Annotated in this window: 40 protein-coding genes (2 of these 40 cut by a window edge); 15 read left to right on the top strand and 25 right to left on the bottom strand. The window is 63.3% G+C overall.

The features are described from left to right. The 4 genes in view from gspL to AWH62_RS16345 are tightly spaced (each overlapping or abutting the next) and all read left to right on the top strand, a layout consistent with a single transcriptional unit that may run on beyond the window. A protein-coding gene (gene gspL / locus AWH62_RS16360; protein ID WP_075191557.1) for a type II secretion system protein GspL crosses the window boundary here: on the top strand, positions 1-9 show its 3' portion. 1,212 nt of this gene lie to the left of the window's left edge; 9 of the gene's 1,221 nt are visible here — the last part of the coding sequence; its start codon lies beyond the left edge, outside the window; its stop codon occupies positions 7-9. Further along, positions 6-503: a type II secretion system protein M gene (locus tag AWH62_RS16355; protein ID WP_075191556.1), complete on the top strand. Its 498-nt coding sequence runs from the start codon at positions 6-8 to the stop codon at positions 501-503. Before gspL ends, AWH62_RS16355 begins: the two co-directional genes overlap by 4 nt. Then, the gene (gspN, locus tag AWH62_RS16350) at positions 503-1,237 is read left to right on the top strand and encodes a type II secretion system protein N (protein WP_075191555.1); all 735 of its coding nucleotides are present in this window, start codon (positions 503-505) and stop codon (positions 1,235-1,237) included. The genes AWH62_RS16355 and gspN overlap by 1 nt, the downstream gene beginning before the upstream one ends. Beyond that, a complete protein-coding gene (locus tag AWH62_RS16345) occupies positions 1,221-1,748 on the top strand; it encodes a hypothetical protein (RefSeq protein ID WP_143743114.1) in 528 nt (175 codons plus the stop codon). The genes gspN and AWH62_RS16345 overlap by 17 nt, the downstream gene beginning before the upstream one ends. On the opposite strand, the gene AWH62_RS16340 is transcribed toward AWH62_RS16345, so the two are convergent. After that, positions 1,745-2,227: an A24 family peptidase gene (locus tag AWH62_RS16340; RefSeq protein WP_075191553.1), complete on the bottom strand. Its 483-nt coding sequence runs from the start codon at positions 2,225-2,227 to the stop codon at positions 1,745-1,747. The two genes, AWH62_RS16345 and AWH62_RS16340, sit on opposite strands and share 4 nt — an antisense overlap. Positions 2,228-2,295: 68 nt before the next feature. On the opposite strand from AWH62_RS16340, the gene phnC reads away from it, so the two are divergent. The 4 genes from phnC to AWH62_RS16315 all read left to right on the top strand — a co-directional run bounded on the left by phnC (position 2,296) and on the right by AWH62_RS16315 (position 7,682). Beyond that, entirely contained in the window at positions 2,296-3,090 is a 795-nt protein-coding gene (gene phnC / locus AWH62_RS16335; protein ID WP_075191552.1) for a phosphonate ABC transporter ATP-binding protein, read from the top strand. Beyond that, the gene (phnE, locus tag AWH62_RS16660; RefSeq protein WP_083635276.1) at positions 3,090-5,129 is read left to right on the top strand and encodes a phosphonate ABC transporter, permease protein PhnE; all 2,040 of its coding nucleotides are present in this window, start codon (positions 3,090-3,092) and stop codon (positions 5,127-5,129) included. The genes phnC and phnE overlap by 1 nt, the downstream gene beginning before the upstream one ends. Before the next feature lie 240 nt (positions 5,130-5,369). Next, on the top strand, positions 5,370-6,569 hold the full coding sequence (locus tag AWH62_RS16320; protein WP_075191551.1) for an OprO/OprP family phosphate-selective porin: 1,200 nt from the start codon (positions 5,370-5,372) through the stop codon (positions 6,567-6,569). A gap of 57 nt (positions 6,570-6,626) precedes the next feature. Next, positions 6,627-7,682, top strand: coding sequence for a substrate-binding domain-containing protein (locus tag AWH62_RS16315; RefSeq protein ID WP_075191608.1), 1,056 nt, complete (start codon positions 6,627-6,629; stop codon positions 7,680-7,682). 220 nt (positions 7,683-7,902) lie between these two features. Here the strand turns inward: AWH62_RS16315 and AWH62_RS16310 are convergent, their stop codons facing one another. The 3 genes from AWH62_RS16310 to AWH62_RS16300 all read right to left on the bottom strand — a co-directional run bounded on the left by AWH62_RS16310 (position 7,903) and on the right by AWH62_RS16300 (position 15,120). Continuing rightward, positions 7,903-9,369 carry an AMP nucleosidase gene (locus AWH62_RS16310; protein ID WP_075191550.1) on the bottom strand — a complete coding sequence of 489 codons (1,467 nt, stop codon included), beginning with the start codon at positions 9,367-9,369 and terminating at the stop codon, positions 7,903-7,905. 172 nt (positions 9,370-9,541) lie between these two features. Beyond that, a complete protein-coding gene (locus AWH62_RS16305; protein WP_143743113.1) occupies positions 9,542-13,441 on the bottom strand; it encodes an autotransporter domain-containing protein in 3,900 nt (1,299 codons plus the stop codon). Between the two features lie 314 nt (positions 13,442-13,755). Next, positions 13,756-15,120 (bottom strand): HAMP domain-containing sensor histidine kinase, encoded by a 1,365-nt coding sequence (locus AWH62_RS16300; RefSeq protein ID WP_158025655.1) that lies wholly within the window; start codon positions 15,118-15,120, stop codon positions 13,756-13,758. Positions 15,121-15,177: 57 nt separating this feature from the next. Between AWH62_RS16300 and AWH62_RS16925 the strand changes: the two genes are divergently transcribed. Together AWH62_RS16925 and AWH62_RS16290 are read left to right on the top strand one after the other, a co-directional pair. Continuing rightward, positions 15,178-15,825 (top strand): response regulator transcription factor, encoded by a 648-nt coding sequence (locus AWH62_RS16925; RefSeq protein ID WP_075191547.1) that lies wholly within the window; start codon positions 15,178-15,180, stop codon positions 15,823-15,825. 126 nt (positions 15,826-15,951) lie between these two features. Continuing rightward, the gene (locus AWH62_RS16290; RefSeq protein ID WP_075191546.1) at positions 15,952-18,525 is read left to right on the top strand and encodes a bifunctional aspartate kinase/diaminopimelate decarboxylase; all 2,574 of its coding nucleotides are present in this window, start codon (positions 15,952-15,954) and stop codon (positions 18,523-18,525) included. Here the strand turns inward: AWH62_RS16290 and AWH62_RS16285 are convergent. Next, on the bottom strand, positions 18,522-19,235 hold the full coding sequence (locus tag AWH62_RS16285; RefSeq protein WP_075191545.1) for a hypothetical protein: 714 nt from the start codon (positions 19,233-19,235) through the stop codon (positions 18,522-18,524). The two genes, AWH62_RS16290 and AWH62_RS16285, sit on opposite strands and share 4 nt — an antisense overlap. Beyond that, on the bottom strand, positions 19,232-19,921 hold the full coding sequence (locus tag AWH62_RS16280) for a DUF2306 domain-containing protein (protein WP_075191544.1): 690 nt from the start codon (positions 19,919-19,921) through the stop codon (positions 19,232-19,234). The genes AWH62_RS16285 and AWH62_RS16280 overlap by 4 nt, the downstream gene beginning before the upstream one ends. A gap of 152 nt (positions 19,922-20,073) precedes the next feature. Here AWH62_RS16280 and AWH62_RS16275 point away from each other — a divergent pair, with 152 nt between their 5' ends. After that, the gene (locus tag AWH62_RS16275; protein WP_075191543.1) at positions 20,074-21,276 is read left to right on the top strand and encodes a helix-turn-helix transcriptional regulator; all 1,203 of its coding nucleotides are present in this window, start codon (positions 20,074-20,076) and stop codon (positions 21,274-21,276) included. 32 nt (positions 21,277-21,308) lie between these two features. On the opposite strand, the gene AWH62_RS16270 is transcribed toward AWH62_RS16275, so the two are convergent. Further along, positions 21,309-21,761, bottom strand: a complete 453-nt coding sequence (locus tag AWH62_RS16270) for a DUF4396 domain-containing protein (RefSeq protein WP_075191607.1) — start codon at positions 21,759-21,761, stop codon at positions 21,309-21,311. Positions 21,762-21,832: 71 nt separating this feature from the next. On the opposite strand from AWH62_RS16270, the gene cueR reads away from it, so the two are divergent. Then, positions 21,833-22,222: a Cu(I)-responsive transcriptional regulator gene (gene cueR, locus AWH62_RS16265; protein ID WP_075191542.1), complete on the top strand. Its 390-nt coding sequence runs from the start codon at positions 21,833-21,835 to the stop codon at positions 22,220-22,222. Between the two features lie 395 nt (positions 22,223-22,617). On the opposite strand, the gene AWH62_RS16260 is transcribed toward cueR, so the two are convergent. The 5 genes from AWH62_RS16260 to putA all read right to left on the bottom strand — a co-directional run bounded on the left by AWH62_RS16260 (position 22,618) and on the right by putA (position 31,752). Next, positions 22,618-23,652, bottom strand: a complete 1,035-nt coding sequence (locus AWH62_RS16260; protein WP_075191541.1) for a ribonucleotide-diphosphate reductase subunit beta — start codon at positions 23,650-23,652, stop codon at positions 22,618-22,620. A gap of 197 nt (positions 23,653-23,849) precedes the next feature. Next, positions 23,850-25,307: an amidohydrolase family protein gene (locus AWH62_RS16255; protein WP_158025654.1), complete on the bottom strand. Its 1,458-nt coding sequence runs from the start codon at positions 25,305-25,307 to the stop codon at positions 23,850-23,852. Positions 25,308-25,387: 80 nt separating this feature from the next. After that, positions 25,388-26,218: a lipid A-modifier LpxR family protein gene (locus AWH62_RS16250; RefSeq protein ID WP_075191539.1), complete on the bottom strand. Its 831-nt coding sequence runs from the start codon at positions 26,216-26,218 to the stop codon at positions 25,388-25,390. Positions 26,219-26,439: 221 nt separating this feature from the next. Continuing rightward, positions 26,440-28,341 (bottom strand): ribonucleoside-diphosphate reductase subunit alpha, encoded by a 1,902-nt coding sequence (locus AWH62_RS16245; RefSeq protein ID WP_075191538.1) that lies wholly within the window; start codon positions 28,339-28,341, stop codon positions 26,440-26,442. A gap of 285 nt (positions 28,342-28,626) precedes the next feature. Next, positions 28,627-31,752, bottom strand: a complete 3,126-nt coding sequence (gene putA, locus AWH62_RS16240; protein WP_143743110.1) for a bifunctional proline dehydrogenase/L-glutamate gamma-semialdehyde dehydrogenase PutA — start codon at positions 31,750-31,752, stop codon at positions 28,627-28,629. A gap of 502 nt (positions 31,753-32,254) precedes the next feature. Here putA and AWH62_RS16235 point away from each other — a divergent pair. Then, positions 32,255-33,322, top strand: coding sequence for a glycosyltransferase family 1 protein (locus tag AWH62_RS16235; protein ID WP_075191605.1), 1,068 nt, complete (start codon positions 32,255-32,257; stop codon positions 33,320-33,322). Positions 33,323-33,509: 187 nt separating this feature from the next. Here AWH62_RS16235 and AWH62_RS16230 read toward each other — a convergent pair whose 3' ends face one another. The 6 genes from AWH62_RS16230 to AWH62_RS16205 form a co-directional block, all read right to left on the bottom strand. Beyond that, a complete protein-coding gene (locus AWH62_RS16230) occupies positions 33,510-34,268 on the bottom strand; it encodes an FkbM family methyltransferase (protein WP_083635271.1) in 759 nt (252 codons plus the stop codon). A 69-nt stretch (positions 34,269-34,337) separates the two neighbouring features. Beyond that, the gene (locus AWH62_RS16225; protein WP_075191536.1) at positions 34,338-35,129 is read right to left on the bottom strand and encodes an ABC transporter ATP-binding protein; all 792 of its coding nucleotides are present in this window, start codon (positions 35,127-35,129) and stop codon (positions 34,338-34,340) included. An 8-nt stretch (positions 35,130-35,137) separates the two neighbouring features. Further along, a complete protein-coding gene (locus AWH62_RS16220) occupies positions 35,138-35,965 on the bottom strand; it encodes an ABC transporter permease (RefSeq protein WP_075191535.1) in 828 nt (275 codons plus the stop codon). A 148-nt stretch (positions 35,966-36,113) separates the two neighbouring features. Further along, positions 36,114-37,934 (bottom strand): glutamine--fructose-6-phosphate transaminase (isomerizing), encoded by a 1,821-nt coding sequence (gene glmS, locus AWH62_RS16215; RefSeq protein WP_075191604.1) that lies wholly within the window; start codon positions 37,932-37,934, stop codon positions 36,114-36,116. A 201-nt stretch (positions 37,935-38,135) separates the two neighbouring features. Further along, positions 38,136-39,656: a phosphomannomutase/phosphoglucomutase gene (locus tag AWH62_RS16210; RefSeq protein WP_075191534.1), complete on the bottom strand. Its 1,521-nt coding sequence runs from the start codon at positions 39,654-39,656 to the stop codon at positions 38,136-38,138. An 81-nt stretch (positions 39,657-39,737) separates the two neighbouring features. Then, positions 39,738-41,048 (bottom strand): UDP-glucose/GDP-mannose dehydrogenase family protein, encoded by a 1,311-nt coding sequence (locus AWH62_RS16205; RefSeq protein WP_075191533.1) that lies wholly within the window; start codon positions 41,046-41,048, stop codon positions 39,738-39,740. Between the two features lie 616 nt (positions 41,049-41,664). Between AWH62_RS16205 and AWH62_RS16195 the strand changes: the two genes are divergently transcribed. Further along, positions 41,665-47,304 carry an Ig-like domain-containing protein gene (locus AWH62_RS16195; RefSeq protein ID WP_075191531.1) on the top strand — a complete coding sequence of 1,880 codons (5,640 nt, stop codon included), beginning with the start codon at positions 41,665-41,667 and terminating at the stop codon, positions 47,302-47,304. Here the strand turns inward: AWH62_RS16195 and AWH62_RS16190 are convergent. The 5 genes from AWH62_RS16190 to AWH62_RS16170 are packed head-to-tail and all read right to left on the bottom strand — an operon-like array spanning position 47,301 to position 53,560. Further along, complete coding sequence (locus AWH62_RS16190) at positions 47,301-47,885, bottom strand: molybdenum cofactor guanylyltransferase (protein WP_075191530.1); 585 nt, start codon at positions 47,883-47,885, stop codon at positions 47,301-47,303. The genes AWH62_RS16195 and AWH62_RS16190 overlap by 4 nt on opposite strands. Further along, complete coding sequence (fdhD, locus tag AWH62_RS16185; protein WP_198928922.1) at positions 47,882-48,691, bottom strand: formate dehydrogenase accessory sulfurtransferase FdhD; 810 nt, start codon at positions 48,689-48,691, stop codon at positions 47,882-47,884. The genes AWH62_RS16190 and fdhD overlap by 4 nt, the downstream gene beginning before the upstream one ends. Beyond that, positions 48,672-51,527, bottom strand: a complete 2,856-nt coding sequence (gene fdhF / locus AWH62_RS16180; protein ID WP_075191529.1) for a formate dehydrogenase subunit alpha — start codon at positions 51,525-51,527, stop codon at positions 48,672-48,674. Before fdhF ends, fdhD begins: the two co-directional genes overlap by 20 nt. A 9-nt stretch (positions 51,528-51,536) precedes the next feature. After that, positions 51,537-53,069 carry an NADH-quinone oxidoreductase subunit NuoF gene (locus AWH62_RS16175; protein WP_075191528.1) on the bottom strand — a complete coding sequence of 511 codons (1,533 nt, stop codon included), beginning with the start codon at positions 53,067-53,069 and terminating at the stop codon, positions 51,537-51,539. Further along, entirely contained in the window at positions 53,066-53,560 is a 495-nt protein-coding gene (locus AWH62_RS16170; protein WP_075191527.1) for an NAD(P)H-dependent oxidoreductase subunit E, read from the bottom strand. The genes AWH62_RS16175 and AWH62_RS16170 overlap by 4 nt, the downstream gene beginning before the upstream one ends. Before the next feature lie 254 nt (positions 53,561-53,814). Here AWH62_RS16170 and AWH62_RS16165 point away from each other — a divergent pair, with 254 nt between their 5' ends. Continuing rightward, a complete protein-coding gene (locus AWH62_RS16165) occupies positions 53,815-54,474 on the top strand; it encodes a response regulator transcription factor (RefSeq protein WP_075191526.1) in 660 nt (219 codons plus the stop codon). Positions 54,475-54,498: 24 nt separating this feature from the next. Here the strand turns inward: AWH62_RS16165 and AWH62_RS16160 are convergent, their stop codons facing one another. Both AWH62_RS16160 and AWH62_RS16155 read right to left on the bottom strand, forming a co-directional pair. Then, positions 54,499-56,286, bottom strand: coding sequence for a hybrid sensor histidine kinase/response regulator (locus tag AWH62_RS16160; protein ID WP_158025653.1), 1,788 nt, complete (start codon positions 56,284-56,286; stop codon positions 54,499-54,501). Between the two features lie 96 nt (positions 56,287-56,382). After that, a protein-coding gene (locus AWH62_RS16155; protein ID WP_075191524.1) for an MFS transporter crosses the window boundary here: on the bottom strand, positions 56,383-57,671 show its 3' portion. It continues 118 nt past the right edge of the window; the window shows 1,289 of its 1,407 coding nt (coding positions 119-1,407); its start codon lies off the right edge, out of view — the gene reads right to left on this strand; its stop codon occupies positions 56,383-56,385.

The raw sequence follows: 57,671 nt of genomic DNA, 5'->3' as shown, positions 1-57,671 counted from the left end.
TTGCCATGATGTCCCTGCTCAACCCGATTACCGCCTGGTGGGAAGGCCTGACCGTGCGCGAACAGGTCATGCTGGGTATCGCCGGCGCGCTGGCCGTGGTGCTCGCTGTCACCGGCTTGATCGTCCAGCCATTGATGGGCGTGCATGACCGCGCGCGCCAGGACTATGCCGCCTCGATGCGGCTTTATCGCGCGGTCGAGGCCGACGCCGACCGTTATCGGATGCTGGCCGCGGGCCAGTCCGCCAGCGACGCGCCGACCCAGTCGCTGCGGGCCGTGGTCGGTTCGCTGGCCCTGCGTCATGACATCGCCCTGGCCCGCATGGTGCCGGGCGAGGATGGTCGTCTGACGGTCAATATCGAACGCGCCGAAACCGCCGCCGTGCTGCGCTGGCTGGTCGATCTGGAGGAGCGCTATGGCGTGCGGCCACAGGCATCGAGCCTGGACCGTGTCGCCGATGGTTTCGTCTCGGCTTCCATTGTGCTCAGCCGGGGAGGGGTGTGATGTTGGCCCGGATCGCTCTTGTCCTTGGTCTCCTGCTGGTCTGGCTGATCGTGTTGATGCCACTCAAGGCGGTTGCCCTGGCAGCCGGTGGCAGCCAGGCGCTGGGCTATCGTGATGTGTTCGGCACGATCTGGCAGGGCCGCGTTTATGGCCTCACCCTCAATGGTGTGCCGGTGCGCGAGCTGGAAGTCTCGCTCGACCCGCTCGCCCTGGTGTCCGGACAGTTGGGCGGCAATTGGCGCCTTGCCGATGCCAGCCTGCGCGGCGATGGCGTGGCGCGCTTTTCGCCGGCATCGCTGGAACTGGGCGAGAGCCAGCTTGTGGTCACGCTTGACCGTCTGGGTCTGGAACCCCTGCCGGGCCTTGATCCGGCGGAGCGTGTCTTTGTCCGGCTGAGCCGGCTTGAAATTCGCGATGGCGCGTGTGTGGCCGTATCGGGCACGGCCCGCACCGGGGCCTTGATCGGGCTGGCACGGCTCTACGGTCGCGACGGTCCGGCCGTGACCGGTGAATTTGCGTGTGTTGACGACCGTCTCGTGTTGGACTGGACGGGTGCCGTGGACGGGTTGTCGCTGGACGGGCGTGTCAGCTTCCGCAGCGATGGCTATGACTGGACGGCGCGGATCGAGACCAGTTGGCCGGAACTGGTCGACGGCCTGGCATTGGCCGGCATGCAGCGCGATGGCACGGCGTGGCGGGCCGAGGGGAGTGAGCGCTATGGTCCGACGGGCTAGTTTGATCATTGCGGCAGGCCTCGGCATGCTGGCGTTGACGGCCTGCGGCGCGACGACCGGGTCGGTGTCGCGCCTGGCGCCGCCGCCGCCGGTCAACAATGTGCGCCCCGTCGAGGGTGGTGCCGAGCCGACCGCGGGTGCCTTGCCGCCGCAGAGCCTTGCCGATGGTGAGTGTGCGACCTTCTTCTGGACCGTCGATGAGGCGCATCGTTTCCTCGTCTTTGAGAACGAGACCGAGGGCTTTGCCCGGATTTTTGCCAGCGGTGCCGCACACGGTTTCTACGTGCCGCCGCGCGAGGGGGGGTATGTTTCCGGCGACGCCTATCAGCGCACCTATGTCGACACGGACCGGCAGCTCGATATCCGCCTGACCGGTGTGATCGGTGATCCGCTGGAGACCGGTTTGCGCATTGACCGGGCGGTGATGCGGGTCGAGCAACCCAATGGCCAGCGCGTCGTCATCCCGCTGCTCGGCCATTATCGCTGCCGGGCGCGCGCGGCAACGCCCTAGAAGGCCGGGAACAGGCCCGGCCCGTAGGCGCGGTGGACCCAGCCGGCAAAAAAGCCGAGCGCCAGCCAGGGTCCAAAGGGGAAGGGTTGGCCGGCATCAGGCGATTGGCGCCGGATCAAGGCGATGGCGCCGATAGCGACCAGGGCCGACAGGGCGCCGACGAGGACGATGAGCGGCAACAGCCAGCCGCCGCACCAGGCGCCGGCGGCGGCCAGGAGTTTGGCATCGCCGCGGCCCAGCCCGTCGCGCCCGCGCAGGCGGCGATAGCCGGTCTCAATGGCGACGAAACTGCCATAGCCCAGGGCGGCGCCGACGAGCGAAGCCCCGGGCGTGCCAAGAAGGATTGCATTCATCAGGATGCCGATCGCAATCAGGGGCAGGGTCCCGATGTCCGGCAGGCGCAAGCTGCGGGCATCGGTCCAGGCGAGCCAACCAAGGGCGATAATGAGGATTATGGTCGCGAGGTGAATGTGAATCATTCCCGTCCTGTCACAAAAGTGTAATACGCGTGGGCCACAAGGTCGGGACTCAATCGGGGACAGATACAATGACAGACGCCGCGCTGGCGCTCCAAGCCGAAAATCTGCGCATGACATTCGGCGAAACAAAAGCGCTCGACGATGTCAGCCTGGCTGTGAAGCCGGGCGAGATGGTTGCGCTTATTGGCCCGTCCGGTTCGGGCAAGTCGACCCTCCTGCGCGTCGCTGCGGCGCTGCAGGTTGCCGATGCCGACAGTGGCCCTGTTGCCGTGCTTGGTCGCACCATGCAGCAGCGTGGCAAGCTGTCCGGCGGTGTGCAGCGCAACCGGATCAAGCTCGGCTTCATCTTCCAGCAGTTCAACCTGGTCGGTCGCCTGTCCCTGTTCCAGAATGTGCTGGTCGGTGCGCTTGGTCGTCTGCCGACCTGGCGTGGCGTGTTCGGGATCTTCCCCAACGACGTCAAGCAGGCGGCGATGGATGCGCTAACCCGGGTCGGTGTTGAAGGCTTCGCCGCGCGCCGGGCCTCCAACCTGTCCGGCGGCCAACAGCAGCGCGGTGCCATTGCCCGGGCGCTGGTCCAGGGCGCGGAAGTCCTGTTGGCCGATGAACCGATTGCCTCGCTAGACCCGGTCTCGGCCCGCAAGGTGATGGAGACGCTGCGCGCGCTCAATCTGGACGACAAGCTGACCATCGTCGTGACCCTGCACCAGGTCGACTATGCCCAGCGCTTTTGCGATCGCATCGTTGCCCTCAACAAGGGTCGCATTGTTTATGACGGTCCGGCCGATGGCCTGTCACGCGACAAGTTGATCGAAATCTACGGCCCCGAATTCGAAACCGCTCTCGAAGGGGGAGAGGCGTGATGACAACCGTTCTGACCCAGTCTTTCCGCGGCCTCGCCAAGGTCTGCCTCCTTCTCGCCGCCCTGACCCTGGCCGCTTGTTCCGGGTCCGCCGACCAGCCGCGCTCGGCCGCCGGTGGCGCCAGCGCTGCCGACACGGCCGACGGTCCTCGCCGTGTCCTCAATTTCGGAATCATCGCGACCGAGTCTTCCTCCAACCAGGAGACCAATTGGCGTCCCTTCATCGAGGCGATGTCGGACTGGACCGGCTATGATATCGAACCCTATTACGCCTCGGACTATGCCGGCGTGATCCAGGCCATGCGCTATGACAGCGTGCAATTTGCCTGGTTTTCCAATTTCTCAGGCCTGCAGGCGGTGCGCCGGGCCGGCGGCGAGGTTTTTGCCAAGGCGACCTATCCGGATGGGTCACAAGGCTATCATTCGGTCCTTCTGGTTCCCAATGAAAGCCCGATCCAGAACCTCGACGACATTCTCGCCTGTGACGGCTCCCTCGATTTCGGCATGGGTGATCCCAACTCGACCTCCGGCTATCTCGTGCCATCGGCCTTCATTTTCGCGCCGCGCGGCATTGATCCGAACGAGTGCTACAACTCGGTCCGCAACGCCAATCACGAGGCGAATGCGGTGGCGGTCGCCAATGGCCTGATCGATGTCGGCACCAACAACACCACCAACATGATCCTGCTCGAGCGGTCGCGCCCGGACATGTATAACCGGCTGCGTGAAATCTGGCGTTCGCCGATGATCGGCACCGACCCGATCATCTGGCGCGCCGATCTCGACGTCGAGGCGAAGCAGCGCCTGCAATACTTCTTCATGAATTACGGCCGCATGGGTACGCCGGAAGAAATCGCCGAGGCGCGGGCCGTTCTCGAACCGCTTTATTTCGGGACCTTCCTGCCGGCGTCGAACGCCCATCTCGATCCGATCGTGCAGCTGGAAATCGTGCGCGACCTGACGAATGTGCGTCACGATACTGATCTGACCGACGAGGAACGGGCCAGCCGTATCGCCGAGCTGGAAGCCCGGTTGGCAGAAGTTGAAGCCGGCAATACCGGGCTGACCAGCCAGGGCAATTCCTTCGAACAGATCACCAATGAGGCCGACGGTCAGACCCGCACCGCCGAGTCGGGACCGGACTGGATGATGGGCGGTTTGCTGCTGGTCATCGCGGTTGGCGGGCTGGTGCTTTTGCTGTGGGCTTCTTCGCCACGCGGGCCGGGTCCGAAAGTGCCGCTGATGGAGCGCATTGCCAATGCGGTGATCGCCGCCGGCGTTGTCGTCGTCCTGGTCTGGAGTTTCAACTCGGCCGACATGGATCGTGCCTATCTCCTGGTTGAAAATGCCGACGATATGGGCGAGTTCATTTCCGGTTTTCTGCCGGATGACATCGCTGATGCCGGCTCGCGCGCGACCTATTGGGAAGCCTTGTCGAACGGGTTCGAGGAAGCCTTTCCGCAAATGGTGGTGACGGTGCAGATCGCCATCTGGGGTACTTTCATCGCCATTGTCTCGGCCATTCCCTTCGGCCTCTTGAGCGCTCGCAATGTGGCGCCGGGCTGGGTGGTGCAACCGGTGCGGCGATTGATGGATGTCTTCCGCTCGATCAATGAGCTGATCATCGCCCTGGTCTTCATCGCCGCGGTCGGATTGGGGCCATTGGCCGGTGTGATGGCGCTGGCGGTCCATACGACCGGCGTGTTGGCCAAATTGTTCTCGGAGGCCGTCGAGTCGATCGATCACGGGCCGGTCGAGGGTGTCCGGGCAACCGGTGCGCGGCCGATCCACGAGGTGATCTGGGCCGTGATTCCCCAGGTCGCACCGCTCTGGACCTCCTTCGGTCTTTATCGTTTCGAGTCAAATGCACGCTCGGCGACGGTGCTCGGACTCATCGGTGCCGGCGGTATTGGCCAGATCCTGTTCGAAGCCGTCCGCGCCTTTGACTATCAGCGCACGGCGGCGATCGTGATCGTGATCGTCGTGGCGGTGAGCGCGATCGACGTCATGTCGCAATTGCTGCGCAAGCGACTGACCTGATTTTACGGGGATAATCGAAAAAAGCCCGGAGCGTTGGTGCTCCGGGCTTTTTTTTGGCCGCAGGAGAATGCAACAAACCTGTCACGAGAGCATTGCAAAAGTGTCATCGAGTCCGAGTACGAGTTTTTGCGAAATATCGAATTTGTAGCAAAAGCTTCACCCAACCGACGCCCCTTTGACACATTGTGCCTATAGCGCAGCGGATCAGAGCGGCGTCCTGATGATCTCGGGACTGCCATCGTGACCGGATATTTTTTTGCGAGCACCTTCTTGGCTGCCAGCACTGCCCTTGCCCTTGCGACGACCGCAACCGCCCAAGAGGCGGATGGTTGGGAATTCGACGGCGTGCCGTCGTGGAACGATGTTGCGAGCGGCGACAGTTTCACTTTCCGCGGCCGCGTTTATCTCGACTATGGCGATATCGATTTCACCACCGGCGGTGTCCGGACCGGTTATGCCGACAGTGAGATCCGCACGGCCCGCCTCGGCGTGACCGGCACGGTAAGCGGTGTCGGTTATGTCGCTGAATTTGACCTGATCAACGACGCGGTCGCCGCCAATGATGTCTATCTGGCCTTCGATGCCGGCCCGGTCGACATCAAGATCGGTCACATGAAGACCACCAACTCGATCGAGGAGCTGACGTCCTCACGCTATATCACCTTCATGGAGCGCGGCCTCGGCACGGATTTGTTCGGCCTTGATCGCCGGGTCGGCGTCACCATGGTACACGCCGGTGATGGCTATTCGCTCAGCGTCGGCGCCTATGGCGGACGCCCGGGGGATTTGACCCAATCGGTCGCGCTGGATGACAGCTGGGCCATCTCGGCCCGTGCGACACGGACTTTCACGGTCAACGACGCCACGGTCCATCTCGGCGCCTCGGTCCGCCATCTCGACTATGGTGACGCTGGCACCCGTATCCGGGTCCGTCCGCAAACCCATATCACCGACCGGATCGTCACCGCCGACTTCCGGCCCGGCCGCGCGCTCGGCGAGGCCGACAGCGCGTTTCTCCGGGGCCTGGAGTTCGCGGCTGTGAACGGGCACTTTCACGTCACTGCAGAATGGATGGTCCAGTCGATGGACGGGCCGGCCAGCGACCCGGGTTTCGACACCCGGTTCGTCAGTTTCGGCTGGTTCCTGACCGGCGAGACACGCAGTTATTCAGCCAGATCCGGCAAGTTCGGCCGGACCCGCCCGACGACGACCATCTCGAATGGCGGTCCCGGCGCGTGGGAAATCGCGGTTCGCTTTGACCAGGCCGACCTGGACTCCGTCGCCGCCGGCGAACTCAACACCATCACCGCCGGTTTGAACTGGTATCTGGAAGACCATGTTCGGGTGATGGCCAATCTTGTCGATGGTAGGCTGTCCGTTCCCGGGGCCGCAAACACCGACGTGTCGGGTGCACAGCTTCGACTGCAATGGGATTTTTGAAACAGAGCGGGATGGTGAGGGCTGTCCCGCATCGCTTAGTGGCAAGGAATGAATGACATGAAACTTCAGGCCCAATTCGCCGCCCTGGCCGCGGTCCTCGCGATCGCCGGTGGTGCCGAGGCGCAGCAACGCGAGCAAATCCGCATTGTCGGCTCGTCCACCGTCTTTCCCTTCTCGACCGCCGTGGCCGAGAGTTTCGGAGCCAAGACCGGTCTTTCCACCCCGGTTGTGGAATCAACCGGTTCGGGCGGCGGCCTTCGCCTGTTTTGTGCCGGTGTCGGTACGGAGCATCCCGATATCGTCAATTCCTCGCGCCGCATGCACGGCTCGGAATATGAGCGCTGCCAGGACAATGGCGTGCGCGAGATCACCGAAGTGCGGATCGGCTTCGATGGCATTGTGATCGGCGCGGCTGACCGCGCTGCCGCCGACGTCGACATTTCGCTGGAGCAGGTCTGGCTGGCGCTGGCCGCCGAGGTCCCGGCGGACGACAGCTGTTCCAGCTTCATCGCCAACCCGAATGAGCGCTGGTCTGACATTGATCCGTCGCTGCCGCGCCAGCGGATCGAAGTGTTCGGCCCGCCGCCGACCTCGGGCACGCGCGACGCCTTTGTCGAGCTGGCCATGCAGGATGGTGCCCGGGAAATCGCGTGCATGGACACGCTGCGCGACAATGACCGCAACCGTTTCGAGCAGATCGCCAGCCGCATTCGTGAGGACGGCCGCTGGATTGATGCCGGTGAGAATGACAACGCCATTGTCCAGACCCTGGTCAACACGCCGACCGCCTTCGGTGTCTTCGGTTATTCCTTCCTCGATCAGAATTCCGATCGCATATCGGCTGTTTCGATCGATGGAGTCGCACCGGAGTTTGAGGCGATCGCCGACGGTAGTTATCCGGTTTCGCGCTCGCTCTTTTTCTACGTGAAGAACCAGCACGCGGCGATCATTCCCGGACTGGCCCAGTATATCGACGAATTCACCTCCGAAGATGCCTGGGGCGAGTTCGGATATCTCACCGACCGCGGTCTGATTCCGCTCCCCGATGCGGAGCGCGATGCGACCCGTGAGGCCGCCGTCAACCTGAGCGCAATGACGCAATCGCCGGAATAGGGTTTTACCCTTCGGCACAAGGAAACGGGGGCGGCCGGTCGGGCGCCCCCGTTTTGTATGCGGTGGGGCGGCGCGATTATTGGAAGATGTGGGTTCGGTGTGTTGGCCAAAGCCCGGGTCGCCTGAGTCCGCACTTCCAACGAGGCGCCGACAACTGTCCCACCCGCGTCAAAGCCGCTGCCATACAAATCCGGTGTCGCCCCTACGGGTCAGGCCGGACTCACCTGAATGGTGGCTCGTCGAAGCTTCTCAGCTTGCGCGAGTGCAGGGCGGCGCCCTCATCGCGTTTCAGGATTTCCACCGTCTCGATCCCGGCGGCCAGGTGTTCGGACACCGAGCGCTGGTAGAAGAGATTGGCCGCGCCGGGCAGTTTCAGTTCGCCGTGCAGCGGTTTGTCCGAGACGCAGAGCAGGGTGCCATAGGGCACCCGCAAGCGCAGGCCATTGGCGGCGATGGTAGCGGATTCCATGTCGACGGCGATGGCGCGGGACTGGTTGATACGCCGGGCCTGGGCGGCATAGCGCAGCTCCCAATTGCGGTCGGCATAGGTGGCGACCGTGCCGGTGCGCAGACGTGATTTCAGGGTTTCGCCGCTATCGCCGGAGACCGAGGCAACGCCCTGTTCCAGCGCGATCTGGATTTCCGCGATCGGCGGGATCGGGACTTCCAGCGGCAGGTCCTCGTCCAGCACCGCATCATAGCGCAGATAGGCGTGGGCCAGCACATAGTCGCCGAGCCGCTGCGAGTGGCGCAGTCCGCCGCAATGGCCGATCATCAGCCAGCATTGCGGACGCAGCACGGCGAGATGGTCGGTGATCGTCTTCGCGTTTGACGGGCCGACCCCGATATTGACCAGGGTGATGCCGCGACCGCCCGGAGCGATCAGGTGGTAGGCCGGCATCTGGAAGCGGCGCCAGGGTGCGCCCTCGACCACGGCATGGGCGTTCGGCGTCGAGGCATCGACGCGCACATTGCCCGCTGCCGAAAAGGCCTCGTAGTGATTGTCTTCCTTCAGCTGGCGGATCGCCCAGGCCGTGAAGGCGTCGACATAGCGATGATAGTTGGTGAAGAGGATGAATTGCTGCGTGTCCTCATAGGGCGTGCCGGTGTAGTGGCGCAGCCGCTGCAGCGAATAATCGACCCGCGGCGCCTCGAACAGGGAGAGCGGTTTCACCGCCTCCTGTTGCATCACCTTCAGCCCGTTGGGCAGATCGTCATTGACCTTCGACAGGTCGGCATAGGGGAAATGACGCACCAGCTCGGCCGGCGTCGCCGCGTTCATGTCGAGGTCTTCGGCGCCGTCGAGCACGTAGGAGAAGGGAATTTCAGTCGCCGACGGCCCGGTCTCGATGGTGATCTCATACTGGTCGGCCAGCAGGGTGAGCTGTTCGATCAGATAATCGGCGAACAGGGTCGGGTGGGTGATCGTGGAGGCGTAAAGCCCGGTATCGGTGAATTTGCCGAAAGCGCGGCTGATCGGCGGCGGCGGGCCGTCCGGCTCATAGGTCACGCGCAGTTCGGGATAAACAAAGGCCCCCGACTGGCGTTCTTCGGGAGATGGCGGCGGTCCGCCATCAAGGAAGCTCTTCAACGCGGTCTGGAGGCGTTCAACGGACATTTGGTAGAGCGCTTCGAGCTGCTCTACCGCTTCAGCGGGTGTCTTTGCGACCTTATAGTCTTTTTTCATCGCCGCTCTCATGCCCGATTTTTCCGTCCGGATAAAGGGCAAACCAGCTATGCACGCGTCACGATGTGTGCGCCGGGCCGGCAGCGCTCGATATATTCCCTCCGCGTCCGGAGCAGTTGAACCGCGGACCCGGTCGCACCGCGAAAGCGCGCCCGGGTCCGCAGCTCCCCCCTTAGAACCGCCGGGACACGCCGACCCGGCCGCCGACCCCATCGGCGCCATCGACCCCGGTGGCCCAGCGCCCGGTTACATCCCCGAACACCTGCCAATTGCCGACCGCTCCGGTCAGTCGCAACCCGGCCTCTGCCCCCATGCCGGCGAGCCGTGTGCGGTCGCTATAGCCGGTGGCCAGCGTCGTGGCGCCTGAGTCACGGCGGTTAAGGTCGGCGATGGCCGTCGCTTCCAACTGCCAGTTCTCGGACAGGGATTGGCTGAGAACCGCGCCGGCCCGGACATGCAGGCTGTTCACGGCGCCCGGCGTGATCTCTCTACCCGACGACGCGTCGGTGAAGCTGTCGATCTGGGCATCGGTCCACACCACCTGCATCAAGGGTTGCAGGCTTGCAGTGCCGGAAATGTCGAACCGTGTGCCGACCTCGACACTCGCGCCGAGTCCCTGGCTGTCGAGCTTCACACTGTCGAGTTCGAGGCTTCTGTCGGTCCCCCAGGCAACCAGGTCCAGATACCGGCCGCTCGAATTCGACGTCCAGCCCAGCGCAAAGCCGAGCGCGTTGGTATCAACATCGAGCTGTTCCGGTGCCAAGCCGGATTGGACCAGATCGGTGCTGCTTTGTGCCGTGTGGAACATCAGCGTGCCGGTCAGCTGGCCGTTCTCGAGCGTGGTGTTCACCAGATCGGCACCCAGCAGGATGGCGGTCTGTTCGGTGTCATAGACGACCCCACGGGCATCGCCCTCAAAGGCATCGAAGCGAACCTCGCCCCACAGTGCGGCATCACCGGCCATCCGCGAGCTGCCACGGCGCGCGGCGCGGCCCTGCAGCAGGCTGGAGTCGAGCGCGTCGATGACGGCGGGAAGCGCAATCGCGCCCGCCGCATCCGGCGTGTAGCCCAGTGAAACCAGGCTGACCGAGGTGGTCCCGCCTGCCGCTGCGGCATGGGATTTGTCCTGGCTGGCGCTGGCACCCGAGATATCGATATCGAACACTTCCCCGCCCCAGGCGAAGGCGCCATCGGCCAGCGTGATGTCGCCATGGGCGCCAGTCACTTCGACCAGGGCTCCCTCGAAACTGCCGCCGCTGGCGGCATAGGGCGACAGGTAAAGCACGATATCGCCGGTCATCATGCCGTCGATGCGGACCTGGTCCGCCGCCAGCAGGCTGCCATTGCCGATGCCCAGATCAATGCCGATATCGAGGTCGCCGTCGACATCGCCGGTCAGGATGGCAACATCATCGCCGCCTTGGTCGAGCAGTGAGATGGTCAGGCCATCCGGCGCGAAGATGTCGCCGATGAGCTGCCCGGTGCTGGCACCATCATCAAAGAAGAGGAGGCCGGAGCGACGGTCGAAGTCAAAGACTTCCAGATCACCGCGCAGGGTGATGCCATTGCCGAGACGCAAGCTCGCATCGCTCAGACTGATTGTCGCAAGCGACCATTCGACCGGTGTTTCGGAGGCAATCACCAGGTCGGCATTCTCCGCAACATTCAACTCTTCAAACGAATTGAACTGGCTTGGGTCGATCACCCCTTCCCAGCCACTGAATTGCACCATGTCGTGGCCGTCGCCGCCCAATGTGGTTCCGAGGCCCGAAATATCGGCACCGGCAAAGATCAGAAACTCATCGTCACCACGTCCGAACCACACATCACCGGCAATCGAGCCGGAAATGCTGAGGCGGTCCTCGCCCGGATTGTAGAGGTCGCCATCGGGACCCGACACCAGCTGGTCCGCCGAGTAGAAGGCATAGCCATTGGTCGATTCAAGGTGACCGTCCGCGCCGATCGAGACGTCCGAGGATCCGGCATCGATGTAGATGCCATGACCAAAATGCTCCAGGCCGGGGAGGCCGTGGTCGATCGCGCCCGATGCGCGAACATTGCCGAACACATTGATCTCGACATGGCCTGCCCCGCCGCCATCCGGATTCGTCGGGTTGGACCGGGAAATGCCCCCGATGGCGGTCGCATTGGTGCCGGTCACGGTCACATCGCCGAGCGTTGTGATATCGACCTCGGCTCCTGAACTGCCCGCACCGACAATGCCGAAGGAATAGTCACCTTCAACGGTGACATCATTGGCCAGGATATCGACCCGACCGGTGTGGCTGGTACCAAGGATACCAGTGCTCCAATTGCCGCGGGTTGTTACCGTTTCCGTGACCCGGATCGTGACCGAGCCATTGCCGGTTTGCGCAGCGACACCACGGCCATGGTCACCAAGCGCGGTAATATTGGCCGCCCGCACGCTGACATGCGCATCGTCAGAGGTCACCAGGACGGCATCTGCATAGCGCCCGGCGACACTGGCGGTCTCGACATCAACATTGATGTAGCGCGGGTCCAACCCGGTCGGGTCCTCCCAAATATTGCGAATTTCGACGCCGGTTGAGTACGCTCCCAGGGTACTGATTTCATTGGCAGAGACACTGACATCAACGTCGCTGAAAATAATGATGCCGTTGGCATCGTCGCCCGCCGTCACGATGCTACCGCTCGAGGTCAGGTCAACGGCGCGCGCGCCGACAAACATCTGGATGCCATCAGACCCTTCCCCTTCAGTCGTGACCGTCGTGGCCGAAACCTCCAGGCTGCCGACACCTGACGGGTCGAATACGCGAAGGCCGGCCGCTTCCTCGCCGGACGTCGAGATGCTGTCGGCCTGGATGCCGATGGAGCTGGCGCCGAACTCAGCCCCCTCCGCAGCGGCACCAATGTTGAGACTGATGCCGATGGCCTGGTCGCCCGCTGTCGAAATCAGACCGGCCTCGACGGCGATCTGCTCATGGCGGGCGGCGCCTTCAGCGGACGGCATGTCGGCCGCATCAATCTGGAGATCGATGCCGGTCGAGCCGAAGCCCTGGGTCTCCACACCCTGCGCAATCAGACCAATCCTGCCGCCATCCGATTCAACAAGGATGCCGGTCGACGAATCGCCGACCGTTGAAACGGCGCCAAAAGCGGCAAACAGATTCGAATTTTGCATGTTCAGATGGACTGCATCGGAGTCGAAGCCCGTGGTGACGACCTGCTCCACCAACATTTCCGAATAGCCGTCGATCGCTTCCACATTGAGGCCGGCGACATGTTCGCCTGCGGCCATGATCGACCCGCCTTCGATCAGGACGACCCGGCCGCCGGCCGTCACGCCGGAGGAGAACAGGCCCTCGACAGTGACTTCGCTGAAGCCGAGGCGGACTGTGTCACCGAAGACGCTGACGGCGGTCGAATTCTGGCCGGTTGTCGAAACCAGCCCCTGCAGCCCGACACTGACATCGCCCCCGCCCACGACCGAAACGGCGCCGGCAAAGTCCCCTTCCGTGCTGACATTGTCTGCCATCACGACGGCATCACCGCTGACGGCCTCCGCGACAATGGCGGCCGATCCGTTGCCGGTGGTCGAAACATCGCCGGTCTCCAACGTGATATCGCCATTGCAGGCCACAAGGTCGACCGCGCCGGCGGCGACACCTAGTGTGCTCACCCCACCGGCAAGGTCTGCGGAGATATCGCCTTCGCACGAGGTGGCGATCACGCCCGATGCCTGGTAGCCCTGTGTCGAGACCAGGCCGCCAACCGCGATATTGACGTCACCGAAGCCGAGCACTGAAATTCCGGTCGAGCGCTCGCCCTCGGTCGACACGTCGCCCGACACGGCGATGTCGACCGTGCCGTCCGGGGTTTGTGCGTCCACCCCGGGGGCATCATCGCCGGTCGTGGTCACGCTATCGACGTCGATCACGATATCGCCCGAGGCGGTATTGGCGTCGATCGCGGCTATTCCGGTCCCGACGTAATCACTGCCCTGGATGGTAATGTCCTGGGCAAAAGCCGGGCAGGCGAGTGCGGCAATCAGAGCCGTGCTGGCCAGAAATTGGCGACGGAAACATGTCATGGTCAGATATCCCTCATTGGCGTTGTCCGGCTGATCAGCGCGAGCGTCACCGTTCGGACAGGTCACATGACCTGGCCGCTCCAGTGAGGCATCATCACCTCGATCAGATTCCGGAATTCGAATGTGTCAGCGTCTGCCTGTCAGGCGTTCGAGCATTTGGTTCCACCTCCACAGCCATTCGCCGCGACGTCGTCGCATCAAGCATCGAATGACCGGCCAGCCCGCGACCCCCGCGAACCGCCCCTCAGATCACCCGTACAAGCTGGCATGCGCGTCGCAGGCGGGGAATACGGTGATTAACGTAGGCTGGTCGTTTAATTGTCCGGGCAAACCAGGCGCGCCATGACGCCATGCCCCGCTGTCGACCGGATATCGAGTTCCAGACCGCCCAGTTCGGCCAAGCGGAACATGATTGTGCTTCCCAAGCCGGAGCGGGTGATGTCACGACCGCTCGTCGCGGGCTCGCTCGTTTGATCATCCACCCGGAACCCGCTGCCATCGTCCGCGACACACAAGGCCCAACCGTTCGTCGTACGGCGCACGCCGAGGACGACACGCGTGCCACCGGAATGGGTCAGGGCATTGGCGACCAGATTGTTCATCACATGCTCCAGGACCGCCCGGTCGGCGATGAGATGGCGCCGGGTCGGCACAACACGGATCGAAACGCCATGATGCGAGGCGAGGCTGGCGAAAGACGTGGCGAGACCGGTCAGGAGCGCGTTGACGTCGATCTCGTCCCGGCTGGCCTTCTGGTCGTGCAGGTCCAGTTGTGACAATTCCAGGATCGAGGCGATCAGGCCGGAGATATGCCGCAGGGTGAAACGCTGGCGGGCGATCATGGTCATGACCCGGTCCCACTTGCCTTCAGCGGCGAGTTCCTCGATCGCCGAGGCATTCAGATCCAGCGCATAGATGGGCTGGCGGATGTCATGCCCGGCGGCCGACAGCAGAAAGGAGGAAAAGCCGAGCGCCCGCTCGGCCGCGGCGCGCGCCTCATTATACTTCCAGGTCAGGTAATAGCGGCGGCGGGCGCTGATCGAGAAGGCGATGCTCAACACCACGGCAAACACGCAACCGGCAAGCAGCACAATGGTTGGCCCGACGACCGGATAGGGCACCACGTCAGCCCAATAGATGACATTGGCGACATAACTGCCCGCATAGGCTGTCGAGGCGATCGCAACGCCGCGGAGCTGGGATGACAAAGCCACGCCGAGGCCTAGCATCTGGACCGACATCCAAAAGCTGTTGAACACCAGCATTTGCTCCAGCTCATAAGCGTTCGCCAGCGTATGGGGGTAGAGCGAAGACACCGTCACGCCGGTCGCCGTGGACATCATCAGCCAGATCAGGACCACGCGCCGCGGCCAGCGGTCACCATTTTGCGGTCGCGCCACCAGGAGCCAACCCCCCATGGCAAAGCCGAACAGCGCCGTCGCGATCCGCGAACCAAAAACCGGCAACAGGTAGGAAGTGTCGGTCAGATACATCAGATCGATCGTCCCTGCAGCCAGCCAGGCGATCGAGAAACCGATCAGGGTCAATCCGCTCTGGAACCGTTCATTCGGCCATGAAAAAACTAGATAATCCGCCTCGACGCCGCTATCGTCAAAACGGGCATCATGCCATCGGATTTTGAGCGTATCCTGGCCCTTCAGGTCGTCGTCGATCTTCATCAATTTCCTGTTCCCGGTGCCGCGAAACAGTCGCCAGTAGTAGAGCCAATCGACCATATGCCAAGCGATCAATCGACAATTGCCGACACGTCGCCCATCAGCCTTGTGGTTATCGACGACCATGCCCTGGTCCGCGACGCGATCGCCACCGTGGTCGAAATGAGTGATCATTTGACGCTCGATGGTGAAGCAGCCGATGGCCGCAGCGGGCTTGATCTGATCGAGCAACGCCAACCTGATATAGCCCTGGTCGACTTCTCCCTGCCCGACATGACCGGGGTCGATGTGATTGCGCAGGCCCGGGCCAAGAACAGCCGGACACGCTTCCTGATCCTGACCGGGTCGCCGCTCGATTCGCGCGAACGGCGACAGCTCGCCGGCATCGCGGATGGCTTTCATCACAAGGAAAACGGCCGCACCGCCCTGCTTGCGGCCATCAAGCAGACCTTGGCCAGTCCGCGTCCGCCGGAGCCCCCGAATACGGATGAGGCAAATGAGGCCTTGCTCAAAGCCGGCCTGCTGACGGACCGTGAACGCGATGTCGTGCGGGAGATCGCTCGCGGACGCAGCGTCGAACTCATCAGCGAACGGCTGGGCATCACCACAGCGACCGTCCGCAAGCATCGCGAAAACATCATGCACAAGCTCGGCGTCACTTCCTCGACCCAGCTGGTGCGCACGGCGATGCAGATCGGCCAGTACTGAACTGCCCATCGCCGCCGGCCAGACTGTCAAAACTCGTATCCAGCCACATTCAGACGTTGGCTATCGACGCCTGAACGGATATGCACGCCGGTTGCCCGGCAAGGGCCGCGATACGGAGAGTTCAACATGGAACATGCGCAAAATTGGGTCGTCCTGAAATTTGGCGGCACCAGCGTTAAATCGCTGGCCGATTGGCGTGTGATTTCCAAACGGATCGAAGCGGTGAGGGCGGACGGCAAACGCGTCTTCGTCGTCCATTCCGCCATCGCCACCATCTCCAACCTGCTCGACACGCTGGTCGCCAAGGCGGTCGACGGTGAGGGCGAGGACGAGCTGGCCGCGATCAAGGCGCGCCACCTGGAGCTCGCCGCCGAACTCGGCGTCAATGGCGAGGCCCTGCTGGCAGAGCATTTCGACGCGCTCACCCGGCTGCGCGCCGGCCTCGCCCTGACGGGCGACGCCTCACCGCGCCTCAAGGCGCGCATCATGGCGCAGGGCGAGCTGATGGCGACCCGGCTTGGCCAGGCCTGGCTGGCAAAGGAGGGCGCGGACTCGATCTGGCTCGATGCCCGCGACCATCTTGCTGCCCTGGCGGCCTCCGGTGCGCGCGGTTATCTCGCCGTCGACTGCCAGCATGACCGGGACGAAACCCTGTCACGCCTGTGTGCCGACCTGCCACCGGTCATCATCACGCAAGGCTTCATCGCCCGGCGCGAGGATGGCGACACGGCGCTTTTGGGCCGCGGCGGATCGGACACCTCGGCCAGTTATTTCGCGGCCAAGCTGGGCGCCGAGCGGATCGAGATCTGGACTGATGTGCCCGGCTTCTTCTCGGCCGATCCGCGCCTGACCGGCGCCGCGCGCCAGATACGTTCCCTCGCTTATGCCGAAGCCCAGGAACTGGCCTCGATGGGCGCCGGCGTGTTGCATCCGCGCGCCATCTCACCGGTCCGCAAGGCCGGGATCGAGATGCAGGTCTTGTGCACCCACCGCCCGGACATGTCCGGCACCACGATCTCGGTCAATCCGTCCGAGGACGCGCCGCGCCTGAAAGCGGTATCGGTCAAGCAGGGCGTGCGCCTGATCACGCTGGAAACCGACGGCATGTGGCGCGCGTCCGGCTTTCTCTCGCGCGCCTTCGAGCCCTTCGCCCGCCATGGCGTCTCGATCGACCTGGTGTCGACCTCGGAAACCTCCGTCACCGTCTCGCTGGATGATGATCCGGGCCTGACCCCGGATGTGCTCGGCGCGCTGGAGGACGACCTCGCCGAAATCGCCCGCGTCGAGATCATCGAGAATTGCGCCGCCGTCAGCCTCGTCGGTCGCGGCGTGCGCGCCCTGCTGGCCCAGTTCGGCCCGGCCATGGAGGCCTTCGCCCATTATCCGGTACGCCTCGTCTCGCAGGCGGCCAACGATCTCAATCTCACCGTTGTTGTCGATGGCGATCAGGGCAAGCCGCTCTGTCGCCGCCTGCATGACCAGCTGATCCAGCCCAAGCCGATGGACAAGACCTTCGGCCCGTCCTGGCGTGAGATCGGCGAGAACCTGACCGACACCGCTCCCGCCGGAACCGGCACCTGGTGGCGGGCCAAGCGGCAGGCCCTGCTCGATCTCTGCCCGATCGATGGCGCGCTCTATGTCTATGACCTCGAGACCGTGAAAACCCGCGCCTCGGCGGTTGCCGGCCTGAAAGGCCTCGATCGCGGCTGGTATGCGATGAAGGCCAATGGCCATCCCGACATGATCCGGACCGCGGTTGCGGCCGGGCTGGGCGTGGAATGCGTCTCGATCAACGAAGTCCAGGCCGCCCGCAAGGCGGTGCCCGACCTGCCCGTCGACCGCATTCTGTTTACGCCCAATTTCGCGCCGAAAGCGGAATACGCCGAGGCGTTGGAAATGGGTATCCATCTCACCCTTGACGGACTGCACCCGCTGCGGGTCTGGCCGGAGATTTTCAACGGCCGCAAGATCACGCTGCGGATCAATCCGCAACGCCCGGAAGGCCATCACAAACATGTCCGCACGGCCGGGCCGGAAGCCAAATTCGGCCTGCATGCCGACGAGTTGGCCGAGGCCAAGACGCTGGCCTCCAAGGCCGGTGCCATCATCAACGGTCTGCACGTGCATTCCGGCTCGGGCATTTCCGATCCCGATCACTGGCGCCGTGTCGGCCTCTTCCTGGTGGAGACCGCCCGTGACATGCCCGATGTCGAGATTCTCGATCTCGGCGGCGGTCTCTCGGTCGATGAAGCCTCCGGTGTCCGCCGGATCGACATGGACGCGCTCGACCAGGTCCTCACCGACCTCAAGACGGCGCATCCGAAATACCAGCTCTGGATCGAGCCGGGCCGCTATATCTCGGCCGAGTCTGGCGTGCTGCTGGCCCGCGTGACCCAGCTCAAACAGACGCCGGATGCGCGCTTTGTCGGCATCAATACCGGCATGAACTCCCTCATCCGCCCGGCCCTCTACGGTGCCCGCCACGAGATCGTGAACCTCACACGCCTCGACGAAGCGGCCGCTTACGTCGCCGACATTGTCGGCCCGATCTGCGAAACCGCCGACCGATTGGGCGCCCAGCGCCTGATGCCGGAAACCGAGGAAGGCGATGTCATCCTGATCGCCAATGGCGGGGCTTATGGGCGGGTCATGGCGTCGAGCTATAATATGCGCGAACCGGCGGGTGAGGCTGTGATCTAGCCGCCCGCCTCTCCTCGTCCCTGCGTTTTCATCCCGGATGGAAACGCAGGGCGGCGGCCGAGGCGCATGCGCAAACTCGCAAACAGTGTCAGGCCGATAACCGTCAGCACTGGAGCCGACAATGCCAGCGGCGTGCGCAGGACGGGCGGCAGTACGGAATTATTGCCGAAAAAGAAGATGAAGCTGGCGATGAAGAGGGCAAAGCCCATGCGCCAGATATGCCGGGTCAGGCGCTGACGGTCATTCGCAGGTCCGCGCCGCAGGGCCAGGACATCAATGCCGGCAATCCAGAACCCCACGCCGCCAAGGCTGTAGAAAGCCACGGGTGGCAAGTCGTTCAATGTGCCCGAGGGCAGGTTGGCGACCACCAGGCCAGAGCCGACCGCCACGATGGCGACGAGGGAGATCAGGCCGGCGGCGGCCCGCTCGGCCCACCCGGTGATCCGGGCGGCGGCCATCCAGCCAGTTGTCACGGCATGCCCGGCCAAGAGGGCGAGGAAGGCGGTGAAAAGGATTGAGCGCGACAGGCTCATATACAGGCCGCTGGCACAAAGCAGCAGCATGGAGACCACAAACACCCGCCCGGCCAAGCGATGTGTCAGACCGCCCTTGCGGACAAGAAAGGGCGTGCCACCGGCGAGGAGGCAGATCACACCGACCAGGAAATGGAGCTGTCCGACAAGCGGCAGGCTGCTGATGGTGCTGATCATGACGCAGCTCCCGGATGACGGCGTGACCGCTTGAACAGGGTCCGGGCGAGGAAGCCGAGGATCAGCAAGGCCGTCAGCCCCTCGGGCAGGGACAGCAATCCGCTCTCTCGCAACGCCTCGGGGAAGATGCGGGCACCTGGTCCGGTGAAGAAGGATCCGACCGCGATGAAATAGGCCAGGCCCATGCGCCAGAGATGGCGGGCGATGCGGTGACGCGGGGAGACGGGGCCGCGGACCAGCAGGGTCAAATCGGCGACCGCGCCCATCGCCGTCATCATGGCCAGCATCAGATAGTCCTCGGCGGCAAAACCGAGCAGGCGACCGGTCTCTGTCTGCAGAGCCAGAACGGCCAGCGTCGCCAATCCGGCCAGTCCGACGAGGATGGCGGCCAGGGCCGTCCACTCGAAAGCGCCAGGTCGATGGGTCCGCCAGCGCGCCGTGCGCCATCCGGTCAGAACGAGATAGGCGGCCAGCAGACCGGCGAAGGCGGTGATCAACAGGCGGTCGGGTTCCAGAAGGCCAATCACCGCGCCCGACAGGGCCGTTGCCAGCATCGAGACCAGGAAGAGCGATCCGGCAGCCCGGTGGATGGACTTGCCCTTGGGGGCCAGGAAAGCCGCTCCGCCAGCGGCGACACAGAGCGTGCCGGTGAGGACATGAAAGAGTGTGAGCAATTCGGGCGTCATGCTGGATTCCTGATTTGGCCTGTGTCAGAGAGCGAGGCTCGCAACATGTCTGTTTGCGAATATTCCCGCGCCTCGCCCTGCAGGCGCGGACACCGGACATGTCCGGGCCAGCCGGTCCGGACAGGCAAACTCCAGCAAGGCGCATTGCCCGAATGAGCCCATCCGCCCCTCTCGACCTCCTGCCAATTGCCCTGGCTTCGGCGGCAAGCGGACAGGCCCTGCTCTGCATTCTTGTTGTGGTGAGCAGCCCGGCCGCAGCGCTGCCGCGACGTTGGCTGGCCGGGCTTTTCACCATGCTCGCCATCCTCGCCTCCGGCCCGGTCGTGGCGGCGATCCTGCCGGGCGGCCAAGCGCTGATGGCCGGTCTTCTGCTGGTCGCACTCTACGCGCTGCCGCCGCTGTTCTGGGGCTATGTGACGGCCCTGACGCGGCTGGGCCCGGACGCGCCTCAACCGCTTTCGATCTGGCATTGGGCCGGGCCGGGACTGGCCCTGGCCTGTGCCGGGCTGATCTGGACGCTGCCCGCGGGAAGCGTCGAGTTCATCCTGGAGACCGGAGAACTGCCGGGCGGGACCCACGCCGCGGCCGCTGTCCTGTGCGTCTTCATCCTGGTGCTGGCCTGGAATCTGGTGTCAGGCGTCTATGTCCACCGCATCCTGTCGCGCCTGAACGCCTACAGACGCGCCCTGCGCGACCATTTCTCCAATACCGAGCGCCGCGAACTGGCCTGGCTTCGCGGCATGATTGTCGCGATCGTCGGCGTCTGGCTGGCGGTCATGGCGGTGCTTGTCTGTGACAATCTGGTCGCCAGCCTGTCGCTTCCGCCGGTTGTCGGCAGCCTGCTGGTCATGCTGTTGACGGCAATGCTGGCCGCGCGTGGCCTGTCGCAATACCCGGGCCTGGCGATGATCGAGCCGCTCAACGGGGGCACGAATGTCGCCGCGCCGGATGGTGAGGCGCGGGCTGAAGACAGATCGGCCAAATACCGCAAGTCTGCTCTCGAACCGGATCACGCCGCCCGTATCGCCGCGCGCATCGAAGCCGTCATGGCGAGCGACGCGCTCTATCTCGACCCCAATCTGTCGCTGCCGAAACTGGCCAAGGCCATTGCTGTGCCTGCCAATCTGGTCTCCCAGGTTCTCAACCAGAACCTCGACACCACCTTCTTCGACTACGTCAATCGTTGGCGGATCGAGGCGTCACTGCCAAGGGTTCTCGCGGGCGATGCGACCGTCCTGACCATCGCACTGGATGTCGGCTTCAACGCCCGATCGACCTTCTATACCGCTTTCAAGGCGGTCACCGGCCAGACCCCAAGCCAGTGGCGGGCCAGCCAGACTGCTGAGCCGGGATAGGGCGGCACGGACTGTCGCGCGCCCTCAGAGCGTCAATGGCACGCCTTGTTCAGGGCGGCGAGGCGCCAGTAATTATAGGGCAAGGGTGCCAGGAAACCGGCCAGCAGCATGATTGGAATGACCCACCAGGTCAGCATCGCACCGCCGGTCAGCCAGACATCAACGCCATTCATCACCGCTTCCATGGCGATCATCGAGATGAAGGACATGCCGATGGCCGTCTTGAAGGCCGTGGCCAGCGCCATCTGCCGTGACAGGATGATTGTCTCCAGGGCGATCGAGGTCAAAAGCCCGTTGACGATGGCCAGGCTCATGACCGCCAGCATCGGCCAGCCGAAATCGAAGACCTGAAAGACGGCGATCGTGCCGAAATCGCCGATCGAACAGCCCAATAGACACCAGGCCGTATTCTGTGACGCCGTGCGCCAATGGCTGGTGTCGGACCAGAAGGCGGGGCGCGTCAGGGAAGATGCGGGGGCGGACATGTCATACTCCTTTGTCAGCAACCGTGCGGGACGCTAATGCTTCCAGTAACTGGAAGGTCAAGGAGGAATTGATGCAGATCAGCGAGGCCGCCCGGCGGGCCGGATTGCCGGTCAAGACCGTCCGCTATTATGCCGATATCGGCCTGGTCCGGCCACCGGCGCGGACCGACAGCAATTACCGTGACTATGACAGCGCCGCGCTGGCCAAGCTGGTCTTCGTCCGCCGCGCCCGCGATTTCGGCTTCTCGATCCCGGAGTGCCGGGACTTGCTCGCGCTCTATGAAGACCGCGACCGCTCGAGCGCCGATGTCCGCGCCCTGGCCGCCGCCCATCTGGCCGAGATCGAGGAAAAACAACGCCAGCTCGCCGCCCTGCGCGACGAACTCGCCCATCTGGTGAACGCCTGCCAAGGCAATGACCGCCCCGATTGCCCGATCCTGGATCGGCTGGAGGCGGAGTAGGGGCCCCCAAGACCATGCTTGCCTCCCTCCCCGTCATCCCACGGTCGCGGCATCGCCGCGATCCGGGGGACCTCAACCACTCGTCAGCAGGCGAGCTGAGGTCCCCCGGATGAGCGCTGTGCGCTCACCGTGGGATGACGCGAGTTTGGAGTGGTGGTGGAGGCGCGCGCGGCGCATTCCCCGCCCTAAACCACTTGCCGAGAGACAGCCGTATCCGGGTCTTCAGCTCAAGGGTGAAACCGCGAAGCGGCGGCTGCGCCGCCCTTGACCTGAAGACCCGGATACGGCCCGCTGGCTCGCGTGAGGTTTAAGGATGTTTGTGCGCTGGGGCGCCAGAAACAAAAAGCCCCCGGCATCTGCCGAGGGCCCTCTGATACGGTCCGGCTGGCGACGAATTACTCCGCCGGCTCTTCCGTCTTCTCCACCTTCATCTTGTCGAACATGCCCCACACGCCTTCATCGCCGTGCCAGTCGCCCTTGGTGGCGCCTTTGGAGTATTCGGTGGCTCTGGCTTCGAAGAAGTTGGCGTGCTCGACGCCGTTGAGGATTTCCGACAGCCAGGGCAGCGGGTGTTCCTTGACGCCGTAGATTTTGGGCAGGCCGAGCTGGCCGAGGCGCCAGTCGGCGATATAGCGGATATAGTTCTTGATATCGTCCGGCGTCATGCCTTCGACCTCACCGGCCTCGAAGGCCAGATCGATGAATTTGTCCTCCAGGCCGACCACGGTGCGGCAGCACTCGGTGATGTCGTCCTTGACCTCCTGGGTCAGGGCGCCGGTCTCCTCGGCGAAGGCGTGGAAGAGCTTGATCATGCCTTCGCAGTGCAGGCTCTCATCGCGGATCGACCAGGTCACGATCTGGCCCATCCCCTTCATCTTGTTGAAGCGCGGGAAATTCATCAGCATGGCGAAGGAGGCGAACAGCTGCAGGCCTTCGGTGAAGGCACCGAACATGGCCACGGTGCGCAGGATGTCGGCTTCGTTCTCGACCCCGAAACGCTGCATGTAGTCATGCTTGTCGGCCATGGCCTGGTATTCCATGAAGGCCGAGAATTCACTGTCCGGCATGCCGATCGTCTCCAGCAGGAGCGCGTAGGCGGCGATGTGGATCGTCTCCATGTTGGAGAAGGAGGCCAGCATCATCTTCACCTCGGTCGGGCGGAAGACGCGGCTGTAACGCTCCATGTAATTGTCATTCACCTCGACATCGGACTGGGTGAAGAAGCGGAAGATCTGGGTCAGCAGATTGCGCTCGCCATCATTGAGCTTGGTCGCCCAATCCTTGCAGTCCTCGCCCAGCGGCACTTCTTCCGGCATCCAGTGGACCTGCTGCTGCTTCTTCCAGAAGTCATAGGCCCAGGGATAGCGAAACGGCTTGTAGGAATGCGAGGTGGTCAGGAGGCCCGGCAAATTCTCGGTGGCGGTGGTCATGATGTCAGCTCTCCTGCTTGGCGTCAGCGACCTGGATGGCGCGCGCCCGAATCAATGCGATGAACACAACATATTGTGTTCTTGGTTTCCAAAACGTCTACAGCTTGATCAGGCTTGGCTGACCGCGACTGTGGAAACTGCCCGATTCTTGAAGCGGGGGGCAGACTTGGGCACATCACGATTTCTGTCGGTGAGACTTATTCCGCCGGTCGGACCCGCAACTCTGCCTGGCTGTGCAGCACTCCGGCCCGCATGACATGGGTCAGGCTGCGATAATGGGCGATATCCGCGCGCGGATCCTCGGCCAGGACGACCAGGTCGGCCATCAGCCCGGCCTGCAGCGTGCCGAACTCATCGGCCCCGTCCATCGCTTGCGCCCCGTTTCGGGTCGACAGGGTGATGATCGCTTCCGGATCGAGACCGGCCGCCTGCATCGCTTCCATCTCCCACAGGATGGAGGCGCCATGCACGGTCAGCGGATTTCCGCTATCGGTGGCGGTGGCGATCCGGCCGCCGGCGGCGTGCACGGCCATGAGATTGTCCTGCATGATCACCATCTCGGCACCACCCCGCTCCAGCGCCGGATAGGCCCAATTGGCATTGAGCCGGCCAGGCAGGCCCGGCGTCATGCGTTCGGGATGGTTGATGCGATCGAGCAGGGCGTCATCGACACAGCCATTGGGATCATCGACTGGTGCCGCCGCTTCGAACACCACGCTGGCCAATGCTCGCGTCCAGTTATTGCCGACAACCAGTGTCGGCGCATAAACCGCGTCACTCTCGGTCAGAAGGTCGAGGAATTCCGCATCGACCGGCTGGTCCGACACGCTGTGGACCAGCATGAAGGCACCGGCCCGCAGCGCCATCTTGGCTTCGCGCAGCGAGGTAGCGTGCACGATCATCGGCAGTCCGGCCTCGCGCGCCGCCGCGCCGGTCGCCATCAGGACGGCGTCGAGGCGCTCGCGATCTTGCTCGCGCGGCGCCAAATACCAGACCTTGACCGCATCAGCGCCAATCTCAACAAGGCGGGCGACATCCGCCTCCACATCCTCGATGCTCTGCATGTCGAGGAAGAGCGGCTGGTCGGCAGCACCCCCGGTCATGAAGGCCTGATTGCGCCCGGCATGGGTGATCAGGGGACCCGCCGCCCGGACGTGAGCGCGGTCCGAACGCGCCGTGTCGACGGATTGCTCGCCGGTCACCGTCCAGTCAGCGCCGCCCACGTCGAAGACAGCCGTAATCCCCGAACACAGCCAGGCGCGGTGCCAACGGTCCGGATTGGACCGGAGCTCGGCGACCACGTCGGAATAGGCATAGACATCCCGCACCTCGAAGGCATCCGGGCGGCCGTCCAGCCATCCGGTCTGAGCGAAATGGACATGGGCATCGACGAGTCCGGGCGTGATGTAATGGCCGGTCAGATCAATGCTCACAGCGCCCGCAGGCAGCGGACAGTCCTGCGCTGTCCCGATACAGCCGATCCGGTCGCCCTCGACCAGGATCACACCATTTTCGATGGCCGCCGCGCCCGTCCCGTCAATCAGGGTCGCTCCAATGATGGCGGATACAGGCTCGTCGCCGGACGGCTGTGCCTGGCAGGCGGCGCCCGTGAGGGCAAAAACGCAAGCGCCCGCCAGTGTCTGGATACGTGTCATGAAGCCCCCGATCATGGTGCAGATTTGCCAGACTCAGAGCCTGACATTCAGGCCGGCCCCGGTCAAAACCTGACCGCGTCCTACCAGCGCCAGTTCACCGTGACAGCGCCGAATTCCTCAGTCTCATCGAAGGAGCGGACACCGGCAACATGGCGGTATTCGCGGCGCACATAAGCCAGCGACAGATCCGCCTTGCCCATGCGCACGGCGATCCCGGCCTGGGCGTCGCCGATGACTTCGCGCTGGGTGAAATACATGGCGTTCTGGAAGTCGATCCCGGCACCGGGATCATACATCAGGGCGCGTCGGTCGGCCCCGGCGAAGACATACCAGGCGGGGCTTTCAGCCAGATTGTCCTGGCGCAGGTATTGGCCGACGCGGACTTCAGCGCCGGCGCTGGTGGCGGAACCGTCCGGACCGACACTGACCGCGGCACGCGGGGTAAAGCTGACATCAAGCTCCTGACCGGAGCCAGTGGTTTCGAAAGCGCGCTCATAGGCGACGGCAATGGTCGGCGCGCGCTCGCCGCGTGACAGGACCACCGGAGAATAGCCGTCATTGCGGGCCGAAAAGAGCTGATGGGCGCTGTCGGTGCGGACATCCTCCAGCACGGCCACCTCGATCACACCGGCTTCGCCGAGATCAATCCGGTTGCCACCCACCGGCGTCAGACCGGCCAGGGCATTGCCACCAATCGGGTCATTGCTGAGGGACAGCGCCGACAGGGCCACCCGCGCCGCATCCGGCGACAAGGGGCGGACATCGCCCTCGGCCATCATCTGTTGCTGGATCATTTGCGATGAGGATGCCCAGCCCGACGCCGCGTCACCCGGCTGCGTCAGCACCCAGCTAACGCCACCGAGCGCAATCAGCCCGGCCGTCAGTACTTCTGCGGCACGTGTCGTACCCATCACGCATCTCCCCCAAGCGCGACAAAAGCAAATCAAAGCACGCGATGCATGCTGATTCACCTGACGGGAGAAAAGGTTAACGCCGACACTCCGGCCGGTCCAATGAAAGGAATGTTGCAACGCGGCAGCGGTGCGAACCGGACACAAAAAAGGGCACCTTGCCGTGCCCTTTTTCGGCCGGTCCTACCCCCTCGGTCGGACCGGCGATCTGTGTGTCCCGCCTATTGGCAGGCGAGGCATTCCTCGTAATCGGTCGGGGCTGCCTCGGCCATGGAGACTTCGGCGTCGGCCTTCTTTTCGGAGCCGGCATAGGCGGCCCGCTGGATCGACTTCGAGCGGCAATAATAAAGCGACTTCACGCCCTTCTCCCAGGCCGACCAATGCAACATGTGGAGGTCCCACTTGTTGACGTCGCCGGGCAGGAAAATGTTCAGCGATTGCGACTGGCAGATATAGGGCGTGCGGTCGGCGGCATGCTCGATCACCCAGCGCTGGTCGATCTCGAAGGCGGTGCGGAACAGCGCCTTCTCGTGCTCGTCGAGGCAGTCGAGATGCTGGACCGAGCCTTCGTGCTCGAGAATGGACGCCCAGATACCCGGCGTGTTCATGCCCTTGGCGTCCAGCGCCGCTTCCAGTTGCGGGTTCTTGACCGTGGTCGAACCGGACAGGGTCTTGTGGGTATAGACATTGGCCGGGATCGGCTCGATGCCGGCCGAAACGCCACCGCAGATGATCGAGATCGAGGCCGTCGGGGCGATCGCCAGCTTGTGCGAGAAGCGGGCTTTCACGCCGGACGCTTCGGCATCGGGGCAGGCGCCGCGCTCTTCCGCCAGCTTCACCGAGGCGGCGTCAGCCGCCGTGCGGATGTGCTTGAACAGCTTGAGGTTCCACGATTTGGCCATGGCGCTCTCAAACGGCGCATTCATCTGCTGCAGGAAGGTGTGCATGCCCATCAGGCCAAGCCCGACCGAGCGCTCCTGGATGGCGGAATAGACGGCGCGGTCCATCTCGGCCGGCGCGCGGTCGATGAAGTCTTGCAGCACATTGTCGAGGAAGCGGTAGATGTCCTCGATGAAATCGGGCTCGTCCTTCCACTCCAGATACTTCGCCGCATTGAGCGAGGACAGGCAGCAAACAGCCGTGCGCTCCTTGCCGTTCTGGTCGAAACCGGTCGGCAGCATGATCTCGGCGCACAGGTTGGACTGGCGCACCTTGAGACCCAGCTTGCGCTGGTGGGCCGGCAGGGCGCGGTTCACCGTGTCGGAATAGATGATGTAGGGCTCGCCGGTCTGCAGGCGCAGCTCGATGATCTTCTGCCACAGCTTGCGGGCATTGACCGTCTTCACGACTTCGCCCGATTTCGGCGATTTCAGCTCGAATTCGGCATCATCCCGCACGGCTTCCATGAAGGCATCGGAGATGTTGAGGCCGTGATGCAGGTTCAGGGATTTGCGGTTGAAATCGCCGGACGGTTTGCGGATTTCGAGGAATTCCTCGATTTCCGGGTGGTGGATGTCGAGATAGACGGCGGCCGATCCGCGACGCAGCGAGCCTTGCGAGATCGCAAGGGTCAGGCTGTCCATCACGCGGATGAAAGGAATGATGCCGGAGGTCTGGCCGATTTCGCCGATCTTCTCGCCGATCGAACGGACATCACCCCAATAGGTGCCGATACCGCCGCCATTGGAGGCCAGCCAGACATTCTCGGTCCAGGTGCCGACAATATCATCGAGGCTGTCGCCGACGGAATTGAGGAAGCAGGAGATCGGCAGGCCGCGATCGGCGCCACCATTGGACAGGACCGGCGTCGCCGGCATGAACCACAGGCGCGAGATATAGTCATAGAGACGCTGGGCATGCTCGGTGTCATCGGCATAGGCCGTGGCAACACGGGCAAACATGTCCTGATAGCTCTCGCCCGGCAGGAGATAGCGGTCTTCCAGCGTCTTCTTGCCGAACTCGGTCAGGAAGGCATCACGCGACGGATCGATCCGGACGCTTTCAACCACGCGCAGATGCGAGGCATCGCCACCATGCGATTTGGGCTTGCCCCGACGGGTTGTCGAAACCGTCTGGCGGGTCGATTCCACGGTCTGTGTCGCGGCGGTATCGAGTGGCGTCATGGTAAGTTTACTCCCCAAGCCCGAGGCAAAAAATCCCTGTTGCGCCAGCCCCAATGCTGCGCACCGAACAAACCCAAAGGTCGTTAGAAAATCTGTATAGTGTGTCGCTGTCGCCAGCCGACCCAACATATAGTGGATCAAAGGCGGGGCGCTGGTCAACGGGGAGAATGATCCTTGAGCGGATTTTTTGGTTAACAAACCCCTAATAAGATATGCGCCCCGTCACACATCGTTAACGGGGCGCATCTCCGTGTCCAACAAGGATTAACAGCCGTTAACCCTGGCTCAGTCGAGGTTCAGCAGTTCCGGGTCGCCGCCCTGGGCTGCGATGTTGATCGTCACCGTCCGCTCACCGGCGAAACGGTGAAGATAGTGCGGCCCGCCCGCCTTGGGACCCGTGCCAGACAAGCCTTCTCCGCCAAACGGCTGCACCCCGACAACCGCCCCGACCATGTTGCGATTGACGTAGATATTGCCGGCGGGGACCAGCGACTGAATTTGCCTGTGGAAAGATGCAAGACGCGAGTGGATGCCGAGGGTCAGGCCATAGCCCTTGTCCGCGAGCTCAGCCGCAATGGCCGCCAATTCCTTGCGCTTGTATCGCACGACGTGAAGAATCGGCCCGAACACTTCGCGCTCCAGCAGGTCGAGCGAGGGCAGTTCCACCAGGGTCGGTCCGAAGAAGAAGCCGCTGTCGAACCTGTCACCGACATCAATCTGCTTGATCACCCGGGCTCCCGCCTCCATGCGCTCGACATGGCGCAGCAGGATCTCCCGGGCCTCATTGTCGATCACCGGGCCGACATCGGTCGCCGGGTCGGCGGGGTCACCGACCTGAAGCTCGTCCATGGCACCGGCCAGCCCCTCGATGATCTCGTCGGCCGTGTCTTCCGGCAGGAAGATGACCCGCAGGGCCGAACAGCGCTGCCCGGCCGAGCCGAAGGCAGACTGGATGGCGTCGTCGATCACCTGCTCCTTGAGTGCCGTGGTGTCGACGAACATGCCGTTGAGACCACCGGTCTCGGCGATCAGCGGTGCAATCGCGGTCTCCCGTGCCGCCAGCGAGCGGTTGATCAGGCGCGCCACCTCGGTCGAGCCGGTAAAAGCAACGCCGGCGGTGCGCGGATCGGTCGTCAGCGCCGCCCCGACAATCTCACCGCGCCCGGGCAGGAGGTGCAGCACGTCGGCCGGCAGACCGGCCTTGTGGAACATCTTGACGGCCTCAAAGGCGATCAACGGCGTCTGCTCGGCCGGTTTTGCGAGCACGGTATTGCCCGCCGCCAGCGCCGCAGCGACCTGACCGGCAAAGATCGCCAGCGGGAAATTCCACGGGCTGATGGTGACGAAGACACCGCGTCCCTTCATGCCGAGATGATTGGTCTCGCCCGCCGGCCCCGGCAGGCGCACCGCGCTGTCGAACTCGCGCTCGGCCTGTGCCGCATAATAGCGGCAGAAATCGACGGCCTCGCGGACTTCGGCGATCCCGTCGGCCAGGGTCTTGCCGGCTTCGATCGCCATGATCGCCAGCAGGCGATCCATCTCGGCTTCCATGGCATCGCCCATGGCCCGCAGGATGGCGCCGCGAGCCTTGCCGCCGCGGCGGTCCCAGCCCGGCTGGGCGGCAACAGCACTGTCAAAGGCGGTGTTCACATCATCGACCGAAGCATCGACCACGGAGCCGACCTGGCGCGACATGTCGACCGGCGACATGACCTGGTGCGCCGCTCCGTCGACCTCATGCCCGGCCACCAGCGGTGTGGCATTGAGCTCGTCTTCCCGATTGAACGCCTCGAAGGCGCGGGCAACACGCTGCCGCGCAGCGGCCTGCGACAGGTCGAGTCCGGTCGAATTGGCACGGTCCTCGCCATAAAGATCCTTCGGCAAGGCGATCTTGGTGTGGCGATCGATTGTCTTGGCGACCTCGAACGGGCCGCTGGCGACCGTCTCGACCGGCACTTCCGGATCGAGGAAGGAATGCACGAATGAGGTGTTGGCGCCGTTCTCCAGCAAACGCCGGACGAGATAGGGCAACAGGTCTTCATGGCTGCCGACCGGCGCATAGACCCGCACCGGCGTGTCCGGATTGATCTGGGCGTCGGCCTGATAGAGCGCCTCGCCCATGCCGTGCAGGCGCTGGAATTCATAGGACTCGACACCGGCCTGCTGTGCCAGCTCGCGCACCGCCGCCAGCGAATGTGCATTATGGGTCGCGAACTGGCCGTAGATCGCCTCCGGGGCCGCCAGGATGACGCGGGCACAAACCAGATAGTTGAGATCGGTCGCCGGCTTGGTGGTCCAGACCGGAAAATCCGGCCAGCCGTTCTGGTGCGCGTATTTGATCTCGCTGTCCCAATAGGCGCCCTTGACCAGGCGCACCATGAAGCGGCGCCCGGTGGCGCGACCCAGCTCGATCAGCTGTTCGATCACCCGGCGGGTGCGTTTCTGATAGGCCTGCACGGCGAGACCGAGACCGTTCCAGTCGGCCAGCTCCGGCGCCCGGGCCAGCTTGTCGAGCAGTTTCAGCGAAAGGATGAGCCGGTCAGCCTCCTCGGCGTCCAGACAGAAGCCGATATCATGCGACTTGGCGGCAATCGCCTGTTCCAGCACCAGCGGGTAAAGCTCTTCGAGCACCCGCTTTTCCTTCACCGCGTAGTATTTCGGGTGCAGGGCCGAGAGTTTCACGGACACACCGTGCACGCTCTCCACCGGCCCGTCGCGCCGCGCCTTGCCGACCGCGGCAATCGCTTCGAGATAGCGCTTGTGATAACGCGCCGCGTCCTTGGCGGTGCGGGCGCCCTCGCCAAGCATGTCGAAGGAGCACAGCTCCCCCTCGCCCTTCTTGGCGCGCTTGAGGCCTTCCTTGATGGTCCGGCCCAGTACGAATTCCTCGCCCATGATACCCATGGCGCGGAAGACGGCGGCGCGGATCACCGGTTCACCCATTTTCTGGGTCAGCTTGCGCAGATAGGTGCCGGGGCTTTTGCGCGCTTCCGGATCAACATCGATCAGATTGCCGGTCAGCATCAGGCCCAGCGTCGAGGCATTGACCAGCCAGCTTTCCGAGCGGCCCATGTGTTCCGCCCAGGCACCATCGGAAATCTTCTCGGCGATCAACTTGTCGGCGGTGGCCGCATCGGGCACGCGCAACAAGGCTTCGGCCAGGCACATCAGCGCCAGGCCCTCGCGGTTGGACAGGGTGAATTCCTGCAGGAAGCTGTCCATCAGCCCGCGTGCCTTGGTGGTCTTGCGCGCCGTCCTGACGAGGTCGATCGCAGCCGTACGCACACGTTCGCGCGCCGCTTCGTCAAGACCGGTCGCCGCGGCGAGGTCACGGACCGCCGCCGTTTCATCGGCGAATTTCACCGAATCGAGATCATCCCATCGCATCATGTCACGAGCCTGGACATTCATGGCTGAAACTCCCTATTCAGCAAATGAACGGCGCGGACAATGGTCCGGGGTTTTGACAAGGGCAAGCGAAGTCTTCCGCTCTTTTGTCTTCGGGTTCAGTTGCCTTGAACGGTCCAAACAGGGAACGCCCTTCGACTTCGAGCCAAACATTGCGCGGCGACGGGTTCAAGCCCGCAGCGATCACAAATTTCTTGCCCGTCAGGGCCACGCCGGCGCCGATGTCTCCCAGCGCCTGGTCACTGCATTTTTCCGATGGTCGGCGCCAACCGCTTTCTTCGCTTCAAGCCGCGCCATTCACCGCTATGCTGTGCGCCGACATTGTCAGTCCGCCCGGCTGGGCGCGGCTGACCACCCGCACGACCCGGCGCCGCGCGCCAGACCGATACAGGATGCCATGACCGACGCAATCCCCACCCCATCCAAGGCGGCCGATACCGACAACGAGATCGACGACGAGATCGACTCCAATACCGACAATGGCGATGATCGTCCCCAGCGTATCATGCTGGTGACCGACGCTTGGGAACCGCAAGTCAATGGTGTGGTCCGGACACTGTCGCGCACGGTCGAGGAATGCCGCGCCATGGGTCACCAGGTCGAGGTCATCCATCCCGGCCTTGGTTACAAGACCTTCCCGATGCCGACCTATCCCGAAATCAAGCTGGCGCTCGGTGCCCGCAAGGACATCGCCCAACGCTTCAAGGCCTTCGAGCCGGAAGCGATCCATATCGCCACGGAAGGTCCGCTCGGACTGGCCGCGCGGCGTATCTGCGTGAAGTGGAAGCTGCCCTTCACCACCAGCTATCACACCAAATACCCCGAATATATCAATGCCCGCTTCCCCTTCATCCCGGTCGGGTTGGGCTACGCTTTCATGCGCTGGTTCCACAATGCCTCTGGCCGGGTCATGGTCACCACACCGTCGATGCGCGACGATCTCGCTGCGCGCGGTTTCAAAAATCTGACCGCCTGGGCCCGTGGTGTCGATGTCGACCTGTTCAATCCGGACAAGCGCTTCGTCGGCGGCGAGGATGTCTATGCCGGCCTCGAGCGCCCGATCTATGTCAATGTCGGCCGGATCGCGGTCGAGAAGAATATCGAGACCTTTCTCAAGCTCGACCTGCCCGGCACCAAGGTGGTGGTGGGTGACGGCCCGCAGCGTGAGGAATTGCAGGAGCGCTATCCTGACGCGGTCTTCCCGGGTCCGAAATTCGGTCCCGAACTGGCGCGCTGGTTCGCCGATGCCGATGTTTTTGTCTTCCCCAGCTGGACCGACACATTCGGTCTGGTCAATCTGGAGGCGATGGGTTGCGGTACACCGGTCGCGGCCTTCCCGGCCCATGGCCCCAAGGACATCATTCCCGGATCCGGCGGTGGCTTCATCAATGATGATCTGCGCCAAGCCTGTCTCGATTGCCTCGAGATCGACCGCGCGGCCCCGCGCGCCCACGCCGAAAAGCATTCCTGGCGGCAATGCGCGATTGATTTCGTGAAAAACCTGAAGCCTCACCCCAAGCCTGAACGTCGCCGCTTCTGGCGCCGTCTGCGCAAGCGCAAGACGCTGTACTAGCGGCGTCTCGCAACAGCCGGTCCCGCAGTGTTGGTTTGGGGCGCTTTATGACAACCAAGCCAATGCCGCCGGGGCGGGGCTTGGTGAAAAATGGACGGTGGGTGTTTGAGGCGAGCGTCGCGCCTCGCATCCAGGCAGGTGGGTCTTTTTCAAATTAGTTTGACATTAGAACAACGTTCGCGGGTTCTTATGTAAAAATTTGGTACTTTGAAGAGTCGAAATCATTTCCGAGTATCGTTCCAAATTTGCCATCGTACAAATCTTTTCTAATAAATATCAGATCGACTTGCCATAGAGCATCATCGAAATAGCAAGGCTCTACTATATCAAATATTTGAAACTCTTGATCTGACATAAATGACATGACTTCCAGAATGTTATCTTTAGTAGCCTCAACAATGACAGAAGAGCATTTCGATAGAAAAATGTTCGACCCTTTCAATACGCCGATCTCGCTACCATCCGTGTCGATCTTTAGAAGGCAGTTTTCGACTGGCCCGAATTGGTCAAGGCAAGAATCCAGAGAAATCACCTCGACGCTTCGTTCGCTTCCGTTTTCGCCAACCACCTTGATGTGTGCGCTCGAGTTCAGGGAGCCCGGCTCGCCCAGGATGCGCATTGATGCGACGCCGTCTCCGCTGCCGACGGCTTTTGGGACCAGTGTGTAGTCAAGCTTGCTATAGGCTTGACTGATGACGTCCGCACACTCTGCAACTGGTTCGAACAGGAAGTGATGCACGTCGGGAAAACTATCGATGAGTTCGAAAGTGCCGTGCAACACGCCCACGTCAACGACAGCATCCACAGGGATTCCGCGACGGCGCAGCACTTGGAGCGATTCCAGCTTTCTGGGGGAGCGGGCTGACCTGGCCAATCCCAACCGTCTGCGAACTCGCCGGGCGAATCCGACAAGATGCTTCAGTGGGCCTTGTGAAGTGGCAGTCACGTGTAACTAGCTCCGCTAATTTTTGAACGCTGCGGGCGTCAGGCCGCCGCATTCCTGGTCACTCTGCGGTTACGCTTTGATCGTACTCCGACCATTGCCCAGAGCCTCATACGCGGCGAGAACTTGATCAATCGGGCCGTCCATATGCACTTTGCCATCGTGTAGCCAGAGTCCTCTGGTGCAATTTGTCTGCAACAGGCTGGCGCTGTGAGAGGCGAGCACCAGGATGCCGGCACGCCCGACGAATGTCGCCATCCGCTCGTTGGCGGCCTTGCGAAATTTCGCGTCGCCGGCAGACAACCATTCGTCGAGAATGAGGATATCCGGTTCGAAAGCAGTGGCGATGGCGAAATTCAATCGCATGCGCATGCCGGCAGAATAGGTGTCGACCGGGAGATCGATGAACTCACCCAGTCCGGCGAAGGCCGCGATTTCTGCTCGACGTTCCTCGATTTCCGCACGCGTTCGCCCCGACGCAAGCCCTCGCAAGGTGATGTTCTTGTTGCCGGTTGCCTCGCTGCGCATGCCCAGATTGATGTTGACCAGGCTGGTTCGTTGCCCCTCGACGACAATCGAGCCTTTTTCCGGGGGATAGATGCCAGCCAGAGCCTGGAGCAGCGTGGTTTTCCCCGAGCCGTTCGCCCCGACCAAGCCCAAGCGCTCGCCTTCATGTACCTCGAACGAGATGCCATCGAGGGCACGAACACCCTTGATGTATCCCCGACCATCGCGGACCAAGCGCTGGGTGCCACCAAAACCTTCAGCTGCATCGAGCGGTGCTGTCTGGGTGTCGAGCGAACTCCGCGCACGATTGAACAAGGGATAGGTGAGGGTGAGGTCCTGAACGAAAATGTGAGACATGGCTGATCTTATAACCAATACGGCAAGCGGCGGCGGAATATGGCCGCTGATAGTGCGGCCGCCACCCAGACCGCGACGGTCACCCCGAAAACCACCAACCAGCTTGTCATTCTCGGCATCTCTCCCAAAAAAGGAGCTCTGAAAATTTCGACATAGTGCGTCAAGGGATTCAAATCCGCCGCAAACGCGCGGGCTCCATCGAGTCCCTCGCGCACCCACAGTATTGGTGTAACAAAAATCAACAAGCGCGTGATGGAAGCCACCAAGTGTCCGGCATCTTCGAAACGAGCCGCAATCAGGCCCAGCAGATATTGGGCGGCAATGGCGTTCAGTACATAAATTGCGAGCGCAGGTATGGCCATCAGCGTAATCAAGCCGGGAGTCCAGCCTGACCATATCATGATTGGAAACACCACGGCCATTTGAAGAGAAAAAGTCACGAACGACCGAAACAGGCTCCGGTAAACATGCACTGAATAGGGCAAGGACATTGCCTTGATCCAAACACGGGACGACGTGAAAACTTGGCAGCCGTCGAGAAAATTCCCCGAGATGAAGATGAAAGCCGCATAGCCCAACGCGACGTAGACGATGAAATTTTCCATTTCGCGGCCTGACAGGGCGGAAAAGAAAAACGACACGCCGCAGACAAACATCAGGAAGGACAGGACGATCCAAGACACGCCGAGCATGCTGCGCCGGTAGCGTTGCTGGATTTCGTCCCAGGCAAAGGTTCGCCACAGCTCGACCATCAAGAGGCCTGCCCACAAATCGTCCCAAAAGCCGCGAACACCACTGGCAGCGTGAAGGTCATACCGTCTGTTCTGGATGTTCATGGCTTGTCGCTACAGTTCGGTGGCTGCGATGTAATCAACGCTGACCTAAATGACCCGCGAAGCGGTGTCCATCCTGTTCGGTGGCCAGCTGGGCAATTCGAACCGGCCGCACAGACGACGGGGAAATGCCCACGGGGCTCCGGTTTTGTCACTCCACCGTCACCGATTTGGCGAGATTGCGTGGCTGGTCGACATCCGTCCCTTTCAGGGAGGCGATGTGGTAGGCCAGCAACTGGATCGGAATGGCGGTCACGAGCGGGCGGACGATTTCCGGACAATCCGGCATCGCCAGGATATGCGACGCCACGCCGTCCGCTTCCTCGGCGCCCTTTGCATCGGTGATCAAGATCACCTCTGCTCCGCGCGCGGCGACTTCCTGGATGTTCGATAATATCTTCGCGAACAGCGCATCATGGGGCGCCGTCACCACGACCGGCTTGCCCTCTTCAATGAGGGCAATGGGGCCATGCTTGAGTTCCCCGGCGGCATAGCCCTCGGCATGAATATAGCTGATTTCCTTCAGCTTCAGTGCCCCCTCCATGGCCAAGGGGTGATAGGTGCCGCGGCCCAGGTAAAGAACATTCTCTGCTGACGTCAGGCGGTGCGCAATCTGTTCGATCTGAGGCTCGATTGCCAGAACGCTATTGATCAATCGCGGCGCCTCGAGCAGGGCCTGTACAAGTTTGTGCTCGGTCGCCTCGTCGAGTTGGCCACGCGCCCGGCCCGCACCAACAGCAATACAGGCGAGCGCGGCGAGCTGCGCGGTGAACGCCTTGGTCGAGGCCACCCCGATTTCCGGGCCGGCATCGGTCATGGCGACGACATCCGCCTCGCGGGCGATAGACGACTCCGCCACATTGACGACAGCCAGGGTGCGGGCCCCGACTTCACGGCAATAGCGCAGTGCTGCCAGTGTGTCGGCTGTCTCACCGGACTGGGAAACGAACAGCGCCCCGTCGCGCGCAGAAATGACCGGCTCCCGGTATCGAAATTCCGACGCAACGTCGATTTCGACTGCCAGCCGCGCATATCGTTCGAACCAGAATTTCCCGATGGATGCCGCGTAGAAAGCCGTGCCGCATGCGGTCGCGACCATTCGGTCAATATTGGCCCAATCCAGCAGGGTGCCAGTCCGGAGCCGACCTGCATCCAGATCGAGATAACGCGACACCGTGCGTGCGATCACATCCGGCTGTTCATGGATCTCTTTCTCCATGAAATGGCGGTACGCGCCCTTGTCTGCGAAACCGGCAATCGCCCGCGAAATCTGCACCGGCCGCTCCACCGTGAGGCCGTTCGTGTCAACAATGCTCGCTCCGTCGGCTGTCACAACCGCACGATCACCCTCTTCGAGGTAGATGACCCGGTTGGTCCAGCCGGCGAGAGCCATGGAATCGGAGCCGATATAGCCTTCCCCGTCGCCCAAGCCGATAACCAGCGGGCTGCCGGCCCGCGCCACCCAGATACGCCCGGGCACATCGGCATTGATTGCCGCCAATGCAAAGGCGCCGCAAAGCCGATCGACCGCGGCGTCGAATGCCGCGTCCATTGTACAACCCGAATTGAGACCCGAATTGATGAGGTGGGCGACGACTTCCGTGTCGGTCTGACTTTCAAACGTGAATCCCTCGGCTATCAGGGCTTCCCGGAGTTCAACATAATTCTCGATGATGCCGTTATGGATGATCGCGACGGGTCCGGAGGCATGCGGGTGCGCATTTGCCTCGGTCGGGGCGCCGTGTGTCGCCCAACGCGTGTGACCAATACCGACAGGTCCGTCGAGCGGATCGGTCGCTATCCGGGCTTCCAAAGCGGAGATTTTTCCCGACGCGCGCCGTCGCTCCAGGCCCGATGCAGACACCACGGCGACCCCCGCAGAATCATACCCGCGGTATTCAAGGCGCCGAAGCCCGTCAACAAGCCGCGCCGTGACCTGACCCGACCCTGCAATTCCCACGATTCCGCACATCACCGACTCCCGATCCATCGCGCCAGCAGGCTGCCGCGCGCCGAGTTAAACAATACTGACCAGACAAGTAGCATGACGCACCGGGGCCATGCAGACGCGTGCAGTCAACAAGTGCTGCAGGAGATTACAACCTGAGCCCGGCGTTACATAGCCAGGTTGGCGACAGGTCAAGAATTGGCCATGCCGGTCCCAAGCCCGCCGTCAAATCTGCTGGTCGAAAGCACCGACCTCCGGGTGGGCACCCAGCTCAGCCTGGATTGTCGAGAACACGGCTTTCACATCGTCCGCGCTCACCGGGCTTTCGACCACGACAACAAGATTGGGGGTGTTCGAGGAAGCGCGAACCAATCCCCAAGCACCGTCTTCGAGCGTGAAGCGGACGCCGTTGACGGTGTTGACGTCGACAATCCGGCGCCCCGCAATGCGCTCGTCGCGGTCTGCCTTGAGCTTGTAAGCGGCCACAATCCGCTCCACCACGTCATATTTCACCTCGTCCGCGCAGGCCGGTGACATGGTCGGTGAGCCATAACTGACGGGCAGGGCGCGGCGCAGGTCGGCCATCGACCTGTCGGGGTTGCGATCCAGCATCTGCAGCACTGCGCGGGCCGCGATGAGTCCGTCATCATAGCCGCGGCCGATCGGTGGCTGCAGGAAGAAGTGCCCGGACTTCTCGAAGCCCGCGAGCGCGCCCAATTCCTTGGAGCGACGCTTGATATAGGAGTGACCGGTTTTGAAATAATCCGTCTTGCAGCCATGCTCGGCGAGGATCGGGTCAATGGTGAACAGGCCGGTTGATTTCACGTCAACCACGAAGGTCGATCCCGGGTGCAGCGGCGCGAGATCGCGCGCCAGCATCAGGCCGATCTTGTCGGCGAAGATTTCCTCGCCCTCATTGTCGATCACACCGCAGCGATCACCATCACCGTCAAAGCCGAGGCCGACATCGGCGCCATGCTCCAAGACGGCGTCGCGCATCGCGTGCAGCATCTTCATGTCTTCCGGGTTCGGATTGTAGCGTGGGAAAGTATGATCGAGTTCGCAATCCATCTCGATCACCTCGACACCCATTGCCCGCAGCGCTTGCGGGGCGAAGGCACCGGCCGTGCCATTGCCGCAGGCCGCAACGACCTTGAGTGGCCGCTGGATCGCGACACCTTCGGCGACGTCGGCAAGATAGCGCTCGGTAACGCCCGTTTGGCGCACATAGCCACCGCCGCTGCGGGTCCGGCCCTCGCCGGCAAGGACAATCTCCTTGAGCCGGCTCATCTCGTCAGGACCAAAGGTCAACGGACGGTTGGCGCCCATCTTGACGCCAGTCCAGCCGTTGGAGTTATGACTGGCCGTGACCATCGCTACGCAGGGTATGTCGAGGTCGAACTGGGCGTAATAAGCGACGGGCGACAGCGCCAGGCCGATATCATGAACCTCGACGCCCGCCGCCATAAGGCCGACTTCCAATGCCTGCTTCACGCTCAGCGAATAGCTGCGGAAGTCATGGCCAACAACGATTTTCGGGGCAACACCGAGTTCGTGGATCAGCGTCCCCAAACCCATCCCCAGCGCCTGGACGCCGTACAGGTTGAGGTCGGGTGGAGTATCTGATCCGGGGTGCCCGAACCACCAACGCGCATCATACTCGCGAAAACCGGTTGGCTTGATCAGGGCTTCGGTTTCAAACTCCCAGGAATTGGGCGTCAGCTTGGCATGGGGCTTGGTCGTCATGGGAACACCGCTTCTTGTGTGACAGGCAGGGTGGATCTCGCGACGAGCGCAGCCCGACGGGCTGCACCCGTCGGGCTGTGATCAGCCGTTGGGACGTCCGACGCTGGTATAGGCAAAGCCGGCATTGGTGGCTTCGTCCAGCGTGTAGATATTGCGGAGGTCGACAAGCACGGGGGCTTTCATCGTCGACTTCAGGCGTTTCAGGTCCAGCGCGCGGAACTCGTTCCACTCGGTGATGATGACCAGAACGTCGGCGCCTTCGGCACAGAAATAGGGGCCGGAGACAAACTCGACATTGTCGAAGAGTTTTTCGGCTTCCACGGTGCCGGCCGGGTCAAAGGCCCGGATGGTCGCACCGGCACGCTGCAAGGCCGGAATGATCTCGAGGCTCGGCGCATCACGCATGTCGTCGGTATTCGGCTTGAAGGTGACGCCGAGCACCGCCACGGTTTTGCCCTTAACATCGCCACCGCAGGCGGCGATGACCTTGTCGGCCATGGCGCGTTTGCGGGCATCATTGACCTCAACGACCGTCTCGATCAGGCGCAGCGGCGCCTCGTGATCTTGGGCCGTGCGGGTCAGTGCCAGCGTGTCCTTGGGGAAACAAGAGCCGCCATAGCCGGGTCCCGCATGCAGGAATTTCCCGCCGATACGGTTGTCGAGCCCGACGCCCTTGGCAACTTCCTGGACATTGGCGCCGACCTTTTCGCACAAATCCGCAATCTCGTTGATGAAGGTGATCTTCATCGCCAGGAAGGCGTTGGCGGCGTATTTGATCAGCTCGGACGTGCGACGCGACGTGAAGACGATCGGCGTCTCGTTGAGGAAGAGCGGGCGGTAGAGTTCATTCATCGAGGTGCGAGCGCGGTCATCATCGGTGCCGACAACGACGCGATCCGGCCGTTTGAAATCATCAATCGCGGCGCCCTCGCGCAGGAATTCCGGGTTTGAAACGACGGCGAAATCAGCGTCGGGTCGCGTCTCGCGAATGATCCGCTCGACTTCATCACCGGTGCCCACCGGCACGGTCGATTTGGTGACAACCACCGTGTAGCCATCCATGACTTCCGCAATTTCCTTTGCGGCAGCATAGACATAGCTGAGGTCGGCGAAGCCATCGCCGCGGCGCGACGGGGTGCCGACGGCAATGAAGACCGCGTCGGCAGCCTTCACGGCTTCGGCAAGGTCCTGGGTGAAGGAGAGGCGACCTTCACGCACATTGCGCTGAACGAGCAGGTCAAGGCCCGGCTCATAGATCGGAATGCCACCGGAATTCAGCGTTTCAACTTTGCTGGCATCCTTGTCGACACAGACAACTTCATGCCCGAAGTCAGCGAAACAGGCTCCCGACACCAGTCCGACATAGCCGGTTCCGATCATTGCGACGCGCATGATTATTCCCTCCAGTTCCGATCAATGCCGGTATCGCCGACAGGACAGCGGGGCGCAAGGAGGTAATGCCGCGAAATCTCCGCATATCCCTGCAGTGCCAGCAAAGCTTCAAATGTCCGGCGAAAAGCCAAACAAGCGCCGGGATTGTCAACAGCGCAGCGACAAAAAAAACGGCACAGCGCGGGTTCGGCGGGTCACAGGCGAGCGGGCGTGCAGGCGCCGCCACGCATTCGCGATGATGTTGGATCCATTTTTCAGATCGTACGGGTCAAGATCATCGCAAGGGGAGGTGGTCTCGCTGGCGGCTTCCCCAACGGCATGGCCCGCGGCAATCAAGGCTCGTGAAGGCGGCGCCGTTCCGACACACTTTGGGCGTGCGCTGATCTGACGAAATCTGCACCGACCCACCCGTTTGGGCGATTGTCGGTGCCCGCCAAATCCTGCCTTTTCCACGCGACGAGTTTTGTCTGGCCGCGCCCATCTGCGCGTCAGGCATCCGGGTGTGTGCCGGGGGGCGCCACCCATGGCCGGTCCGTTCCAGACCATCGGGGCGGGCCGGCCAAGGTATTCGAGTTCAGGCAGGCGGCGCCATCCACGCCGCAGACGGGGATTGAAGATGATCACGCAGCTGGTTTCACAAGCGCTTCGCGGCGCGCGTCATGCGCTTCAACAACCGGCCAAGGCGGGCATGTCGGTCTTGGCAGCCATTGCGGGCGTCATGCTGGCAACGGCGCCCGTCCTGGCTTGGGCGATACCGGCTCCGGTCGCGCCGCGGCTCGAATACTTTTCGGGGCCCACCTACACCAACCTCGATGTTATTAGCGTGGTTGCCCAGTTCGACTCCGATGTCGTGAACGTCGATGCGAGTGATTTTGTCGTCACCGGGACAACCGCCACGATCACGGCGTTTTCCGCGCTCAGCGCGTCGCGGTACCAGATCGAAATATCGGGTGGAAACTTGGCCGGTCTGAATGGTGAGGTTTATTTCAACCTTGCAGCGGGCCAGGACATCGAAAGCTCGACAGGAGCGCCCCTCACCAATCTCGCACCGAGCTATGGCGACTCCCCGGTGACGGTGAACAATACCCAGCCCATTGGCACCTTCTCCAGCACCAGCTCAGGCACGGTCAGCGGGACATTCTCGATGGCGGTCTCGTTCACGCCGCATGAGGGAAATGCGGACGATATCACCGGCTTTGCGCAGTCTGATTTCGTGGTCACGAACGGAACCGTCACCAATCTCAATCACTACACCGCCGATCGTGCCGTTTTCGATGTGACGCCGACCGCGACAGGAACCGTCACCGTCGAACTGCCTGCAGGCTCGTATTATGATCAGGCAAGCAATCCGAACCTGGCGTCGACCCCGTTCACGATCGAGGCTGATCTCGACCCGCCGGAAGTCGTCTCGATCACGCGGCACGATCCCGCAACCGAGTACACCAACGGATCAAGTCTGGTTTGGCGCGTTGAATTTTCCAAGCCGGTATCAGGTGTCAGCACCGATGATTTTCAGGTCAGCGGTTCGACTGCCGCTGTGTTCGAGCGTTCTTCGGAAGGCGCCGACAATGACGTTTGGCTGGTGCGCGTGCAGGGCGGAAATCTGAGCACCGCAACTTTTGCGGGCGAGGTCGGGTTGGGCTTCAGTGGTTCACAGAATATTGCTGATGATGAGGGGCGTGCCCTCATTGATACAGTTCCGTCTGGGGCTAACGAGACCTTCCAAGTCTCTCACGTAGAGCCGGCTTTGCGCGATATCCTTCGTCATGATCCGGCTGGCGACCGGACCAATGCCGATTCCGTGACCTGGGACTTCGCCTTCTCGTCGATTTCTAGCTTGTTCGACTTGGGGCCGGACGATTTTGCGCTGAGCGGCACCACCGCGACCCTGGCGGTAGAGCGTTACTCGGTCGGCTTCTATGTTACCGCGTCCGGGGGTGATCTTGCCGATCTGGACGGCAATATCCAAATCTTCATCGATGGCTCGGACCATTATGACGAGTATGGCAATCGCCTGTCCTCGCCCAACCCGACCGGGAGCTGGCATACCAATTTTCAGTTGGACAACACGCCGCCGACAGTCGAATTCAATCCTGGCAGGCCGAGCGTTCCGGGCGGGTCCTTCCTCGTCAGTATCGAGATCTCCGAGGACTATGATACGTTCGAGGCTGCCGACATCGTGGTCGGGAATGGCTCGATCACGTCCTTCTCTCCCTATGCCCAGCGTCGCTTCATCGACATTGAGGTGACGCCTGATGGCGAAGGAGCGGTGACCATTGATGTGCCGGCGGGAACGTTCAATGATCTCGCTGGAAATCCGAATACGGCCGCCGAGCAGGCGTCCGTCATCTCGGATGCAACACCGCCGACCATCGCCAGCGTCGAGTTTGTGACGACCGGCGGCTCGCCCACCAATTCCGATACGCTGACCTGGAAAATCACGGTTTCCGAACCGGTGCTCGCGTTTGACCAGTATGACTTCTTCGTGCCCCAGATCGGTGGTTTTCCGACCGTGACCAACCCGGAACCGACTGTCTATCTGGTTGAAGTGTCGGGCGGCCCCCTGCCTGACTATAACGGGACAGTGTCGCTGCAGCAGGCCGGCAGTTTCAGTATTCGCGACCATTCCAACCTGTATATGGAATCGGGCGCTGTGGTCGGTGGCGGCGCTGCCGAGTGGACAGTGACGATCGACAATATCGCGCCGGAAGCCGGCATCGTGTCGAGCCGCTCGAGTGTCGCGGATGAATTCCCGATCCTGATCACCACGACGGAAGCCACGCGAGCAATCACTGCGGGCGATATCACCGTGACCAATGGCACGATTGACGGTCTCAGCACGAGCGGCACTCAAACCACGGTCCAGATCGTGCCGACGAATGTTGGCGAAGTGCTTGTGCAATTGCTGCCTGGAAGCGTCACCGATCTGGCCGGCAATGCGAACACATACACCGCTTCCTTGAGTGTCCAGTATGAAGTGACGCCGCCAAGCCTCGTCTCGATCGAGCGCTTCAGCCCGACAACCGAAACCACCAATGAGGATCAAGTCGCATGGTTGGTGACCTTTTCCGAGACGGTTGAAAATGTCGGCCCGGGGAGTTTTGTGTTTTCCGGGGCTGATGCGGATCTGGCCGTCTATCCCGTCAGGGGCGGGCCCGGGCCCGGGCGTGGGCAAGCGCCGAGGCCGTCCAGCAGCGATTCCGGTGAAACCGGCACCGCATTCCAGGTGATCGCGTATAATGGGGATATTCCCGATCATGACGGTCTGGTCACCCTGACGGTCCGCGGCGCCAACACCATCACCGATCTGGCCGGGCTGGACCTTGTCGGCACAACGCCGACCGGCGCCAATGACAATACGTTTTATCTGGCCAATGACGTCACCGCTCCCGGTGTGGTCATCAGCTCCGACGCCACAGATCCGGTCGCCGGTGCCTTCACGGTCTCGGTCGCGTTTGATGAAGTGGTCACAGGTCTCGAACTGAGCGAGTTCGTGGTGACCAATGGGGTGGCGTCCAATCTGACCGGATCCGGTGACAGCTATACCGTTTTGATCACGCCGAGCGCCGATGGCGATGTGGTCGTGGAACTGCCGCAAGGTGCTGCCAGTGACGCCGCCGGCAATGGCAATGATGCCGCGACGCCGTTCACGATCGGCGCAGACTTCACGGCGCCGACCGTCACCCTGGCCTCTGCGACCGGTGATACGGTTGCTGGCCCATTTGGTCTGGTTGTCAGCTTCTCGGAGCCGGTCACGGGTCTCGCCCTGGGCGATTTCATGGTCGTGAATGGTGAGGTGTCCGATCTGGCGGGATCGGGTGCCGACTACACGCTGACGGTGACACCGTTGTTTGAAGGCAATGTCACCATTCATCTGGCGGTGGGTGCGGCCATTGATGCAGCGGGCAACGCCTCGGTCGCTGCTGAAACAGCCACGGTCACAAATGATCTGACCGGGCCGACTGTGGTGCTGTCCAGCGATGTGACCCTGCCGGTCACCGGATCCTTCACGCTCACCATTACCTTTGGCGAAGCTGTCATCGGGTTTGAACTGGCCGACCTGGTGGCAACCACGGCGAGCCTGTCCGACCTGGCCGGTGAGGGCGCGGTCTACACCGTGCTGGTCACCCCGCAGGCCGGCAGCCTGTTGACGGTCGATCTTGCTGCGGATGTTGCCACGGATGCCGTCGGCAATGGCAACAGCGCGGCCGAACAATTCTCGCTCATCCTCGACAACACGCCGCCGGTCCCGGCTTTCAACCTGCCGGGCGATACCGTTGAAGGGGCTTTCACAGCCGGCATCACCTTCTCCGAGGATGTCACAGGCTTCGACCTGTCCGATATTGTCGCGGTGAATGCCGACCTGTCAGAATTCACGGTCGTCGGGGCGGCGGAATATTCTGTCCTCGTCACGCCGCAGACCATTGGTACGATCAGCTTGTCGATCGCGGCTGATGCGGCGACTGACGCGGCTGAAAACGGCAATACGGCTGTGACTGCCGAGATCGAAGCCATCTCGCGTGCCATTGAGGTCTCTGTTGATCTCGGCGAGGAGGTGACCGATCCCACCGATGTGTCGGCCGAAGCCAGCATCTCCAATCCGGGCAGTGAGCCGGTGGCCTTCCGGGTCGAGGTTGATGTGCCGTGGCTGGATGTTGACCCGATGTCGGGCACGATCCCGGCGCTTGGCGAACTCGACCTGACGATCACGGTCAACGCCTTGGCCAACGAGTTGGAAGCGGGCACCTATACCGGCACCATCACCGTCATCAATCTCGATGGTGATGCCATCGCCAAGGGGCCGAATGCTGTGTCCCATGCGGCGGGTGACACGATCGTCGTGGCGATCCCGCTGACGGTGACGATCGCCGAGCGTCGTGGCACGATCCAGCTGGTCTCGACCACACCGGGCGGTGTCCAGCGTGACGCGACCTTCGGCTTCGCCTCCAGCGATGCCGATCTTGACGGGCTCAGCCTGACCACGGAGAACGGCTATGCCGAGACCACGCCGGTCCGCAAACTCCTGGGCCAGTATGATGTCACGCAAAGCCTGCCGCAGGGCTGGCGTCTGGATACGCTGAGCTGTGTCGGGGATACCGATGGCGGCAGTGTGATCGATCTGGCCGCCGGCCGTGTCGACATTGATCTCGACGCCAATGAAGACATTGTCTGCACCTTCGCCAATACGCGGGACGAGGCGGAAATCCGGCTCGCGACCCAGCGCACCATCCGCAATTTCATGGTTCGCCGGGCTGATCGCATCCTGGATGCGGCGCCGGACCTGACCCGTCGCTTGCGGGATCGCGGCACCCGTTCGCCGGGGCAGTTCTCTGCCGACATCAATGGCGGCACGCGCATGATGTCGATGTCGACCAGCCTCTCGGGCATGCGCAATCATGCCCGCGACAGTGCGCCGCAAATGGATGCGGCGCCGGGCGCCACCCATCCGCGCGGCGAAGGCGTGGATGTCTGGCTGTCGGCGCGTTATTCCTCGCTCTCCGATGACCGGACAGGCGAGGGCACCGACAGCGCCTTCGGCGTGCTGCAGCTCGGTGCTGACTGGTCGGTGGGCGACGGCACGCTGGTTGGTGTCCTGGTCCAGCGTGACTGGATGGACGAGCAGACCGACGATATTGCCGAGCGGGCCGGCGGCATCCGTGGCGCCCGTGTCGGTGGCACCGGCTGGCTGGCAGGCCCCTATGTGGTGCATCAGCTGACCGACGGGGTCTGGTTCGACGCCATGGCGCTCTACGGCCAGTCCAGCAATACGGTCGATCCGCTTGGCCTCTATGAGGACGAGTTCGAAACGAGCCGCTACTTGCTGCGCATGAATTTGAGCGGTGAGTGGCAGTCCGGTGCCTGGCGTATCCGGCCGTCGGCCAGCCTGGCGCATTTCGAGGAGACCCAGGACGCCTATGTCGACAGTCTTGCCATCGACATCCCGTCGCAGACCATCGCCATTGGCCGTCTCGAAGCCGGGCCGGAATTTGCCTATCGCTTCGCGCAGGCCGACGGTGGCTGGTGGGAGCCGAGCCTCGGCCTGACCGGGGTGTGGGACTATAATCCCGCCGAGCTGCTGAACGAGAACGGCCTTCTGGTTGGAACCGGCGATGTCCGCCTCGACGCGCGGCTGGGCCTTCAGGGTCAGTTGGCGCCGGGTGCATCAATCGCGCTGGAAGCGGATGTGTCCGGTCTTGGTGACGGCGATTTTGAGGCTCGCTCTGCCCGCATCGAACTGCGCCTGTCCTTCAACTAATCGGACGGCGTTGCGGCAAGCCTGCGGCGGGCCTGTTCGAGATCGGTTGCCGTGTTGATATTGAGGAAGGCATCGCCAACCGCGAAATCAACACGGTGCGCCGCCGCGGCATCGGCCAGGGCCGCCAGGGCCGGGCCGGAGCCGGGCGGGAGGTCCGCCAGCAGCGCCAGCAAAGTGTCCGGTCGCCAAGCGCTGAAAGCCGGCTGCAAGCGCCCGCCGGATTGCGCCACGGCCGGCAGCGGGTCGGCGCATAACCGGTGCACCAGATCTGTCGCGAGAAAGGGCGTGTCGACCGGGACGGTGACCAGGGCCGGGTCTGTGGCGCCGACCGCGATCACATGTCGGGCCGCTGCCAGCAGGCCGGCGGCGGGACCGACCGGACCGTCCTCCGGGTCGGGCAGGGTGGCAAGCCCGCTGCCATAATCATCCGGGCCAGCGATCAGCACAGTATCGACCTGGGGCGTCAGGCGCGTGATGACATGATCGATCAACCGCCGTCCGCCGAGTTCAAGCCCGGCCTTGTCGATGCCGCCCATCCGTCGCGACTGCCCGCCGGCCAGGATGATGCCGAAGCGCGTCACGTCACCGCCACGAACCGGCCGCGGCTGGCGGCATAGAGTCGGATATTGGCTTGTTTCGCCCTGTCGATGGCCAACAGGGTCGGTGCCGAGAGGCTGGCCAGCGCCGGCATGCCGGCCCGGGCGGCCTTCTCGATCAGCTCGTAGGAGGCGCGGCTCGACATCACCAGGAAACCGTCACACGGGTCCGGCCCTGTGCGTGCCAGGGCGCCGATCAGCTTGTCGAGCGCATTGTGGCGACCGACATCCTCGCGCGCCGCCAGGATCGACCCATCGCAGCCGGCCCAGGCGGCCGCATGCACCGAGCGGGTGCGCGCATTCAGCGGTTGCCAGTCGGCCAGCGCGGCGAAGGCGGTCGCCAGTGCGGCTTCGGTGACATCCGCCGGCGTGTCTGCGACGCGGGGCAGGGGCGCGGTCAGGGATTCGGCATTTTCCAGCCCGCACAAGCCGCAGCCGGCCCGTCCCGGCAAGGTGCGGCGACGGCGGATCAGGTCGAAGCGTTGCAGGCGTTCGGCATTGAGGGTGATGTGAAGATCGATCCCGAGCGGCTGATGGATGATCTCGATGGCCTCGATCTCGCCCGCCTGCCGGACCAGTCCTTCGGACAGAGAAAACCCGATCGCGAAATCCGCCAGATCGGCCGGCGTCGCCAGCATGACGGCGTGGTTGCGGCGGTTATAGGTGACCGCGACCGGGACTTCATTGGGCACGGCCCAGCGAGTTCCGTCGGCCAGCTCGACATCGCTTGCTGTCGCCGCGGCCTCCCCGCTTTCCTGGATGACGGGCGTGTTATTCAGCCGGTTCGACACGGCTGTCTTTCTCGATACGGCGGCTCGCGGCGAGTGTGTCGGCATAGTCTTCCTGCCAGGGCGAGCGGTGATTGGCGGGGGTCACTTCAACCGCCGTCACCTTGTATTCCGGACAGCTGGTCGCCCAGTCGGAATTCTCGGTCGTGACCACATTGGCGCCGGTGCCGGGATGGTGGAAGGTCGTATAGACGACGCCCGGCGCCATGCGTTCGGAATGCTTGGCCCGCAGGGTGATCTCACCCTTGCGGCTGCGCACCGAGACCCATTGCCCGTCCTGGACACCGCGCGCCTCGGCATCGCTGGGGTGAAGCTCCAGCACGTCCTCTTCATGCCAGCGCGTATTCTCGGTCCGCCGCGACTGGGCGCCGACATTATACTGGCTGAGAATGCGGCCGGTGGTCAGGATGAGCGGGAATTTGCGATTGGTGCGTTCGGTGGTCGGCACGAATTCAGTGACCACGAAATGCCCCTTGCCGCGCACGAAACCGTCGACATGCATGATCGGCGTGCCCTGTGGTGCGCGCTCGTCGCAGGGCCACTGCACACTGCCATCGCGGTCGAGGCTGGCATGCGAGACGCCGGCAAAAGTCGGCGTCAGGGCAGCGATCTCGTCCATGATGTCGGCCGGTCCGGCATAGTCCGTCCCGGTGTAGCCCATGGCGTTGGTCAGCGCCTGCGTCACCGCCCATTCCGCCATGCCGGTCTTGACCGGTATGGCCGGGCGGACCCGGTTGATGCGGCGTTCGGCATTGATGAAACAGCCATCCTTTTCGAGGAAGGAGGTGCCGGGCAGGAAGACATGGGCAAAGCGCGCGGTCTCGTTGAGGAAGAGGTCCTGCACGATCAGGATGTCGAGCGCCCGCAGGGCGGCTTCAACATGCTGGGTGTTCGGGTCAGACTGGGCGATGTCCTCGCCTTGCACGTACAAGCCCTTGAACGAGCCGCCGCAGGCCTCGTCGAACATGTTGGGAATGCGCAGGCCCGGCTCGGCATCCTGCGGGCTTTGCCAGGCGGCCTCGAACGTGGCGCGGGTGGCGTCGTCGCTGACATGGCGATAGCCGGGATATTCGTGCGGGAAGGAACCCATGTCGCACGAACCCTGGACATTGTTCTGACCGCGCAGCGGATTCACACCGACCCCGCGCCGCCCGATATTGCCGGTCGCCATCGCCAGATTGGCCATGCCCATCACCATGGTCGAGCCCTGGCTGTGTTCGGTCACGCCCAGCCCGTAATAGATCGCCGCCCGGCCGCCGCTGGCATAAAGACGCGCGGCAGCCCGGATGTCCTCGGCGGCCACACCGGTGATGGCGGCCGCGGCCTCCGGTGAGTTGGCCTCATCGCGGATGAAGTCGAGCCAGTCGGCAAAACTGTCGGCCTCGCAGCGCTCGGCGATGAAGGCGTCGTCGAGCAGGCCTTCGGTGGCGGCGACATGGGCCAGCGCGTTGACGAGGGCGACATTGGTGCCGGGCTGGAGGGCCAGATGGTGGGCGGCCTCGACGTGCGGCGTGCGCACCAGATCGATGGCGCGCGGATCGGCGATGATCAGCTTGGCCCCTTCGCGCAGGCGGCGTTTCATCTGCGAGGCGAAGACGGGGTGGGCGTCGGTCGGATTGGCGCCGATCAGCAGGATGACATCGGCCTCTTCGACACTGTCGAAATCCTGGGTGCCGGCGGAGGTTCCATAGGTCTGTTTGAGGCCATAGCCGGTCGGCGAATGGCAGACCCTGGCGCAGGTATCGATATTATTGTTGGCAAAGGCGGTGCGGACCATTTTCTGGACCAGCCAAACCTCCTCGATCGTACAGCGCGAGGAGGAGATGGCGCCGATCGACTTGCGGCCATGCGCGGCCTGGGTCGCTTTCAGGCGATCCGCTGCAAAGCCGATGGCCTCATCCCAGGACACTTCCCGCCAAGGCTGGTCGATACTGTCACGGATCATCGGCGCGGTGATGCGGTCGGCATGGGAGGCATAACCCCAGGCGAAGCGGCCCTTGACGCAGGAATGGCCATGATTGGCCTTGCCGCCCTTGTCCGGTACCATGCGGATAACCTGATTGCCCTTCAGCTCAGCCTTGAAGGAACAACCCACCCCGCAATAGGCGCAGGTGGTTTTCACGGTCCGGTCAGGCACGCCATGTTCCACGACCGCTTTTTCCTGCAGGGTAGCCGTCGGACAGGCCTGAACACAGGCGCCGCAGGAGACGCACTCCGAATTGAAGAAGTCCGGCCCGCCGACCGAGATGTGCGAGTCGAAACCGCGTCCCTCGACGGTCAAAGCCAGCGTGCCCTGGACCTCGTCACAGGCGCGCACACAGCGCGAGCAGACAATGCATTTGGACGGTTCGAAATCGAAATACGGGTTGGAGACGTCCTTCGCCTGCCCGCCATGGTTCTCGCCGGCGAAACCATAGCGGACATCGCGCAGGCCGACCGCACCGGCCATGTCCTGCAGCTCGCAATCGCCATTATCGGAACAGGTCAGGCAATCGAGCGGGTGGTCGGAGATATAAAGCTCCATCACCCCGCGGCGCAGGCGCGCCAGCCGGTCCGATTGGGTGGTGACCTTCATGCCCGGCTCGACCGGCGTGGTGCAGGAGGCCGGCGTGCCGCGCTTGCCGTCGATCTCGACCAGGCAAAGCCGGCAGGAGCCGAAAGCTTTCAGGCTGTCGGTGGCGCAGAGTTTGGGGATTTGCGTGCCCAGTTGCGCCGCCGCCCGCATCACGCTGGTGCCGTCGGGCACGGTGACATCGAAGCCGTCTATCTCCAGCGTGACAGACCGGGTGGCGCCACGCGGCGCCGGTGTGCCGAAATCAAGGTCCTGGTCGAGGGGCATGACGAACTCCTACTCGGCGGCCTGACGGGTGAAGTCTTCGGGAAAGCGCTGGATGGCGCTGCGCACCGGCATCGGTGTCAGCCCGCCCATCGCGCACAGCGAACCATCCGTCATCAGCTCGCACAGGTCTTCAATCAGGGCGAGATTGTCGGCCACCGCCTCGCCGGCAATGATCTTGTCGAGCGTTTCACGGCCACGCGTCGCCCCGACCCGGCAGGGCGTGCACTTGCCACAGCTCTCGATGGCGCAGAATGCCATCGCAAAGCGGGCTTGCCGCGCCATGTCGACCGTGTCGTTGAAGACCACGATCCCGCCATGGCCCAGCATACCACCGATCGCCGCCAATGCCTCATAATCCATCTCGACGTCGAGATCAGCATCGGCCAGATAGGCGCCCAACGGACCGCCGACCTGAACCGCACGCAGCGGTCGACCGGACCACGTGCCGCCGCCGAAATCCTCGATCAGCGAGCGCAGCGAGACGCCGAAGGCAAGCTCGATGAGGGCGCCGCGCCTGATGTCACCGGCGAGCTGGAAGGCCTGGGTGCCGCGCGAACGGCCGGTGCCGAAATCGCGATAGGCTTCGCCGCCATGCTCCAGGATCCAGGGCACGCTGGCCAGGGTGAGGACATTGTTGACGATGGTCGGCTGTCCGAACAGGCCGGCGATGGCGGGGATGGGTGGTTTCGCCCGGACCTCGCCGCGCTTGCCTTCAAGGCTGTTCAGCATCGAGCTTTCTTCACCGCAGATATAGGCGCCGGCACCGGTGCGGACCTCGATGTTGAAATGATCGCCGTCGCTCAGTCCGGCAAACAGTCCGGCCTCGCGCCAGATACCGATTGCGGCCTTCAGTGTGCGGATGGCGTGCGGGTATTCCGAGCGTAGATAGACCAGCCCGCCGGTCGCGCCGATGGCGCGGGCAGCAATGCACATGCCGGCGATCAGGGTGAAAGGGTCGCCCTCCATCAGGAGGCGGTCGGCATAGGTGCCGCTATCGCCCTCATCGGCATTGCAGCACAGCCAGGTCTGGTCGCCCCTGGCCTTGCGGGCCGTCTCCCATTTGATCCCGGCCGGAAAACCGGCCCCGCCGCGGCCGCGCAGGCCGGAGGTTTTCACCGTCTCGATGATGGCGTCCGGGTCGAGTTGTTTGGCGGTATCCAGTCCGGCGCGGCCGCCGGTCGCAATCCAGGCGTCCAGATCGAGCGGGTCGTTGAGGCCGCAGCGGGCGAAGATCAGTCTTTGCTGGCGCGCCAGTTGTGGGATCGCCGCAACCGGGCCCAGCGCGAGCCTGTGATCATCGGGAAACCCGGCGGCGACCAGGTCCGCGACATCGCCCGGTGTGACCGGGCCAAAGCCCAGGCGCTCGCCATCGCGTTCGATCTCGACCAGCGGTTCCAGCCAGAACAGGCCGCGTGAGCCATTCCGGATGATGCGGCAGGTGTCGGGCAGGGCAGCGGCCAGCTGGTCGGCAACCTGATCCGCCCCAACCGAGATGGCGGCTGAATCACCGGGAATGAAAATGCGATCCGGGGGCGTGTTCATTGCGGTTCCGCCTCCACGATCTCGCGGGCTACGAGTTCGGACATCAGGCGATCGGCATCTATCCGTCCGATCGGTGTCTCGTCGAGCAGGGCGGCCGGGCTAAGCGCGCAATTGCCCAGGCAATAGACTGACCGGATTTCCAGCGCCGGCTCGTCGCCCTCTGTCACACCGAGTGCCCCCAGACGGCGTTCGATCTCCGCCGCGGCCGCATCGCCGCCCGCGGCCTGGCAGGCTTCGGCGCGGCAGAGTTTGAGCACATGGCGGGCGCCGGGCTGGCGTTTGAAATCATGATAGAAGCTGACCACGCCGAGCACTTCGGCCCGGCTCAGATTGAGTGCGTCGGCGAGCGTGGCGATGGCGGCGTCCGAGACAAAGCCGGCGCTGGCCTGGATGTCGTGCAGGATTTCGATCAGCCCGTCGGGCCGGTTTCCCTGACGCGCGCAGGCGGCGCGGGCCGTCTGGTCATCGATCGTGTCGATCAACATGGGCATGGTTTGGCGCCAATCTCCCCGACAACGCCGTTCAATGCCGGACAGTATGACGCGTTCGCGTGCGCTTCCCAAATCCTCAGGCCAGCCAATCGGGTTGCGGTATCCCGCGACGCATTTTGCGCCGGATTGAACCGCCGACGAGTCTTGAGCTGGTGAGCTGTCTCGCCTAGCGTTCGGCCGTCGGGGAGTATCGAAATGTCTGCCGCCAATGCGAAACCATCGAGCCATCGCGCGACAAGTGCTTGGTGTGGCACATGAATGCGGGCGAGCGCCGGATCGCGCTGGTCGATGATCACCGCATGTTTGCAGATGGGTTCGGCGTCCTGCTGGCCTCGCTGAGGCCTGACTATCAGGTCCGGACATTTGACGAACCGATCGCTTTTCTGCGCCTGGTCGAGACGGCCGAGGCGTTCGATCTGGTCATTCTCGATCTGGTGATGCGCAGCATGAATGGCCTTGCCGTGCTGGCGGCCATGCGCGAGCGCAAATGTCGCGCGCCGGTGCTGATCATTTCGGGTATCGGTACCGAACCGCCGCTGGCTGAAATGCGGGCGCTCGGCGCGCGCGGTTTTGTTCACAAGACCGCCGATACCGAGACACTGGTTGCGGCAACCGATGCGATCCTGGCCGGGCGGAGCTTTTTTCCGACCGTGTCCGCTGCGGGCGGTGAGGATGGCGACGGGGCGGACGGGTTCGACGATTTGCCGCTCACTGATGGTCTGCCGTCCCTGGCACCGCGGCAGTTGGAAATCCTGCATCTGATCGGTCGCGGCGAGACCAACAAGATGATCGCGGTGGCGCTCAATATCAGCGAAAACACCGTGAAATCGCATCTCCGCGCGATCTTTGAAGCGCTTGGTGCCCACACCCGCACCGCCTGTGTCCGCAAGGCACAAGCGCTGGGACTGATCTGACAACCGGTTCCGAAGCCGGCGGGATCAGTCGGCGTGTGGCGGATGCGCCAGGCTGTCGAGCAGGGTCTGCCGCAGCTGTGCCGGATCGGTGGGCTTGGTCAGGACGGTGACGTTGTCGAGGCCGGCCAGTTTCTCGAACTGATAGACATCACCGGTGAGCAATACCGCGGGAATGTCGGCCGCGACTTCGCTGCGCAGGGCAGCAATCGTCTCCAGACCGTCCTCGCCGTCAGCGAGCCGCTTGTCGACGATCAACAGCGCGGGTTCCGATGTCGCCCAGCCCATCAGTTCGATCGCGTCCGCGCCCGAGGCCGCCGCGATCACCCGACACTTCCAGTCGGTCAGCAGGATTGACAGCGCATCACGCACCGAAGACTCATCCTCGACGAGGACGATCAGTGGCGCGCCGGTGATCTCGGCGGGGCCCGGCGAGGCGGGTGCGGCGATCTCGCCAACCGGCTGACAGGCCAGCGTGATGCTGGCACGCGTGCCTTCGCCGGGGGTCGAGTCGAATGTCAGCTCTGCACCGAGCTTGCGGGCGAGCTGCCGGACAATGGGCAAGCCGAGGCCCAAGCCCTTCGGCGCGTTGTCCCGGGTCGGTGCGAGCTGCACATATTCGTCGAAGACGCGGTCAATCGCGTCGGCCGGGATGCCGTTGCCGGTGTCACAAACCTCGATCCGGACACGATCGCCGTCGCGGCGCGAATGAAGGGATACACGGCCGCCGGCAGGCGTGAACTTGACGGCGTTCGACAGCAGGTTGCGCAGGATGCGGGCGACCAGCAAGGGGTCGCTGTCGAGCACGGCCGGCTCGAAACGGGTCTCGAGCGCAATCTCATTGTCGTGCGCCGGTTCGGCGAATTCCTGTTCGAGACCGGTCAGAACCGATGTCAGGTCGAAGGCGCGCGGCTTGGCCACGATCGCGCCGCTGTCGAGCCGTGCCGTCTCAACCAGCGCCTGGAGCAATTGCTGCTGTGCTTGCCAACAAGCTTCGATCTTGTCGAGCAGGGCGGTCTGGTCCGGGCGTTCCATCAGCGGCCGCATTGCGCCGATGAAAAAGCCCTGGGCCTGCAGGGGCTGTGACATGTCATGGCTGGTGGCCGCCAGGAAGCGAGACTTTTCGGCGCTGACTTTCTCGATCAGCGCGTTCTTTTCCTGCAGGCGCCGGGTCAGCTCTCGATTGCGCTCGGCGGCCAGCATTTCCTTGGTCTGTATTTCGGCCCGTGCGCTGACCAGCAGGCCGAAGCCGTAATAGATCAACAATCCAAGCCCGATCAGCCGCAATGGGCCATCAATGGTGATCAGCCAGTAGGCCGAAAAAGGGACCAGCGTTGCCGTCGCCAGGGCGATATAGGTCGACCGGTATTCAGCGCTGGGCATCATCCCGCCGACCGTGATCGCGAACACCATGTTGATGGCGATGAAGAGGTGGAGCAGGGAGCCGGCGTCGAGAATGGCGATGGCAAACAGGGCCCAGATCACGCCGGTCAGGCCTGAAATCACCATATGGCCGGTCAGGTAGCGTCGGTAATTTGTCCGGTCGACGCCATCGGGAACCGCCAGCCGCGGGTAGAGAAAGACGATGCCGACCATACTGCCGGCGGCTGCGACCCAGCTCGCAGCAACGGCAAATTGGCCGGCCAGCATTATCAGGATGGCGAGATAAAGGATGACGCCGCCAATGATCAGGCAGGACATGCCGGTCCGGTCGCGTAACAAGCGCGCCTGGCCCATCCGGACCTGTTCGAGGTCGGTGGCGGCAGGTTCGGTCGCCGACGCTGGGTCCGGCATGTGGCGGGTGGTGTCGGTCACGACCACGGCTCCCGGAGGTGCGGCGCCGGGGATCGCCACGCATTCAACTGGTCTGCCCCAATCCTGCATCAAATCTGCCACCGCGTTGAATGCGGCTCAACCACCCGTTCGGGTGGCGCTTGCAGTCTCGGCGTTGGCAGCAATTGTTTTCAGGTTCGATGCGTGGCTGGCCTGGTCGATCGGGTAACCCCGGATAACGGCGATCATGGCCAGGGTGAAGACGGCCGGCAGCCAACTGGCCATCAAGCGGATTGTCACCAGGGCCTCGCCGGTCACTGCGTCGGGCGCATAGCCACTCAAGGCCAGCAATCCACCGACGAACAACGCCGTCAGACCGGCCGTGACTTTCTGGACGAAGGTCGCCAGGCCGAATGCGCGCGCCTCGACCCGGGTGCCGGAACGGGCGTGTCCATGATCGATGACATCCGGCAGCATGGACCAGAACATGACCGGCACCGCGGCACTGCCGGTGCCGATGACGGCAATCGCGATCAGGGCGGCGCCTGGCGGGGTCGTCGGCGCCAGGCCGAGGGCGGCATACCCGAGGGCGGCGAGGCCGAGGCCGCACATCATCGTCAATCGTTTGCTGGTGCGGGCGGCGAGCATCATCCAGGCCGGCGCTGCGACGATCATGGTGAGAACGGGGGTGGCCAGTATCAGCGGTACGAGGTCCGGCTGCTGCAGGACATGATTGGCCAGATAGAGCAGCGACTGGGTGAACATGCCATAGCCCAGTGTACCGAGCAGCATGAGGACGAGCAGGGCCTGGAAGGGCCGGTTCTGCCGCGTTGCCGATCCCAGGCCGCGAAGATCCGCCGTCAGGGTCGAGGGGCCGCTTGTTGGCGGCAGCGGCGGCGCGATGCGCATCAGCCGGGCGCACAGCAAGAGGACCAGGCCGGCGACGAGGCCGATCGCCAGCGCCGCGATGGCATGACCGCTGGCGGCGGCAATCGCCGGTATGGTGACCGCCACCATCAGTCCGCCCAGACCGGCGAAAACGACCCGGGTTGCTGACAGGGCGCTGCGCTCGTGGCCATTCGGGGTGAGCCGTGCCGGCAGCGCGTTGTAAGGCATGCTGGCGCAGGTGAAGGCAGTGCGAAAGGCGAGATGGGTCACCAGCGCCCACAGGGCGACAAGCGCCGTGCCGTCGAAGGGCTGGGTAAAGACGAGGGTGAAGCTCAGCCCGGCCGGCAGGGCGGACAGGCCGATCAGGTGCGCATAGCCACCGTCCTGGCGTGCCCGGCGTTCGGCCCAGCTGGCGATCAGCGGATCGGAGACCGCGTCCCACGCCATGCCGATGAGGTAAATCGCACCCGCCAGCAGGGGCGGCAGGCCCAGCACGTCGGTATAAAAATACAGCAGGAAGAGGGCGCAGCCCTGCCACA

Source organism: Maricaulis sp. W15 (assembly GCF_001924955.1).
GTDB lineage: Bacteria > Pseudomonadota > Alphaproteobacteria > Caulobacterales > Maricaulaceae > Maricaulis > Maricaulis maris.
Note: the sequence above shows the minus strand (reverse complement) of the source record. Positions and strands in the feature narration are given on the sequence as shown.

Coding starts and splice junctions, on each gene's coding strand:
- AWH62_RS16290 (WP_075191546.1), top strand. CDS start 15,952: ATGGAACATGCGCAAAATTGGGTCGTCCTGAAATTTGGCGGCACCAGC.
- AWH62_RS16195 (WP_075191531.1), top strand. CDS start 41,665: ATGATCACGCAGCTGGTTTCACAAGCGCTTCGCGGCGCGCGTCATGCG.
- glmS (WP_075191604.1), bottom strand. CDS start 37,934: ATGTGCGGAATCGTGGGAATTGCAGGGTCGGGTCAGGTCACGGCGCGG.
- putA (WP_143743110.1), bottom strand. CDS start 31,752: ATGAATGTCCAGGCTCGTGACATGATGCGATGGGATGATCTCGATTCG.
- AWH62_RS16285 (WP_075191545.1), bottom strand. CDS start 19,235: ATGATCAGCACCATCAGCAGCCTGCCGCTTGTCGGACAGCTCCATTTC.
- cueR (WP_075191542.1), top strand. CDS start 21,833: ATGCAGATCAGCGAGGCCGCCCGGCGGGCCGGATTGCCGGTCAAGACC.
- AWH62_RS16250 (WP_075191539.1), bottom strand. CDS start 26,218: ATGGGTACGACACGTGCCGCAGAAGTACTGACGGCCGGGCTGATTGCG.
- AWH62_RS16340 (WP_075191553.1), bottom strand. CDS start 2,227: ATGATTCACATTCACCTCGCGACCATAATCCTCATTATCGCCCTTGGT.
- AWH62_RS16925 (WP_075191547.1), top strand. CDS start 15,178: ATGCCAAGCGATCAATCGACAATTGCCGACACGTCGCCCATCAGCCTT.
- AWH62_RS16280 (WP_075191544.1), bottom strand. CDS start 19,921: ATGACGCCCGAATTGCTCACACTCTTTCATGTCCTCACCGGCACGCTC.
- AWH62_RS16235 (WP_075191605.1), top strand. CDS start 32,255: ATGCTGGTGACCGACGCTTGGGAACCGCAAGTCAATGGTGTGGTCCGG.
- AWH62_RS16225 (WP_075191536.1), bottom strand. CDS start 35,129: ATGTCTCACATTTTCGTTCAGGACCTCACCCTCACCTATCCCTTGTTC.
- AWH62_RS16300 (WP_158025655.1), bottom strand. CDS start 15,120: ATGAAGATCGACGACGACCTGAAGGGCCAGGATACGCTCAAAATCCGA.
- fdhF (WP_075191529.1), bottom strand. CDS start 51,527: ATGCCCCTCGACCAGGACCTTGATTTCGGCACACCGGCGCCGCGTGGC.
- phnC (WP_075191552.1), top strand. CDS start 2,296: ATGACAGACGCCGCGCTGGCGCTCCAAGCCGAAAATCTGCGCATGACA.
- phnE (WP_083635276.1), top strand. CDS start 3,090: ATGACAACCGTTCTGACCCAGTCTTTCCGCGGCCTCGCCAAGGTCTGC.
- AWH62_RS16310 (WP_075191550.1), bottom strand. CDS start 9,369: ATGAAAAAAGACTATAAGGTCGCAAAGACACCCGCTGAAGCGGTAGAG.
- AWH62_RS16255 (WP_158025654.1), bottom strand. CDS start 25,307: ATGACACGTATCCAGACACTGGCGGGCGCTTGCGTTTTTGCCCTCACG.
- AWH62_RS16275 (WP_075191543.1), top strand. CDS start 20,074: ATGAGCCCATCCGCCCCTCTCGACCTCCTGCCAATTGCCCTGGCTTCG.
- AWH62_RS16165 (WP_075191526.1), top strand. CDS start 53,815: ATGAATGCGGGCGAGCGCCGGATCGCGCTGGTCGATGATCACCGCATG.
- AWH62_RS16245 (WP_075191538.1), bottom strand. CDS start 28,341: ATGACGCCACTCGATACCGCCGCGACACAGACCGTGGAATCGACCCGC.
- AWH62_RS16345 (WP_143743114.1), top strand. CDS start 1,221: ATGGTCCGACGGGCTAGTTTGATCATTGCGGCAGGCCTCGGCATGCTG.
- gspN (WP_075191555.1), top strand. CDS start 503: ATGTTGGCCCGGATCGCTCTTGTCCTTGGTCTCCTGCTGGTCTGGCTG.
- AWH62_RS16305 (WP_143743113.1), bottom strand. CDS start 13,441: ATGACATGTTTCCGTCGCCAATTTCTGGCCAGCACGGCTCTGATTGCC.
- AWH62_RS16315 (WP_075191608.1), top strand. CDS start 6,627: ATGAAACTTCAGGCCCAATTCGCCGCCCTGGCCGCGGTCCTCGCGATC.
- AWH62_RS16205 (WP_075191533.1), bottom strand. CDS start 41,048: ATGCGCGTCGCAATGATCGGAACCGGCTATGTCGGACTGGTGTCGGGA.
- AWH62_RS16270 (WP_075191607.1), bottom strand. CDS start 21,761: ATGTCCGCCCCCGCATCTTCCCTGACGCGCCCCGCCTTCTGGTCCGAC.
- AWH62_RS16210 (WP_075191534.1), bottom strand. CDS start 39,656: ATGACGACCAAGCCCCATGCCAAGCTGACGCCCAATTCCTGGGAGTTT.
- AWH62_RS16220 (WP_075191535.1), bottom strand. CDS start 35,965: ATGAACATCCAGAACAGACGGTATGACCTTCACGCTGCCAGTGGTGTT.
- AWH62_RS16175 (WP_075191528.1), bottom strand. CDS start 53,069: ATGAACACGCCCCCGGATCGCATTTTCATTCCCGGTGATTCAGCCGCC.
- AWH62_RS16170 (WP_075191527.1), bottom strand. CDS start 53,560: ATGCCCATGTTGATCGACACGATCGATGACCAGACGGCCCGCGCCGCC.
- AWH62_RS16355 (WP_075191556.1), top strand. CDS start 6: ATGATGTCCCTGCTCAACCCGATTACCGCCTGGTGGGAAGGCCTGACC.
- AWH62_RS16260 (WP_075191541.1), bottom strand. CDS start 23,652: ATGACCACCGCCACCGAGAATTTGCCGGGCCTCCTGACCACCTCGCAT.